Source organism: Cellulophaga geojensis KL-A, assembly GCF_000568425.1.
Lineage (GTDB): Bacteria > Bacteroidota > Bacteroidia > Flavobacteriales > Flavobacteriaceae > Cellulophaga > Cellulophaga lytica.
The window spans coordinates 57,672-115,342 of the sequence record NZ_ARZX01000004.1; the positions used below are offsets into that span (position 1 = coordinate 57,672).

51 protein-coding genes (1 of these 51 only partly in view) are annotated in these 57,671 nt (G+C 31.9%); 29 read left to right on the forward strand and 22 right to left on the reverse strand.

What is annotated here, in order from left to right:
* The 3 genes from KLA_RS04815 to KLA_RS04825 all read left to right on the forward strand — a co-directional run.
* Positions 1-1,281, forward strand: partial view of a M28 family peptidase gene (locus KLA_RS04815; RefSeq protein WP_034644393.1) — the 3' portion only. 57 nt of this gene lie to the left of the window's left edge; 1,281 of the gene's 1,338 nt are visible here — the last part of the coding sequence; the start codon falls outside the window, past its left edge; it ends in the stop codon at positions 1,279-1,281.
* 69 nt (positions 1,282-1,350) lie between these two features.
* Entirely contained in the window at positions 1,351-1,815 is a 465-nt protein-coding gene (locus KLA_RS04820; protein WP_034644394.1) for an FKBP-type peptidyl-prolyl cis-trans isomerase, read from the forward strand.
* A 121-nt stretch (positions 1,816-1,936) separates the two neighbouring features.
* Complete coding sequence (locus KLA_RS04825) at positions 1,937-3,559, forward strand: M1 family metallopeptidase (RefSeq protein ID WP_034644395.1); 1,623 nt, start codon at positions 1,937-1,939, stop codon at positions 3,557-3,559.
* 88 nt (positions 3,560-3,647) lie between these two features.
* Here the strand turns inward: KLA_RS04825 and KLA_RS04830 are convergent, their stop codons facing one another.
* Both KLA_RS04830 and KLA_RS04835 read right to left on the reverse strand, forming a co-directional pair.
* Positions 3,648-6,500, reverse strand: a complete 2,853-nt coding sequence (locus tag KLA_RS04830) for a M16 family metallopeptidase (RefSeq protein ID WP_034644397.1) — start codon at positions 6,498-6,500, stop codon at positions 3,648-3,650.
* Between the two features lie 33 nt (positions 6,501-6,533).
* Positions 6,534-7,112: a hypothetical protein gene (locus tag KLA_RS04835; protein WP_034644399.1), complete on the reverse strand. Its 579-nt coding sequence runs from the start codon at positions 7,110-7,112 to the stop codon at positions 6,534-6,536.
* Between the two features lie 66 nt (positions 7,113-7,178).
* On the opposite strand from KLA_RS04835, the gene KLA_RS04840 reads away from it, so the two are divergent.
* Positions 7,179-7,754 carry a YdeI/OmpD-associated family protein gene (locus tag KLA_RS04840; protein ID WP_034644400.1) on the forward strand — a complete coding sequence of 192 codons (576 nt, stop codon included), beginning with the start codon at positions 7,179-7,181 and terminating at the stop codon, positions 7,752-7,754.
* Between the two features lies 1 nt (position 7,755).
* Here KLA_RS04840 and KLA_RS04845 read toward each other — a convergent pair whose 3' ends face one another.
* Positions 7,756-9,222: a hypothetical protein gene (locus KLA_RS04845; RefSeq protein ID WP_013622092.1), complete on the reverse strand. Its 1,467-nt coding sequence runs from the start codon at positions 9,220-9,222 to the stop codon at positions 7,756-7,758.
* A 75-nt stretch (positions 9,223-9,297) separates the two neighbouring features.
* Complete coding sequence (locus KLA_RS04850; protein ID WP_034644402.1) at positions 9,298-10,425, reverse strand: vWA domain-containing protein; 1,128 nt, start codon at positions 10,423-10,425, stop codon at positions 9,298-9,300.
* 155 nt (positions 10,426-10,580) lie between these two features.
* Here KLA_RS04850 and KLA_RS04855 point away from each other — a divergent pair, with 155 nt between their 5' ends.
* The 6 genes from KLA_RS04855 (at position 10,581) to KLA_RS04880 (ending at position 17,199) form a co-directional block, all read left to right on the forward strand.
* Complete coding sequence (locus tag KLA_RS04855; protein WP_034644403.1) at positions 10,581-11,141, forward strand: PepSY-associated TM helix domain-containing protein; 561 nt, start codon at positions 10,581-10,583, stop codon at positions 11,139-11,141.
* Between the two features lie 48 nt (positions 11,142-11,189).
* A complete protein-coding gene (locus KLA_RS04860; protein ID WP_034644405.1) occupies positions 11,190-14,396 on the forward strand; it encodes a VPS10 domain-containing protein in 3,207 nt (1,068 codons plus the stop codon).
* Between the two features lie 53 nt (positions 14,397-14,449).
* Complete coding sequence (locus KLA_RS04865; protein WP_034644406.1) at positions 14,450-15,097, forward strand: hypothetical protein; 648 nt, start codon at positions 14,450-14,452, stop codon at positions 15,095-15,097.
* A 106-nt stretch (positions 15,098-15,203) separates the two neighbouring features.
* Entirely contained in the window at positions 15,204-15,782 is a 579-nt protein-coding gene (locus KLA_RS04870) for a superoxide dismutase family protein (RefSeq protein ID WP_034644408.1), read from the forward strand.
* 81 nt (positions 15,783-15,863) lie between these two features.
* Positions 15,864-16,394: an RNA polymerase sigma factor gene (locus tag KLA_RS04875; protein WP_013622086.1), complete on the forward strand. Its 531-nt coding sequence runs from the start codon at positions 15,864-15,866 to the stop codon at positions 16,392-16,394.
* A gap of 4 nt (positions 16,395-16,398) precedes the next feature.
* A complete protein-coding gene (locus tag KLA_RS04880; RefSeq protein WP_034644409.1) occupies positions 16,399-17,199 on the forward strand; it encodes an anti-sigma factor domain-containing protein in 801 nt (266 codons plus the stop codon).
* A gap of 156 nt (positions 17,200-17,355) precedes the next feature.
* Here the strand turns inward: KLA_RS04880 and KLA_RS18060 are convergent, their stop codons facing one another.
* The 4 genes from KLA_RS18060 to KLA_RS04895 all read right to left on the reverse strand — a co-directional run bounded on the left by KLA_RS18060 (position 17,356) and on the right by KLA_RS04895 (position 20,476).
* A complete protein-coding gene (locus KLA_RS18060; protein WP_013622084.1) occupies positions 17,356-17,499 on the reverse strand; it encodes a hypothetical protein in 144 nt (47 codons plus the stop codon).
* Positions 17,500-17,729: 230 nt separating this feature from the next.
* Complete coding sequence (locus KLA_RS04885) at positions 17,730-19,007, reverse strand: tetratricopeptide repeat protein (protein WP_034644410.1); 1,278 nt, start codon at positions 19,005-19,007, stop codon at positions 17,730-17,732.
* Positions 19,008-19,081: 74 nt separating this feature from the next.
* Positions 19,082-19,777 carry a hypothetical protein gene (locus KLA_RS04890; RefSeq protein ID WP_013622082.1) on the reverse strand — a complete coding sequence of 232 codons (696 nt, stop codon included), beginning with the start codon at positions 19,775-19,777 and terminating at the stop codon, positions 19,082-19,084.
* Positions 19,778-19,798: 21 nt separating this feature from the next.
* The gene (locus KLA_RS04895) at positions 19,799-20,476 is read right to left on the reverse strand and encodes a DUF4331 family protein (RefSeq protein WP_034644413.1); all 678 of its coding nucleotides are present in this window, start codon (positions 20,474-20,476) and stop codon (positions 19,799-19,801) included.
* 143 nt (positions 20,477-20,619) lie between these two features.
* Between KLA_RS04895 and KLA_RS04900 the strand changes: the two genes are divergently transcribed.
* The gene (locus KLA_RS04900) at positions 20,620-21,804 is read left to right on the forward strand and encodes an LETM1-related biofilm-associated protein (RefSeq protein WP_034644414.1); all 1,185 of its coding nucleotides are present in this window, start codon (positions 20,620-20,622) and stop codon (positions 21,802-21,804) included.
* Positions 21,805-21,896: 92 nt separating this feature from the next.
* Here the strand turns inward: KLA_RS04900 and KLA_RS04905 are convergent, their stop codons facing one another.
* From KLA_RS04905 to KLA_RS04925, 5 genes are all read right to left on the reverse strand, one after another.
* On the reverse strand, positions 21,897-22,652 hold the full coding sequence (locus KLA_RS04905) for a LytR/AlgR family response regulator transcription factor (RefSeq protein ID WP_013622079.1): 756 nt from the start codon (positions 22,650-22,652) through the stop codon (positions 21,897-21,899).
* 91 nt (positions 22,653-22,743) lie between these two features.
* A complete protein-coding gene (locus KLA_RS04910; RefSeq protein WP_034644416.1) occupies positions 22,744-23,085 on the reverse strand; it encodes a 2TM domain-containing protein in 342 nt (113 codons plus the stop codon).
* Between the two features lies 1 nt (position 23,086).
* The gene (locus KLA_RS04915; protein ID WP_232228756.1) at positions 23,087-23,428 is read right to left on the reverse strand and encodes a 2TM domain-containing protein; all 342 of its coding nucleotides are present in this window, start codon (positions 23,426-23,428) and stop codon (positions 23,087-23,089) included.
* Positions 23,419-23,724, reverse strand: coding sequence for a 2TM domain-containing protein (locus KLA_RS04920; RefSeq protein WP_013622076.1), 306 nt, complete (start codon positions 23,722-23,724; stop codon positions 23,419-23,421). The genes KLA_RS04915 and KLA_RS04920 overlap by 10 nt, the downstream gene beginning before the upstream one ends.
* Positions 23,725-23,757: 33 nt before the next feature.
* Positions 23,758-25,080 carry a 2TM domain-containing protein gene (locus tag KLA_RS04925; protein ID WP_013622075.1) on the reverse strand — a complete coding sequence of 441 codons (1,323 nt, stop codon included), beginning with the start codon at positions 25,078-25,080 and terminating at the stop codon, positions 23,758-23,760.
* Between the two features lie 226 nt (positions 25,081-25,306).
* On the opposite strand from KLA_RS04925, the gene rluF reads away from it, so the two are divergent.
* The 5 genes from rluF to KLA_RS04950 all read left to right on the forward strand — a co-directional run bounded on the left by rluF (position 25,307) and on the right by KLA_RS04950 (position 29,126).
* On the forward strand, positions 25,307-26,044 hold the full coding sequence (gene rluF, locus KLA_RS04930) for a 23S rRNA pseudouridine(2604) synthase RluF (protein ID WP_034644418.1): 738 nt from the start codon (positions 25,307-25,309) through the stop codon (positions 26,042-26,044).
* A complete protein-coding gene (locus KLA_RS04935) occupies positions 26,037-26,876 on the forward strand; it encodes an endonuclease/exonuclease/phosphatase family protein (RefSeq protein ID WP_034644419.1) in 840 nt (279 codons plus the stop codon). The genes rluF and KLA_RS04935 overlap by 8 nt, the downstream gene beginning before the upstream one ends.
* Positions 26,877-27,473, forward strand: coding sequence for an FMN-binding negative transcriptional regulator (locus KLA_RS04940; RefSeq protein ID WP_034644421.1), 597 nt, complete (start codon positions 26,877-26,879; stop codon positions 27,471-27,473). It abuts the gene before it with no gap.
* Between the two features lie 54 nt (positions 27,474-27,527).
* Complete coding sequence (locus tag KLA_RS04945; RefSeq protein ID WP_084470679.1) at positions 27,528-28,427, forward strand: metallophosphoesterase; 900 nt, start codon at positions 27,528-27,530, stop codon at positions 28,425-28,427.
* A gap of 276 nt (positions 28,428-28,703) precedes the next feature.
* Complete coding sequence (locus KLA_RS04950; protein WP_013622070.1) at positions 28,704-29,126, forward strand: DUF2141 domain-containing protein; 423 nt, start codon at positions 28,704-28,706, stop codon at positions 29,124-29,126.
* 78 nt (positions 29,127-29,204) lie between these two features.
* Here the strand turns inward: KLA_RS04950 and KLA_RS04955 are convergent, their stop codons facing one another.
* Positions 29,205-29,678, reverse strand: coding sequence for a Dps family protein (locus KLA_RS04955; protein WP_013622069.1), 474 nt, complete (start codon positions 29,676-29,678; stop codon positions 29,205-29,207).
* Positions 29,679-29,784: 106 nt separating this feature from the next.
* Here KLA_RS04955 and KLA_RS04960 point away from each other — a divergent pair, with 106 nt between their 5' ends.
* A complete protein-coding gene (locus tag KLA_RS04960) occupies positions 29,785-30,726 on the forward strand; it encodes a LysR substrate-binding domain-containing protein (RefSeq protein ID WP_013622068.1) in 942 nt (313 codons plus the stop codon).
* 56 nt (positions 30,727-30,782) lie between these two features.
* Here KLA_RS04960 and KLA_RS04965 read toward each other — a convergent pair whose 3' ends face one another.
* A complete protein-coding gene (locus KLA_RS04965; protein WP_013622067.1) occupies positions 30,783-30,980 on the reverse strand; it encodes a hypothetical protein in 198 nt (65 codons plus the stop codon).
* 165 nt (positions 30,981-31,145) lie between these two features.
* Between KLA_RS04965 and KLA_RS04970 the strand changes: the two genes are divergently transcribed.
* Both KLA_RS04970 and KLA_RS18065 read left to right on the forward strand, forming a co-directional pair.
* On the forward strand, positions 31,146-32,381 hold the full coding sequence (locus tag KLA_RS04970; protein WP_235183521.1) for a D-alanyl-D-alanine carboxypeptidase/D-alanyl-D-alanine-endopeptidase: 1,236 nt from the start codon (positions 31,146-31,148) through the stop codon (positions 32,379-32,381).
* Positions 32,382-32,631: 250 nt separating this feature from the next.
* Positions 32,632-32,796, forward strand: a complete 165-nt coding sequence (locus KLA_RS18065) for a hypothetical protein (RefSeq protein ID WP_161633454.1) — start codon at positions 32,632-32,634, stop codon at positions 32,794-32,796.
* 37 nt (positions 32,797-32,833) lie between these two features.
* Here KLA_RS18065 and KLA_RS04975 read toward each other — a convergent pair whose 3' ends face one another.
* Positions 32,834-33,631, reverse strand: a complete 798-nt coding sequence (locus KLA_RS04975) for a TIGR00266 family protein (protein ID WP_013622065.1) — start codon at positions 33,629-33,631, stop codon at positions 32,834-32,836.
* A 72-nt stretch (positions 33,632-33,703) separates the two neighbouring features.
* Positions 33,704-34,159: a DUF4442 domain-containing protein gene (locus tag KLA_RS04980; protein WP_013622064.1), complete on the reverse strand. Its 456-nt coding sequence runs from the start codon at positions 34,157-34,159 to the stop codon at positions 33,704-33,706.
* 241 nt (positions 34,160-34,400) lie between these two features.
* Between KLA_RS04980 and KLA_RS04985 the strand changes: the two genes are divergently transcribed.
* From KLA_RS04985 to KLA_RS05005, 5 genes are all read left to right on the forward strand, one after another.
* Positions 34,401-34,745 (forward strand): PadR family transcriptional regulator, encoded by a 345-nt coding sequence (locus KLA_RS04985; protein WP_013622063.1) that lies wholly within the window; start codon positions 34,401-34,403, stop codon positions 34,743-34,745.
* The gene (locus tag KLA_RS04990; protein WP_013622062.1) at positions 34,738-36,480 is read left to right on the forward strand and encodes a PspC domain-containing protein; all 1,743 of its coding nucleotides are present in this window, start codon (positions 34,738-34,740) and stop codon (positions 36,478-36,480) included. The genes KLA_RS04985 and KLA_RS04990 overlap by 8 nt, the downstream gene beginning before the upstream one ends.
* Positions 36,481-36,583: 103 nt before the next feature.
* Positions 36,584-37,300: a head GIN domain-containing protein gene (locus KLA_RS04995; protein WP_013622061.1), complete on the forward strand. Its 717-nt coding sequence runs from the start codon at positions 36,584-36,586 to the stop codon at positions 37,298-37,300.
* Between the two features lie 92 nt (positions 37,301-37,392).
* Positions 37,393-38,403, forward strand: coding sequence for a dipeptide epimerase (locus KLA_RS05000; RefSeq protein ID WP_013622060.1), 1,011 nt, complete (start codon positions 37,393-37,395; stop codon positions 38,401-38,403).
* Positions 38,403-39,449, forward strand: coding sequence for an aminotransferase class I/II-fold pyridoxal phosphate-dependent enzyme (locus KLA_RS05005; RefSeq protein WP_034644424.1), 1,047 nt, complete (start codon positions 38,403-38,405; stop codon positions 39,447-39,449). The genes KLA_RS05000 and KLA_RS05005 overlap by 1 nt, the downstream gene beginning before the upstream one ends.
* Positions 39,450-39,459: 10 nt before the next feature.
* On the opposite strand, the gene KLA_RS05010 is transcribed toward KLA_RS05005, so the two are convergent.
* The 4 genes from KLA_RS05010 to KLA_RS05025 all read right to left on the reverse strand — a co-directional run bounded on the left by KLA_RS05010 (position 39,460) and on the right by KLA_RS05025 (position 46,578).
* Positions 39,460-40,944, reverse strand: a complete 1,485-nt coding sequence (locus KLA_RS05010; protein WP_034644425.1) for a SusD/RagB family nutrient-binding outer membrane lipoprotein — start codon at positions 40,942-40,944, stop codon at positions 39,460-39,462.
* Positions 40,945-40,952: 8 nt separating this feature from the next.
* The gene (locus KLA_RS05015; RefSeq protein ID WP_034644428.1) at positions 40,953-44,075 is read right to left on the reverse strand and encodes a SusC/RagA family TonB-linked outer membrane protein; all 3,123 of its coding nucleotides are present in this window, start codon (positions 44,073-44,075) and stop codon (positions 40,953-40,955) included.
* 289 nt (positions 44,076-44,364) lie between these two features.
* A complete protein-coding gene (gene trxB / locus KLA_RS05020; protein ID WP_013622056.1) occupies positions 44,365-45,324 on the reverse strand; it encodes a thioredoxin-disulfide reductase in 960 nt (319 codons plus the stop codon).
* 111 nt (positions 45,325-45,435) lie between these two features.
* Positions 45,436-46,578: a formylglycine-generating enzyme family protein gene (locus KLA_RS05025; protein ID WP_034644429.1), complete on the reverse strand. Its 1,143-nt coding sequence runs from the start codon at positions 46,576-46,578 to the stop codon at positions 45,436-45,438.
* Positions 46,579-46,931: 353 nt separating this feature from the next.
* Here KLA_RS05025 and KLA_RS05035 point away from each other — a divergent pair, with 353 nt between their 5' ends.
* Positions 46,932-48,287, forward strand: a complete 1,356-nt coding sequence (locus KLA_RS05035; protein ID WP_034644433.1) for an MFS transporter — start codon at positions 46,932-46,934, stop codon at positions 48,285-48,287.
* A gap of 67 nt (positions 48,288-48,354) precedes the next feature.
* Here KLA_RS05035 and KLA_RS05040 read toward each other — a convergent pair whose 3' ends face one another.
* Positions 48,355-48,945 (reverse strand): DUF6134 family protein, encoded by a 591-nt coding sequence (locus tag KLA_RS05040; RefSeq protein WP_034644491.1) that lies wholly within the window; start codon positions 48,943-48,945, stop codon positions 48,355-48,357.
* Positions 48,946-49,359: 414 nt separating this feature from the next.
* Between KLA_RS05040 and KLA_RS05045 the strand changes: the two genes are divergently transcribed.
* From KLA_RS05045 to KLA_RS05060, 4 genes are all read left to right on the forward strand, one after another.
* The gene (locus KLA_RS05045) at positions 49,360-50,991 is read left to right on the forward strand and encodes a tetratricopeptide repeat protein (protein WP_013622052.1); all 1,632 of its coding nucleotides are present in this window, start codon (positions 49,360-49,362) and stop codon (positions 50,989-50,991) included.
* Positions 50,992-51,234: 243 nt separating this feature from the next.
* Positions 51,235-54,318, forward strand: a complete 3,084-nt coding sequence (locus KLA_RS05050; protein ID WP_013622051.1) for a SusC/RagA family TonB-linked outer membrane protein — start codon at positions 51,235-51,237, stop codon at positions 54,316-54,318.
* A gap of 20 nt (positions 54,319-54,338) precedes the next feature.
* The gene (locus KLA_RS05055; RefSeq protein WP_034644434.1) at positions 54,339-56,069 is read left to right on the forward strand and encodes a RagB/SusD family nutrient uptake outer membrane protein; all 1,731 of its coding nucleotides are present in this window, start codon (positions 54,339-54,341) and stop codon (positions 56,067-56,069) included.
* Positions 56,070-56,079: 10 nt separating this feature from the next.
* Positions 56,080-57,645, forward strand: a complete 1,566-nt coding sequence (locus KLA_RS05060) for a hypothetical protein (protein ID WP_034644435.1) — start codon at positions 56,080-56,082, stop codon at positions 57,643-57,645.
* Positions 57,646-57,671 lie beyond the last annotated feature (26 nt).

The following is a 57,671-nucleotide window of genomic DNA, read 5'->3' on the forward strand; positions in this document are numbered from 1 at the left end:
GCACAAACAAATTCTAAAATTTATGATATTATTAATGCAGTATCTAAAGAACGCATTAAAAATGATATTACTACACTAGCAAACTTTGGCACACGTAACACCTTTAGTGATACGGTTTCTAACACAAGAGGTATTGGAGCAGCAAGAAGGTGGATAAAATCTGAATTTGACAAAATGTCTACCGAATGCAACAATTGTTTAAATGTATTTTATCAGAAAGATTTTGTGACAAAAAAAGGAAACAGTAGAGTACCACATGATGCGTGGGTTGTTAATGTTGTTGCCATACAAAAAGGCACAAAATACCCCAACAGGTATATAATTATGAGTGGTGATATAGACTCACGCGCTAGCGATACTATGGATTTTACTACAGATGCTCCCGGTGCAAATGACAATGCTAGCGGTATGGCTGGCACAATGGAAGCAGCACGTGTTTTATCAAAATATAAATTTGAAAACAGTATTATTTACGTAGGTCTTTCCGGTGAAGAACAAGGCTTGTTTGGTGGTGCAGGATTAGCTAAATATGCTAAAGATAAAAATTGGGAAATTATTGGTATTCTTAACAATGATATGATTGGGAATATTAAAGGTGTAGACGGTGTAATTAGTAATAGAGATTTTAGAATTTTTTCTGAACCAGTACCTGCTAACGAAACAGAAAGACAACGCAAGGCAAGACGTTTTTATGGTGGTGAAGTAGATGGTATATCACGTCAATTGGCACGTTACATTCATAAAAATGTAAAAACATATATGCCAGAAATGAACCCAATGATGATTTACAGGTTAGATAGGTTTGGTAGAGGTGGTCATCACAGGCCTTTTAACGACCTTGGTTTTCCTGGTATACGTATAATGGAGGCTCATGAAAACTATACGCAACAACACCAAGACATTAGAACAGAAAATGGTATTGCTTATGGTGATGTTGTAGAACACGTTAACTTTGGTTACGCTAAAAAACTAACAGCTGTAAATGCCATAACTATGGCAAATTTAGCATGGGCGCCACCTTCTCCAAAAACAGTTAAAATTGGTGGTATTGTAGAGGCTTCTGCTAAATTAAAATGGTCTCCTGTAGACGGTGCTGTTGGGTATAAAATATATTGGAGAGACACCACCTCTCCTACTTGGGATAATAGCAAATATGTTGGTAATGTTACAGAGCAAACTTTAGACGGTATTGTAATAGACAATTCATTTTTTGGTGTTGCAGCTGTTGCTAAAGATGGCTTTGAGAGTGTTGTTGTTTTTCCTAATGAAATAATGAGATAACATTAACTTATTTTTAAAATTATAGGTAAAGTTAAACACCTATATTTGCTCAGCTTAAAAAAATTATAAATGAAATACGGAATTCTAATAGTTGTTTTTACCTTATTTATTTCTTGTAAAAACGATGACACCACTTTTAAAGAGCCTGTAGATTATACAGCTCAAAATGAAGAAGAGATTAAAGACTACATAGAAAAAAATAACCTAACAGCCTTAAAAAGTGAAAGTGGCTTGTATTACGTAATTAATGATGAAGGTAATGGTATTAGACCAACCGCAACATCTGATGTTACTGTAGCTTATAAAGGATATTTTACAGACGGAAGTACTTTTGATGAGAGTGATGCTAACGGAATTTCTTTTAACCTACAGCAAGTAATTGCTGGTTGGACAGAAGGTATTACCTATTTTAAAGAAGGTGGTAGTGGTATTTTATTAGTACCGTCTAGATTGGGGTACGGCAGTAATGATTATGGTCCTATACCAGGAGGTTCGGTTTTAATTTTTGATATTAATCTTTTAAGTGTAAACTAAACTTATAATAATAATAATAATAATAGCACAGAAGCCATTAATTAGGAAACTATTTAATGGCTTTTTCTTTTTATTACATTTATAGATAAATATATATTTGTACTACTAACAAACTACTTTTATGAAAAAAGCTTTATTAATTTGTGTTATTCTACTCCTATCTAATGGTGTGTATGCTCAAAAAACATTTACAAAAACTGATACTTTACGTGGTAGTATAACTCCAGAACGTGCTTGGTGGGATTTAAATTACTACCATTTAGATGTAACAGTAGACCCTGCTAAAAAATACATTTCTGGTAAAAATACCATTAAATATACTGTTTTAGATAAAAACCAAGTACTGCAGGTAGACTTACAACCTCCGTTAAAAATTACCAAAGTGACACAAAAAGGTAAAAAGTTAAAATTTACCTCAGCAACTAATGCGCATTTTATAAAATTAAAGCAAAAACAAGAAATTGGTGCTGTTAACCAAATTGTGGTGTATTATGAGGGTAACCCTAAAGAAGCTGTAAATGCTCCTTGGGATGGTGGTTTTTCTTGGTCAAAAGACAAAAACGGCAAGCCATTTGTAGCTACATCTTGCCAAGGTTTAGGTGCCAGTGTTTGGTGGCCAAACAAAGATCATATGTATGACGAGGTAGACAGTATGCGCATTAGTGTTACTAACCCAAAAGGACTATCTAACATATCTAACGGAAGGCTAGAGAAAATTGAAGAACACGCTAATACTGTAACATCTCATTGGGTAGTTAAAAACCCAATTAACAATTATGGTGTAAATGTAAACATAGGAGATTATGTACATTTTTCTGAAGTTTACAATGGTGAAAAAGGTCCGTTAACAATGGATTATTATGTTTTACGTGATAACTTAGAAAAAGCTAAAGTACATTTTAAAGATGCTCCTAAAATGATGAAAGCTTTTGAGCATTGGTTTGGTCCTTATCCTTTTTATGAAGATGGCTATAAATTGGTTGAAGCTCCGTATTTAGGAATGGAACACCAAAGTTCTGTTACCTATGGTAATAATTATATGAAAGGATATAAAGGAAACGACTTTTCTGGTTCTGGTTGGGGAATAAAGTTTGATTATTTAATTATTCACGAATCTGGTCACGAGTGGTTTGCTAATAACATTACCAATAAAGATATAGCAGATATGTGGATACACGAGAGTTTCACTACCTATTCTGAAAGCATCTTTTTAGACTATTATTATGGTACCCAAGCAGCTAATGAATACATTATTGGTTTACGAAGAAATATTGCTAATGATTCTCCTATTATTGGTAATTATGATGTAAACGATGAAGGATCTGGCGATATGTATTTTAAAGGTGCTAATATGATACACACACTAAGACAATTGGTAGATAATGATGAAAAATGGAGACGTATTTTAAGAGGATTAAATAAAGATTTTTACCATTCTGTTGTAACTACAGAACAAATTGAAGATTACTTAAGTCACCAATCCGGTAAAGATTTATCAACTTTTTTTAATCAGTATTTAAGAGATGTACGCATACCAACTTTAGAATATAAAATTAAAGGTAATAGCTTACAGTATAGATATACAAATATTGTAGCTGATTTTGATATGCCTTTAAAAGTAAAAATAGATGATAAAGAGCAATGGGTTTTTCCTTCTGCAGACTGGAAAACAACTAAAGTTTCTTCTAAAAATGCTAGTGTTATTTTTGATCCTAATTTTTACATCAATCTAAAAAAAATATAAACTACAGTATTTTTAAAACTAAGAAATAAAAAAATCCGCTTTACACATTGTAAAGCGGATTTTTTTAAAATAGTATATAAACCAATAGTTAGTCTTTTAAAACCTCATCAGGATTTAGCAATTCTGGTTCACCATATCCTAATTTATTAAGTTTATTAAGCTGTGTTTTAGCATCACCTACAATTAAGTAAATCATTTTATCTGGGTTAACATATTTGTCTGCTAATTTTTTTACATCTTCTACAGACATATTTTTTACACTATTTTCTCTTTGCTTAGCATAGTCTACTGGGTAGTTATACATACTAATGTTTTCTAACATATTTAATTTAGACCCCATAGTTTCAAAAGCTCTGGCATTGCTTTTTATCATATAACCTTTAGATACTTCCAAATCGTTTTGGTTGTACCCCTCACTATAATTACTCATAATATCTTTAACTAGCTGAGAAGCCTCATAAGTTACGTTAGTACGCACACCACTAGAAACAGTAAATAAACCAGATGTTTTACCACCACTAAAGCTAGATCGTACTCCGTATGTATACCCTTTACCTTCTCTAAGCTCCTGTGTTAATTGAGATGCAAAACTACCGCCTCCAAGTCTATAATTCATTACCTGTGCCGAATAAAAGTCTTTATCTGTTGCTGCAATTGCAGGTGCTCCAAATAAAAGAACAGATTGTTTAGCGTTTGGCACATTGTAAAAATATACTTTAGCATTTTCTGGTGTTTTAGCAGCAATTACCGTTGGTACATTTACATCTTTTTGTTCCCATTTTGTATTTAAGGTTTTTAAAGATGCTATTGCATTTGGTGTTGTAATATCTCCTACAATATGAAAACTAGTAACTTTAGGGGAAATATTTGCACTGTAATACTCTTTTAAGTCTTGCAACGTAATTGCTTTTACAGTTGTTGTTGTACCTGCATTGTTATTAGATAAAATATTATTATTACCATACAATACTTTGTAAAACTGATCTCTAGCTATACTATTAGGGTTAGCTTGTGCTCTTTGCAGTTGACTAATAGTACTCTGTTTAAGCAAATCAAACTCTTTAGAGTCCCAACGTGGTTCTAAAATAATTTCATTTACCAGCTCTATTACTTTTGTGTAGTTTTTAGCCAAACAATTACCAGAAATAGTAATATACTGGTCGCTAGCAGATGCGCTAATACTTGCTCCTAATGTTTGTATAGCATTTTCTAACTCTTCAGGAGTTTTGTTTTTTGTTCCTTTGGTTAACATAGATGCTAATAAATTAGAAACACCTATTTTATTTTTGTCTTCTAACAGCATACCACCGTTAATTCTAAAATTAAACGTTACCAGTGGCACTTCATTATTTTCTATTCCAAATACTTTAATACCAGATGAAAGCTCCTTTTTATATACTTCTGGTACAATTACATCTGGACTCTCACCATAAGGAGGTTCCACACTACGATCAAAGCTAGAAGGTGTTTTCTCGTAAGTAGCAACAATACTGGGGTCAAAAGTACTTTCTTTACCGTCAACAATTTTTTCTTCTACAACCTCTGCTTTAGTAGAACCATCTAAAACTAAAGAAGCTTGCCCTTTAGGTACAGCACTAACTGCCACCAAATTTTTATTTTTAATATACGTATTATACACACGCATAACATCTTCTTTAGTTACAGCCAAAATATTTTTTACATCTTCAGTAACATAGCCAGGGTCTCCAGCAAAAATCTCATATTGAGCCAATTGAAAACCTTTACCTAAAACACTAGAAAGCGAATTGTAAAAACTTGTTTCTTGTTTTGCTTTTATTCTTCTAATATCTGCATCAGAAATTCCTTCTTTTTCAAATAAAGCAAAAGCATCTTGTATAGCACTATTTACACTTGTAAGCTCTGTAGTATCAAAAGCAGTAACAGATAATGTTAACTCTCCTGCAAGTTCAGATGAGTAATTGTACATACGTACACCGTCTGTTAATTTTTTATCTTCTACTAAAATCTTATACAAAGGTGCTTTTTTGCCATATGCCAAATAAGATGATAGTACGTCTAAAGCATACGCATCTTTATGAAACTCTGGTACAGAAGGCCACGTTAAAGACAATTGTGGTAAGCGCGCAAAGTTATCTTCATAATACAACTTTTTAGTTTCTGCCAAAGTAACAGGCTGTTTTTCTAAAGCCGGTATATCATCCCCTTTTTTAATTTCATCAAAATACTTTTTAACCCATTCTTTTGCTTGGCTCTTATCAAAATCACCAGCAATAGTTAATGTAACATTGTTAGGAACATACCATTTGTTGTAAAAATCTTTTACATCTTGCAAAGTAGCATTTTGTAAGTCTTCTAAAGATCCAATAACCGTCCAACTATACGGGTGACCTTCTGGGTACAATGCTTTTGTTTGCACATAATTAACGTGCCCATAAGGATTGTTATCTACACGTTGTCTTTTTTCATTTTTTACAACCTCTTTCTCTTTAGCCAAAACAGGCTCAGTAACAGTATTTATAAAAAATCCTAGCTTATCTGCTTCTGCCCAAATCATTTTTTCTAAAGCATCTTTAGGAACCGTTTGGTAATAATTGGTGCGGTCTCTACTTGTAGATCCATTTGCACCAGAGCCACCAATACGTGCACTCATTTTATCTAAACCGCCTTTTCCAAGGTTTTCTGACTCTAAAAAAAGTAAGTGTTCAAATAAGTGTGCAAATCCTGTTCTGCCTACTTTTTCACGTGCAGATCCTACGTGGCTAGTTAATGCTACTGCAACTACAGGGTCAGATCTATCAATATGAAAAATAACTTGTAAACCATTATCCAGTGTAAACTTTTCAAAATCTACCTTAAATTCTGTTTTTGCTATTTCTTCTGATGTTTTTTCTGTTTTCTCCTTGCAAGAGAATACAAGCAACACGGTTACTGCTGCCAAAAAAGATTGTAATTTTCTCATTTTTTATTGATGAATTAGTTTTAAGTTATGTAATTATTTTTTTGTTCCCAGTAATACATTTACGCCTTTTGGCATTGGGTTTCCAGATGATCTTCTCATAACAACTATTTGTCCGCTATGCCATATTGCATCTGTTATAGGCCCATTAATAGCATTCCAAAACGGAAGCTTAAAATTTTTATTAAACACCAACTTATGTTCTTCTAAGTTGGTTGCATTTTTTAATATGTCACTAACTTTTTTAAAGTTCTCTAGAGTACGTTTTCTTTTTTCTTCAAAAGTTAGTTCTTGGTTTTTATCTTCATTAACCTTTAAACTAGTTGTTTTTAAAATCATTTTAGATAAACCATAAATATGATCTACAGTTTCACCAGTACTTCTCCCCTCTTTATTGGGTTTGTAAGCTAAATCTTGAGAACGTAACCCTTCTGTTGCCCAATAATATCTAAAACCCAAAGCATCTATAGTCCTTGCTGCTACTGTGCCTGCTGTAAACTCTTTAGGTGACTCTGGTATTTGATAATAGGGTAAGTCCTTTTTAGACTGCTCCTGTGCATTCATAAAGGTTATAAATACAAAGGTTAAAATAATAGAGATGTAATTACGTTGCATATTTTTTGGCTATTTTTGGATATAAATATACATCAATCTTTATACTAAAGTATCACCAAACTAAAAATGGCTAATACAGAGGAGTTCTATTTTAAAACTACAACCGAATGGAGAGCTTGGCTACTAGAAAACCACAATACAAATACTGGTATACATTTAATACTTTATAAAGTAGATCATAAAAAGCAAAGTATGCGTTGGGAAGATGCTGTAAAAGTTGCACTTTGTTTTGGCTGGATAGACAGTACTGTTAAAAGCTTAGGTGAGGGTAAAAGAAGACAATATTTTTGTCCTAGAAAACCTAAAAGCGTGTGGAGTAAGGTTAATAAAACACATATAAACACACTAATTGCAAGTAATTTAATGCATAAAAGTGGTTTAGAAAGTATAGAAATAGCTAAAGAAAATGGTTCATGGAATAGTTTAGACGATGTAGAAAACGGAGTTATACCTACTAATTTACAAGAAGCTTTTGATAAAAACCCTAATGCTTTTAATAATTACAATAGTTTTGCACCATCATACAAAAAAGGCTACTTGTATTATTTAAACCAAGCAAAAAGAGAAGAAACAAAGCAAAAAAGAATCGCAGAGATAATTAAACTCTGCGATGCTAATATAAAATCTAGAAATACATGGTAAATTACAAACCGCTTATATAACTACTATAAGGATCTTTAAACTGTATACCTTCTGTAAATCTGTATTTGCTTAATTGCTTAAACTGTACCAAGCCCCAAAGTATAAACTCTTTTACAAAATAACTTTCTTCTTTTTTTAACTTAGGCTGGTGCTCCCCTAACAAATCATCTAAAGGAGAAACGGCATCTAACATATTTTTATACTCTTTATCTCTTAAATCATCTAAAAGCTCAAAACCAGCTTCGTTATTAAAAAACCAAGACACTACACTGTCATACGGACTAACATCTTCTTGTTTTTTAAGTTTTTCAATTTTAGGAAAATACTCTGGAAACAATGTTTGTACCGCATCACCAATTAGGTTATAAGCTACACTTGCTGCACCTTCTTGCTCACCCTCATAAACCAACTCTACCTTACCAGTTATTGCTGGTATAATGCCTATAAAATCACTAAGTCTAACTGTTGTTTTATCATCACCAGTTTTTAAAGCTCTAAGCTCTGCTGTACTTAATAAGTTTTCAAAAGCAGTAATGCTTAACCTTGCACTTACACCACTTTTAGCATCTATATATTCGCTTTTACGAGCTTCAAAAACAATTTGTTCTAACAGTTCTTTTGCTAGTTCTGGAACCATAACAGCCTCAGACTGTCTACTATCTAACTTAGCTTCTTGTGCTGTAATAATTTTAGCAGTTTCTATGTCTTCTGGGTAATGAGTTAAAATCTGTGAGCCTATTCTGTCTTTTAACGGCGTAACTATACTACCACGGTTTGTATAATCTTCTGGATTTGCTGTAAAAACAAATTGCATATCTAAAGGCAAACGTAATTTAAAACCTCTAATTTGTATATCTCCTTCTTGTAAAATATTAAATAGTGCAACTTGTATTCTTGCTTGTAAATCTGGTAGCTCATTAATAACAAAAATACAACGGTTTGCACGTGGTATCATTCCGTAATGTATTACTCTATCATCAGCATAACTAAGTTTTAAATTGGCTGCTTTTATAGGGTCTACATCTCCAATAATATCTGCAACAGTAACATCTGGTGTTGCTAATTTTTCTGCAAAACGTTCACTTCTGTGTAGCCAAGTAATGGGTGTATTGTCTCCCTCTTCTTTAATAAGTTCTACAGCATATCTAGAAATTGGTTGTAAGGGATCGTCATTAATTTCAGATCCTTTTACCACTGGTATATATTCATCTAGTAAATTAAGCATTAACCTAGCCAAACGAGTTTTTGCTTGCCCACGTAAACCCAATAAGTTTATGTTATGTCTAGAAAGTATAGCACGCTCTAATTCTGGTATAACAGTATTTTGATACCCGTGAATACCTGTAAATGTTGCTTCTTTATTTTTAACTTTTTCTATTAAATTATCTCGTAACTCATCTTTTATAGATTTACTTTGGTATCCAGCTTTTTTTAAATCGCCTAGTGTTTTAATTGTATCTATTTTCATATTCTATTTTTAGAAAAGAGATTATAGAAAATTGACTTAATTGTAATTATCTTATTTCTATTCTCTTTATTCTTTTTATCCTTTAATTCGTTTTTTTCTATTGGTTTCGTAATCTTCAAAAATCATTTCTCCAAGTCCTTTTAAACCTGTATAAAATGCTTTTCCTTGGTTTGCTTGTGTAAACTCCCTTACAAATTGCATTAAATAAGGATCTTGGGCTATCATAAACGTTGTTATAGGTATATGTAACTTTCTTGCTTGTTGCGCCATACCGTAGCATTTATTTATAATGTTCTCATCTAAACCAACACTATTTTTATAATATGTACCATCTGGCATTTGCAAACAACTAGGCTTACCATCTGTTATCATAAAAATTTGTTTGTTGGTGTTACGTTTTCTTCGGAGTAAATCCATTGCCAATTGCAAACCAGCAACAGTATTTGTATGGTAAGGACCAACTTGTAAATATGGTAAATCTGCAATTTTTATAGGCCAAGCATCATTACCAAAAACAAGAATATCTAATGTATCTTTTGGGTAACGCGTGGTAATTAATTCTGCCAAGGCCATTGCAACTTTTTTAGCAGGGGTAATACGGTCTTCGCCATAGAGAATCATACTATGGCTAATATCTATCATAAGTACAGTACTCATTTGCGATTTATGCATAGTTTCTTCAACCACTAAATCATCTTCCGTTAACCTAAAGTCACCAATACCGTTATTTACTTGTGCGTTACGTAGACTTTCTGTCATAGACACTTTATCTAAGGCATCTCCAAATTGGTAATTTCTAAAGTCTCCAGTATGCTCATCACCAGCTCCAACACCTTTGCTTTTATGGTTACCAGAACCGCTACGTTTTATTTTTCCAAAGATTTGATCTAATGCAGCCTGCCTTATTGCTCTTTCAGTTTTAGCTGTAATTGTTGTACCATTACTACCATCTGGCTTTATTTCTTCTCTAATGTAGCCTTTAGCTTTTAGATCTTCTATAAAATCATCAATAGTATAATCTTCTGTGGTAAGCTTATATTCTTTATCTAACTCCCGCAACCAATCTATAGCTTCATCAAAATCTCCAGATGTATGTGTAATTAGCTCTTTAAAAATCTCAAAAAGCTTTTCAAACGGAGTTTGTGAAGGGGCTTTGTATTGCTTAAATACAAAACCTTTTCTGTTTATTTTATCATTCTTCATACAAGTATAAAAATACGGCTTTTTCAATAAACTTCTGTTTTCAAAAAACCTATTTGTATTAAATGTTTGCTAAATGTAAGCTTGCTTTGTTAACATATTATTATGAAATTTTAGTGCGGTTTTCGTTATTTTCGGAAACTTTAAATAAGTTCCTATTGAAAATTAAGATTAACAAACTCGCAAAAAGCACTCGTTTATACAGAAATCTACATAAAACTGTAGCTATAATTTTGGTTGCTTTTATATTAATTATAAGTGCTACAGGAGCTTTGCTTGCCTGGAAAAGCGAACTTTACTTAAAACCTGCTACCCATAAAATAACTACAAAAAACCATACCCTTGTTTCTTTAGAAACCATTGAAAAAAATGCCATAGCGTATGTAGATTCTTTACAATTATCTACACTAATAGACCGTATAGATTACAGACCAAAAAAAGGTATAGCTAAAATTAGGTTTGATGAGCATTTTACAGAGTTACAAATTAACTGCTATACAGGCAAAGTTGTATCTGTAAAGCAACGTACAGATACTATTATAGAAATGATACACGATGGATCTATTGTAGATTATTTTATAAAAAATGATGCATCAATATTTAAGCTTTTATATTCTACCATACTTGCTTTAGGGCTCATATTTATTAGTATAAGTGGCATTATATTATGGATAAACCCTAAGAAAATAAAAAAAATAAAGACCACTAATAATCAATAACTTAAATCAATATTACTTATTTTTAAAATCAACTAACAACTCTAAAAAATGAAAAAACTACACTCACTTTTATTCTTTTTTGCTGTTTTGTGCTTGTCTGCACAAGACTTTAAAATGGACTATGTACAGGATTTAAAACCACGAAACATTGGCCCTGGAGGTATGAGCGGCCGTGTAACTGCTATAGATGCTGTGCACAGTAATCCTGATATTATTTATGCAGGTACAGCCTCTGGTGGATTATGGAAATCTACCTCTGGAGGTATAAAATGGGATCCTATTTTTGATAAAGAAGTTACCGCTTCTGTTGGTGCTGTTGCCATACAACAAAGCAACCCTTCTGTAATTTGGGTAGGTACAGGAGAAGGTAACCCTAGAAACAGTTTAAATGGTGGTTATGGCATTTACAAGTCTTTAGATGGCGGTAAAAGCTGGTTGCCAATGGGCTTAGAAAAAACCAGACATATACATAGAATTGTAATAGACCCAACAAACCCAAACATTGTTTACGCTGGTGCAATTGGTTCTCCTTGGGGAGAGCACCCAGAACGTGGTGTTTTTAAAACAACAGATGGTGGTATTACTTGGAAAAAAATACTATTTACCAATAACAAATCTGGTGTGGCAGATTTGGTTATGGATCCTACAAACCCAAACAAGCTTATTGCTGCTATGTGGGAACACAAAAGAGATCCTTGGTTTTTTAAATCTGGTGGTGTTGGTAGTGGTTTATATATGACACATGATGGTGGTAAAAATTGGAAAAAAATTACTGAAGAAGACGGACTTCCAAAAGGTGAACTTGGTCGAATAGGTATTGCTATTGCACGCAACAAACCTAATGTAGTTTATGCATTGGTAGAAGCTAAAAAAAATGCATTATACAAATCTACTGACGGTGGTTTTAAATGGAAAAAAATTAATGATAAGTCTGATATAGGAAATAGACCTTTTTATTACTCAGAAATTTATGTAGATCCACAGAATGAAAACAGAGTATATTCTGTTTTTACTTATATAAATGTATCTGAAGATGGCGGAAAAAACTTTAGCCAATTAATGCCAGCTTATGGTGCAGATAATGGCGTACATCCAGATCATCACGCGTGGTGGATACACCCAGAAAACGGACAGTTTATGATGGATGGTAATGATGGTGGACTAAATATTACCAAAGACGGCGGTAAATCTTGGCGATTTATTGGCAATTTACCTGTTGCACAGTTTTACCATATTAACGTAGATAATGAATACCCTTACAACGTTTATGGTGGTATGCAAGATAATGGCTCTTGGCGCGGACCTGCTTTTGTATGGAGAGCACAAGGTATACGAAATAGCTACTGGCAAGAAATTTCTTTTGGTGATGGTTTTGATGTTGTACCAGACTTAGATGATTCTCAATTTGGCTATACCATGAGTCAGCAAGGAAGTGTATCTAGATATGATTGGAAAACAGGGAACAATTACTCTGTAAAGCCTACTCCACCAGATGCTGAAACTAAATTAAGGTTTAACTGGAATTCTGCAATTGGGCAAGATCCTTTTAATAATTCTACTGCATACTTTGGCAGCCAATTTGTACATAAAACAACAGACAAAGGCTTAACATGGACGGTTATTTCTCCGGATTTAACCACTAATGATCCTGAAAAACAAAAACAAAGCGAAAGTGGAGGTTTAACTATGGATGCTACCGGTGCAGAAAACCACTGTACTATTTTAGTAATAGAACCTTCTTCTGTAGAAAAAGATATGTTATGGGTTGGTACAGATGATGGCCGCGTACATGTAACACAGAATGGCGGTGCCAACTGGACAGATGTAACCAAAAACATAAAAGGATTACCAGAAGGTAGTTGGATACCACAAATTAAAGCATCAAACAAAAATAAAGGAGAAGCTTTATTGGTTGCTAATGATTACCGCAGGTTTAACTACACACCTTACGTATACAAAACCGTTAATTATGGTAAAACTTGGACAAGAATTGTAGATGAAAATGATGTAAAAAGTTATGCGTTATCTATTATTGAAGATCCAGAAACACCAAACCTATTATTCTTAGGTACAGATGATGGTTTGTACATTTCTTTTGATGCTGGTAACAAATGGCAAAAATGGACAGAAGGTTACCCAACCGTATCTACTAAAGATTTAGTAATACATCCAAGAGAGCATGACCTTGTTATTGGTACTTTTGGTAGAGCCGCGTGGGTTTTAGATGACATTAGACCTCTAAGAGCTATTGCTAAAAACAAAACTGTACTTACTAAAGATGTAGCTTTATTTACTCCTCCTGTTGCCTACCAAGCAGCTTACCAACAACCTACAGGTAGCAGATTTGGTGCAGACGCGTTATTTAACGGAGAAAATAAAAAAGGTGGTGCAATGCTAACCTATTTTTATAAGAAAAAAGAAAAAGCAGAAAAACCAGAGACTGATGACAAAAAGGAAGAAAAAGAAAATACTCCTGCTAAAAAAGATGGTGTAGTTTCTAAAGATTCATTACAGTTTCAATTTTTTAATGGTAATGAGTTAATACGTACTATAAAAGTAAAAGCTCCTAAAAAAACAGGTTTACATCGTTTTTATTGGAATATGTCTGAAAAAGGGCCAGAAAGACCATCGCGTAGCATACGCAAATCTAAAAGAGAACCAAGCGGGCAACGTGTATTGCCTGGCACATACAAAGTACAATTAACTTACGGAACTACTACAGAGGAAACAATGCTAACTGTAAAGTCAGATCCAAGGTTAAACGTTTCTAATACAGCAATTAAAGAAGTGTACGCTGCCAATAAAATACTTGCAAAATATACCCAAACTGCAGCAGATGCAGTAAAACAATTGGTAGAAAGTAAAAATACTGCCAATAAATATAAAGCAGACCTAAGTACTTTAAACAAAGAAAAATATAAAGAAGAAATAAAAGCTTCTAAGACTATAGTTAAAGAAATTGATGCTGTTATAGCTCTTTATATTGGTAAAATAGACAAAAGACAAGGTATAACCAGAAATCCAGAAATTACAGTTATGCAAAGAATTGGGAGTGCTGGTGGTTACGTACGTAGTAGAAAAACCGGAATTACAGTTACAGAAAAAAACCTAATGCAATTTGCACAAAAAGAGTTAGAAACTGCTTTAGAAAAAACAAATACATTTTTTACAGAAAAATGGAATCCTTATAAAGCAAAAATTAGCAATTTAGAAACCAATTCTTTTAAAGAAATTAAAACCTTTACAATTAATTAAAAGGATAAGAGTAATAGATTTTTTACCTTTATACTTTATTAAATTATAGTATTATGAAAAAGATAAAATTAATATGTTTAGGCTTAATAGCTGTTACCACTTTTAGCTGTAAAGATGCTAAAAAAGACCATTCTCATGAGGGTGAAAATGCAGATCATTCTCACGCAGAAACTGAGTCTCAATACTCATTAATTGCAGACTCTACAAAGGCAAGTTTTACGGCATATAAAACTACAGATAAAATTGGTGTAGGTGGTACATTTAAAACTGTTAACATTACTAAATCTAATACTGGCGCTACTGCTTTAGAAGCATTAAACGGTACAGAATTTAGTATACCTGTGAGCAGTTTATTTACCAATGATGGTACAGGAACAAGAGATCCAAAAATTTTAGAATTCTTTTTTGGAGTAATGAAAAACACCGAGTTAATTTCTGGAACTTTAAAAACAGATGGTGATAAAAATAGTTTAGAAGTTACCTTAAACGGAGAAACTGCCACTGTACCATTAACAACAGAAAAATTAGCAGATAATAAATATACTTTTACTGGTATAATGAACTTAGAAGACTGGAATGCTTTAGACGCAGTTGCATCTATAAACAAAGCTTGTGAAGCTTTACATACTGGTGCAGATGGTGTAAGCAAAACTTGGAGCGAGGTTGAAATTAAAGGTCAAGTATTTTTAGCTAAAAAGTAATTTTTTTATTGATAGCGTTACCATTTACTTTTTATGAGTTAACGGTTTAAGGGTATTACTCTTAGTTTAGTGCAAAAATTTTGTATTAATTGAAAACCATAACAAGATGAAAAAAATAATAGTAACGCTATCAATTCTTTTTATAAGTTTTACATACAGTTGTAAAAATCAAAATAAAAAAGCAGAGGAAACTTCTACAACAAAAGCCACTGTAATTCCTGATAATGAGGAATCAAAAACACTAACAATTACATTGGAGCCTAAAAGTAACAGTAATGTTACTGGTAAAATTACCTTTACCCAAAATAACAACAAAGTGGCAATGGTTGCCAACCTTACTGGTTTAAAAGAAGGTGAACACGCCATACATATTCACGAAAAAGCAGATTGCTCTTCTGATGATGGTAAATCTGCAGGCGGACACTGGAACCCAACTTTTGAAAAACACGGAAAATGGGGAGATAAAGACGGATACCATAAAGGAGATATTGGTAATTTTATTGCTGACAATAACGGTAATTCTGAAATTAAATTTAGCACCAATGAATGGTGTTTAGGTTGTGAAGATCCTAAAAAAAATATTCTAGGAAAAGGAATAATAGTTCATGAAGGTGTAGACGATTTTACATCTCAACCTAGTGGTAATGCTGGTGCAAGAGTAAGTTGCGCAGGAATTATTGAATAAATAAAACAAACATATTACTTTATAAAAAAAGCTACTAAAATGTAGCTTTTTTATATTATCTTACAACTGTAAATACAATATATGCAATTAGAGACCCTAGTTATACAATTTCAGAATAAAGACCCAAAAGCTTTTGAAAAATTATATGATATGTATTCTGAAAACATCTGTGGTGTAATAAATACAATTGTAAAAAACTCAGATATATCTCAAGAAATATGTCAGGATGTTTTTGTAAAAATCTGGAATAATGCAGACAAATACAATGCATCTAAAGGGAGGTTTTTTACTTGGATTTTAAACATTGCTCGCAATGCTGCTATAGATGAAGTGCGTTCTAAATCCCACAAAAACAGCAAACAAAACCTATCTGCAGATTACTTCGTAAGTATCTTAGAAGATAAAAATAACCTAGATGATAAAATGGATGCCATTGGAGTTAAAAAGTTTTTAGTTAACTTAAAAGACAAGTGTGTACAAATAATAGAAATGTTATACTTTAAAGGCTATACCCAAAAAGAAGCATCAGAGGAATTAAATATTCCTTTAGGTACTATTAAAACAAGAAACAGAAGTTGCATATCGCAATTAAGAAAAAATGTATTAGGATAGGGATATGAACATTGAAGAATACATAGCGTCCGGAAAACTAGAACTTTATGTTGCAGGTGTACTTTCTAAAAAAGAAAACTTGCAAATACATAATGATGCTGAACAGCATCCGGAACTTAAAAAAGAAATAGAAGCCATAGAAGCCTCTATATTAGCACTTAGCAAATCTGCTTCTCCTAAATTAGATAGTAATATGTTTACTGCTATTAAACGTAGGCTAAATTTGGAAGATAATACTAAAGTTGTACAGTTACCAAAACAAAAATCTGGTTGGACCACGTATACAGGCTGGGCTGCTGCAGTGGTTTTATCTGCCGGTATGCTTTGGATGTACAACCAAAATAAAGATTTGGATTCTAAAATAGAAGTAGTTTCACAAGAAAAAATTGACTTAGAATCTAAAATAGATAATGCAAATAATTCTTTAATTGAAACACAAGATTTACTAAATACAATTAGAGACAAAAATATAGATGTTGTTGCTTTAGGCGGACAAGCAGTTTCGCCAGAGTCTTATGCAAAAGCATACTGGAACAAAAAAGAACAAAAAGTATTTATAGATGCCAAAGGATTACCAGAGCCACCAGATGGTTTTGTGTATCAAGTATGGTCTTTAAAACTTAATCCTTTAACTCCAACTAGCTTAGGACTACTTAAAGACTTTAAAGGAGATGAAAATAAAATATTTGCTTTAGCAAATGCTAACAACTCAGAAGCCTTTGGTATTACCTTAGAGCCTGCAGGTGGTAGCGAGTCTCCTACTCTAGAGCAATTATACACATTGGGTGTAGCCGCTAGCTCATAAAAATTATTTATCATACATTAAAAAATCCTCTATTTCTAGAGGATTTTTTAATTACATAATATTGGGTACAAAAAAGCTCTGTAAACACAGAGCTTTAATATTTAACAAAACCAATAAATGTTAAACAAACATATTTTAATCAGTTTAAAGAATACACTATTTATGTATTTTAATCTGTTTTTCTTTTAATTTATGAGCATTATTATACTCTACTTTTTTTAAAGATTTGTGTGCGGCAAACAACTTGTAGCAATAAAACGCCATTACGGCAATCCAAAGTGTAAAAAAATAATATTCCATAACAAATATGTTTTTAATAGTTGTTGCATTTATAATGCTGCACCTATTTTCACTACATACGGAGTTTTAGGTTAAGTGGTTTTATTAAAACTGTAATTTTATTGTTTTAGTATATTAACATAAAAAAATCTTAAAATTTTATAAATAAAAAAGCACCAAAACACAAGTGCTTTGATACTCTTTAGCAACAACCTACAACTAAACTCTACAAAAGTTGTACTTGTAATAAATTATAATTGAGCAATTTTTTTCTCCATATTAGGACCTAATTCATAAATTGCATCTATTAATTCTTCTTTTAATTCTTTTACTTTTTTTGTTTTTCCTGCTGCCTTATAAATTTCTGCAGAACTGTATAAAATATGAGGCTCAAAAGTTTTGCCTTCTATATGCTTTTCTATAATAGCAACAGCATTAGCTACATCTCCTTTTTTATATAAGCTATGAGCTAGCAACATATAAGACTCTGGAGTTTTTCTACTATTCACTTCTTTTTTAGCGATATCTAAAGCTTTACTATACAAATCTGTATAATCTAAATAAAAGTTAACATTGTACGCATTGTACATAGCACCATATGAAGGGTTAGCCACAGCCTTTACATACCTATCCATATTTTTAAGTTTCTCTACTTTATTTTCTTGAAATTCTGCAATTTCTGCCTTTAGTAAATAATAATCTGGAGCATTATAACTTTTTGTAATTGCGTTTAAAATGCGTAGTGCTTCTGTTGGGTTTCGTTCGTATGAAAAAACAATCCATGCAATTCCCTTTTTAGCATATGCATTATGAGGTTCTAATTCTAAAGATTTTAAATAGTAATTGTAAGAGTCTTTAATTCTTCCGGCGTGACCGTAATAATCTGCAATATTAGTATAAGACCATATTTTTAAGTTGGTATTGTTAGACATTTCTGCTAGCTGTTTAGCTTTTTCCATATAAGCTATAGTAGCATCTAAATCTCCTTTATAGTCTTTCCATTTTGCTATTCTAATTAAATAACCAAAGCTATTTTTATCTTTTAAGAGAGATAAAGTTTCCTCTGCTTTATCATAATCGCCTAACTCCATATATACATCAAACAAAAGACTTTGCGTTTGCGTTACTCCACTGCCCATTTTTTGGGCTTTCAGTGCCATTTGCAATGCTTCTTTAAACCTATGCTGAGAAATATAATTACGCCCTAATGATCTATAAAAATCTGCTTTATTAACTGCTGCAACATCTACAGCTCTTGCTAAACATTGTTCTGCCTTTTTAAGATATTCTATTTTACCAGTGTTTTTAAAATACCTATTATATTCTTGTGCAACCATACCAAAACTGGCAATTTGCATACTATCTGGTTTTATTTTTGAGTTCCACAACTCATATTGTCTTGATGTTGTTTTTTCTGCATCAACCTTTAAAAATGCATTATAATCTTCTGCGTTTGTAACTGTTGTATTACCATCTAAATTACAAGAAGCAAAAGTAATTAAGAGTATAAATAAGGCTAAATTTTTCATTTTTTAAAATTTTGTAGAGTTAAAAATAAGTTGAGTAAAAGGGAGGTTAAACCTCCCTTGCAATTAGTACGTGTTTAGTTTTCTGGAGTTCCTAAAAAAGGAAAATCAGTAGAAACTGTTGCTGTTAAGCTAACACCATCTGATGTTAAACGAGGTAAATCTGCTGTACCATCACCATCTGTGTCTTGACCACTAAAACGGTCTCCTTCTTCTCCTCCAAAAAGTAGTATTAAAGAAACATCAATAACGTCATCTGTTATTAATCTTCCGGTTAAAGCAACTTCATCCCCATCTGGCACAAGAACTCTACCATCACCATCATTATCTGTACCTGGATTAAAATATGTAGTTGGTAAATTAGGAGCAACTTCTAATACATCTGCTGCTAAATAACCCGTTAATGTTGCAGCGTCTAAACCTAAAATATTGTTCTCGTAGTTTACATCTGCAGGATCTGCTCCTAATAAATTTGCATAAACATCATGGTATTGCTCTAGCCTAGCTTCAAAACCAGCCTGAAACATTGCACCCATTTCTGAAGGTACTGTAACATTTTGAGCATCTTTAACACTTGCTTGCCCTTCTACATCATAAGACAAAACTGTGTTAATACCAGGTCTACCCATATGGTCTACCTGTGTGTATGTTCCAGAAAAATCGGTCATTTCTGGTTCCATTTGCATATCTCCATTATCATCATCAGAACAAGATGCTATAGTTAATGCAGCTCCAAAAGCTAAGGCCAGGTGTTTTATATTATATAATTTCATAATTGTAAGTTTTTAGTATTATTATTTTTTGTTTGTAGTTACCCAAGTTTTGTACACTTCTAAACCTAAAGCATTAGTAGCTGTGGTTGTACCCAACATAGTGTTAGGAATTTCTATTGCAATAGACATTGTATTTGCACCATTAAAAGTATCTGTAGCCTCACCTACAGCCTTAAAACCTTCTGGAGCCATACCGCCTATAACTGCATTAAACTGTGTAAAGTCAAAAAAGAAAGCATCTTGCCTTGGGCCTGCAAATAGTTTTACCCCATTAGATAGTTCTTCTACCGTAGCAGTAGCACCAGATATAGCAACTGAACCTAATGGAGCGTCTACCATAGCCTCACCACTTAAACCAGTAGCAGATGGTGCTATAGGTCCAAAAAAGTACATAACACCGTCTCTTGGTATAGCTTGTATTACTAAATCTTCAACTAAATCACCATCTTTATCTATATTAATTTCTGTTAGTACACCTTCATCAAAAGTACCGTAAGCTAAATCTGGTAAAACATTGGTTTGTAAGTCTACTACAAATACGGTATTGTCAGATCCCTCTGTAGGCTCAAAAGCATAAAAATCTGCAATATCTGCAGTTTGTCCTGTAGTAGACGGTGCATCTATATGATCTGCCGCTACCAATACTACACCTACTATTGCTAGTAAGCATATAACTAATAAATTTCTGTTTTTTCTCATTGTAGTATGTTTTAATTATAATTCACCCCTACTTACGGAGCTTTAAAAAGTAGGGTTTGGTTTTTAATTGTTAAAATTTTGTTAAACAGAAATAAACCCTAAATTGCAACTAAACAATATATAGTTTAGCAAAAAAATAAGTTATGAACCCGTCTGCTTCTGGTTGGATAGATAAGTTTGGACAAATAGTAACCAATAGTACTGTTGTCTACTCTAATTTTAATGACTTATACCGTAGTCTTTGTACTACAGGTTTTATATATGGAATTCACGTAAAATGGCTACATTTTATACCAATTACCCATACACCAACAGAAGATGAAAATGCAAAAGCCAACCTAATTTCCGCATTATATTTCACATATTTATTAGAAAAAAAGGATTATAATTATGCCAATTTTATAGATTTAACTATTCGTTTTTATGAAGCTTTAGACATAAATTCTAGCTTTTTTGATAAAGTTTTTACAGGTTCAAAAGCAAGTAATAAATTAGAGGCTATACTAAAATCTAGAGTTTTTTTAGAGGATAATTTAATAAACAAAACCTTTGGAAGTTCTGTTACAAACACCTTGCTTTTTGTTGATGTATTACTTTTTAAACGTTTTTTAAAAGAAGAAAAGAATCTAAAAAAGTATGCAGAAGAGCTAGAGTATATTCTAATAAATTTAGTTCACCACACTTTAAACTCTAAGCAACAGCAAAAATATGATGAGCGTTTAAGCTATTTATTTATTGCTTCATTATCATTTTTACCAGACGATTATCATCATTTTGATGCGCATTACAGAGAACGTTTGGTTAATAAATTTTCGCCTGAAGTATACCAATATTTGATGGATATAATTTGCGTGACAGCTTGGGAAGATTTAACATTAGACTACAAAGAATCTGAGTTTGTTTTTGGTATTGCAAAAGATCTAAATTTAGAAGAAAATAAGGTTAAAAAATCTATTGAAAAAGTTGCTGTTTTTTTTAAGGAAAATGCAAAGAAAATTCCGCATTTAAAAGACCATAATTTAGCTGAAAAATTTTATGAAAACACATCAAAATTTGCTAACAAATTAATATTAAGAAACAGCAAAAGGTTACAAAAAGAATTAGCAGAAAGTAAAGAGTTGGTTGCATTAATATCTAAATCTACTACTACAAATTTAAGTGTAGAAGAAAAGAGAAAAGTACAAAACCAACTATTAGATATTTTTAAAAGTATACCTTCTTTAGCAATATTTATGTTACCAGGAGGTGCTATATTACTACCTATTTTTATTAAATTAATTCCTAAATTGCTACCTTCTTCTTTTGATGAAAACCGAATTGAAGAATAAGCTATAATTATACAAAAAAGCTAATATAGATAAAACTTATACTTAATTATTTAAATACAACAAGTAATTTAATTCCAGTAATTTAAACTACCTTATTCTAACCATAACTTAAAGTCCTTTACCTTTTCTCTGCTTACTATAATTTCTGAGTCGTTATACTTATTTAATACAATTTTTAGCCTAGAATTTGTGTAAGATACAATATCTTTTATATAGTTTACATTAACGTAAAATTTACGACTTACTCTAAAGAAATTTTTAGGTTCTAGCTCAGACTCTAAATTTTCTAAGGTAACATCTAACAAGTAATTTCTACCGTCTGCTGTAGCAGCATAGGTTCCTTTGTTTTCACTAAAAAAACATTCTATTTCGTCTGCATTAATAATTTTTATGTGCTGCCCAACTTTAACTGTAAATCGTTTTTTATACTCACGTTCAATTGGGTTTACAAGTAGCTTTTTTATGTCTTCAAAATCTACAGCTATTTTAGTTTTAGAAGCAGTCATATTTTTATACTTATTTACGGCAACTTCTAGCTCTTCATCATCTATAGGTTTTAGTAAATAATCTATACTATTTAACTTAAAAGCTTGTAGTGCATATTCATCATAAGCAGTAGTAAAAATGATAGCACTTTTTACATTTACCTGATCAAAAATTTCAAAAGACAAACCATCAGATAATTGTATGTCTAAAAAAATTAAATCTGGATGATCATTCTCATTAAACCAAATTATAGATTCTTCAACCGAGTGTAACATTGTAGAGACTGTTACATTTAATTCTGCAAGCAACCTACTTAATCTTCTTGCTGCTGGTTTTTCATCTTCAATAATTATTACGTTCATTGGTTTGGTTATTTTATGGTGATAGCAAAATAGAAAAAAATTATATTAATGATGCCAATTCTACTTTTTAAAAATTAATTTTATTTACTTACTACAAGTATTTTGTTTGCTCATCTTCTTCCATATACTTTTCAATTTGTCGTTGTTCCCAATTTTTAAAAAAACGGAACTTATCTTTAAAAACATATAGTCCGTGGCAGATTAATCCAAATAACCAAAGTAATGGCATTACCGTCATATTAACATCTATCCAAGTAGAGATGTTTTTTCCTACAGAAATAGATTCTACAGGAAAAATATCAAACAGTCTAAACCTAACAATTAGCACAACAATATTTACTACTAAAAACCATCCCAAATGGTTGTAAAAATCTTTAATTTCTTTTACTTTTTTCTCTGCTCTTTCTAACTTACTTAATGGTGATTTTTTCATCTTATTTCTTTTTTAAAAAGTCTTCTGACTCTCTTTTTTCTTTTTCCATATACTTTTCAATCTGACGGTTTTCCCAATCTTTACTAAAAAATGGTAATGAGCCGCTTACTTTAGAATAGTGTCCTACTATACCTAATCCCCAAAAGAACGGAGTAAAATATGTTCCTATATTAAAAAAGGCATCCCATCCAGAGTTAACAACAATAGATCCTAAAATAAATAGGTTTACAATAACATAAACCGTAAAATGTATGTAAAAGCCTTTTAATTCTTTTATTTTTTCTTTAGCCCTCTCTAGCTTTTCGTTTCTGTATTGCTCATTATAGTTTTCCATTACCTCCATTTTTTACTTGTTTCTTCTTCCTCTTTCATTAACTGGTTAATTTTCTTTTGTTCCCAGTCTCTACCCATAAACGGAAAAAAGCTAAATACTTTTATTGCTTTAAAAATAAGACTAATGCTTAAGCCTAATACTACCCACAAAAACCAAGGGTTGCTAAACTCGTTTAGGTAATAATTAATTGATGCTACTATAGCTATTGTAAATACAGACGAAATTACTTTGTTATAAAACTCTTTTTCATCTTTTACACGCTCTTTAGCTCTTGTGTATTTATCTTGGTTAGTATTAATCTCCATAGTTGTATTTTTAGTTGGTTAATTATTTCTTTTTTAAAATTTATCGTCCTCCATATATTCTTTAATCTTACGGTTTTCCCAATTTTTACCAAATAATGGGTTGTAGCCAAAGGCTTCCATACCGTGTGCTGTAAGCCCTAATCCCCATCCAAAGGCAGGAAAAACCGACCAAGGAAAATCTGTTGTTTGGTAGTTTAACCATATTAAAAAAGGGATAACAAAACAATATGCTACTAGGTTATATGTAAATCCTTTAATTTTTTCTACTCTTTCTTTTGCTCTTTGATAGCGTTTTTCGTCTAAATGTACTTTTTGCGTTTCCATAGTTGATACTTGTTTGGTTAAAATTGGCAAATGAACACTAAATTCTGTTTCGCCTTTATTAATAATTACTGTTCTGTCTGTTAACATTTGGTAGCGTTGGTGTATGTTTTTAAGCCCTACTCCACTACTTTTTTTAACTACTTTTTTCTCTTGCAAATTGTTACTTACAATTAGCATATTGTCTATCTCTTCTACCTTTAAATGTAAAGGCTTGTTAGATGATACTATATTGTGTTTTACTGCATTTTCTAACAATAATTGCAGTGATAGCGGTATTATTTTGGCATCTGGATTGCTACTTTTTTCAGGTACTTCAAAAACAATACTATCTTCAAATCTCATTTTTAATAAGCGTATGTACGTTTTAGCAAATTGCAACTCTTCATCTACAGTTACCAAATCTTTATTTTTTTGTTCTAATACATACCTGTATACTTTAGATAATGATGTGGTAAACTTTTGAGCCTGAAAAGGATCTTCCTCTATTAAACTAGTTAACACATTTAAACTATTAAATAAAAAATGTGGATCTAACTGATTTTTTAAAGCATCAAACTTTGCAGATGCTGTACCTGCTATTATTTTTTGTTCTTTTATTTTAGAGTCTTGTATGTACTTGTAAAAGTAATAAGCGTGCAATGCTAATGAAACCACTATAGATATTAGTATAGCTATCATGTAAGGAGACAACGTTTGGTTGTTTACATAGTACTCTACGCTAGTACCAAAAAGCACAATAGCAATTATAAATTTTACAATTGCAAAAGCAATAACTGTTAGTACTACAGACCCTAATGCACCAAGCCACAATCTCTTTTTAGGTTGCTCTTCCCAGCTATAAATGTTAGATATATATTGAAAGTAGTATGAATTTACCACGCTTAAAACAAAAGAATAAAGAAAGGTAATTGCTATACCACGCAATGTTTTTATTAATGAAAAGCCATCACCTATACTACCAAGTACATTTATAACAGATATTACAACTGTTATGTAAATACTTATTTTTAATATCTTTTTTATATTGAACATTTTAAAATCTGATTTGGCTCTAATTTAGTAAATATTACTGTTCTTATCTGTTACAAAGTTGGGGTATTAGTTCCTTAACACAAATAATTTAAAACCCAATTGTAAATATTTGCAGATGAGTTGTAAAAAACTAACGCAGTACCCCCTTTTAAGCAACAAAACCCATAACTTTTAGAGGTAATAAGTAAAACAATCTACTATCTTTGCTACCATAGAAGTTATTATAATGAAAGAAATACAGGCTACCAGAATTAACAAATACCTAAGTGAAGTTGGTTATTGCTCTCGCCGGGCGGCAGACAAGCTTATAGACCAAGGGCGTGTAACCATTAACGGAAAAATACCAGAAATGGGCACCAAAATTGTTCCTACAGATGAAGTACGTGTAGATGGAGAGCTAATATCTGAGTCTAAAGAAGATTTTGTGTACCTAGCATTTAACAAACCCGTTGGCATTGTTTGTACTACAGATACACGTGTAGAAAAAGATAATATTATAGACTATATAAATTACCCTAAGCGTATTTTTCCTATTGGTAGATTAGATAAACCTAGTGAAGGTTTAATTTTTTTAACTAATGATGGTGACATAGTAAACAAAATTCTACGCGCTAGAAATCATCACGAGAAAGAATACATTGTTAAGGTAGACAATATTATTACAGATGATTTTGTACACCAAATGAGTAACGGTATTCCTATTTTAGATACTATTACCAGAAAATGTAAAGTAGAAAAATTAAGTAAATACGAGTTTAGAATTATACTTACTCAAGGTTTAAACAGACAAATTAGGAGAATGACAGAGTATTTAGGATACAATGTTGTAAAACTAAAACGTGTGCGTATAATGAACATTTCTTTAGATATGCCTGTTGGTACATACCGTGAGTTTACTAAAGAAGAATTAAAAGAAATTAATAGATTAGTATCAACTTCTGCTAAAACCTACAAAGATGAATAAAAGAATTATTATTGTACTAGTACTTATATTTTCTTTTACTACTACAAAAGCTCTGTGCCAGTCTGTAAAAGCAATGACATACAATATTAAGTATGACAATACTAGTGATACCATAAACAACTGGAATTTTCGTAAAGCTAAAATGGCAGCTCTAATACAACATTATAGTCCGTCTTTTTTAGGCATACAAGAAGGTTTACATAACCAGGTTAGTTATTTAGACTCTAATTTACCTAACTATAATTACATAGGCGTTGGTAGAGATGATGGTAAACAAAAAGGAGAATACAGTGCCATTTACTACAATAAAAATAATTTTAAGGTTATAAAATCTAATACATTTTGGCTATCTACAACACCTAACAAAATTTCTGTTGGTTGGGATGCTGCAATGGAACGTATTTGTACTTACGGGCTATTTCAACATAAAAAAACAAAACAGTATTACTGGGTTTTTAATGCTCACTTTGACCATATTGGTGTAGAAGCTCGTAAAAATTCTGCCAAATTAATTGTAGAAAAAATAAAGAACCTAAACACCAAAAACTACCCAGTTATTTTAATGGGCGATTTTAATGTAACACCTACCACAGAGGCTATTACTACAATTACAAACTACATACCAGACAGTTATACAAATAGCCAAACTACTCCTTACGGACCAAAAGGTACTTTTAATGGGTTTACAAACCGTATTTTAGACCGCAGAATAGACTATGTTTTTGCTAAAAACCTAAATATTTTATCTGTAAAAGTTATAGATGACAGGCTAGATAACAACAAACACATATCAGACCATTTACCCGTATTAGCAACAGTAATAAAAGAATAAATGTACATACCACCAAGCTACCAAAACAATAATACAGAAGAAGTAAAAAACTTTATTAAAAATAATAGTTTTGGCATTTTAGTAAACCAAACTAATGGTAAGCCTTGGGCTACACATATACCTTTAGAGTTACATACAAAAAACGGTAAGGATATACTTGTAGGGCATATTGCTAAAGCTAATCCGCAATGGCATAATTTTAAAGAAACACCAGAAGTACTATGTATTTTTAATGGACCACATAGTTATGTATCATCATCATGGTACAAAGACGAGGAAGTACCTACCTGGAACTACATTGCTGTACACATTTATGGCAAAATTACCATTGTAGACAAAGATACAGCTATGGAAGGATTGCATAATTTGGTTGATAAGTACGAGCAAGCATCAGAATGCCCGTTACATTTAAACAACCTATCTAAAGGTACATTAGCACAAGTAAATGGTATTGTTGCTTTTGAGATTGAAATTACAGACATACAAGCAACGTACAAACTATCACAAACACGAGAAGAAGACAAACCAAAAATAATTGAAGAGTTAGAAAAAAGAGATCCAAGTGCCAAGGAAATTGCTAAACATATGAAAAAATAACACGGGTTCTTACTGTAAGTCAAGCAACTACCATTTTATTTTGTATTTTTAAGTATGATAATCATTAACCGCCAACCTTTATTATTTAAACTCGTAGTATTTGTATTTTTAGCAACACAAACTATGTCTTGCGCTAGTGACTCTAACAATGATAGTAGCGAACCAAATGAAGACCCAAAAACTATAGAACCAGTTATTTTTACTGCTATTGGTGATGTACCTTATAATGATTTTCAAAGAGATTCTTTACCCAAAGTAATTGCAGCACATAATGCAAAAGCTAAATCTAGTTTTGTAATTCACGTTGGAGATATAAAGCCAGGCGCAGAGGCTTGTACAGAAGATGTGTATGTAGATGTAAGCAACCTTTTAAAGCAATTTACTGCCCCTACTTTTATTGTTTTAGGTGATAATGAATATAACGACTGTACATACCCAGAACAAGGTTTAGCCTATTGGAACAAACACTTTTTAAAATTTAATACAAACTGGAGCTTTAGCCCTACTATTACCTACCAACAAAAACGCCCAGAAAATTTTAGTTGGATACAGAATAAAGTTCTTTTTTTAGGTATTAATATAGTAGGTAGTAATGTGCACAACCAAACCGAATGGGAAACAAGGTTAACAGATGATGCCAATTGGGTGCAACAACACCTGCAAGCAGAAAAAGACAATGTAAATGCTGTTGTTGTTTTTGGACACGCAAATATTACTGAAGGAGACGCAACAAAGTTTAATACTTTTACTAATGTATTTAGAAGCAGTGCAGCTGAGTTTAACAAACCTATACTTTATTTGCAAGGAGACGGACACGTTTGGTTTACCAACAAACCTTGGCCAGAAAAAAATATTACACGCGTACAAATAGATGGCGGACACAGAGCTGTAGAAGTAACCGTAGATCCAAACAAAAGCAATCCGTTTAGCTACAACCGTTCTTTTTTAGATTAAAAATAGGTTTTCATTTCCCCCCACAACACCTGTTTTTTTTTTTATTTCATAGCATTACACAAAACTTTTTAGACTTTCTACTTATAAGTTATTCTCTATATTCTATCCTCTAAATTCTATTCTCTATATTCTACATTCTATTCTTCATATTTGGTCAATTAAAACAAACAATCTACAATTCAGTATAAAAAAATTACAATTGGGTTTATTACATTTTAAAAAACTGAAGTAGTGCTGCATCTTTGTGTCATAATCAACAATAAAAACACAAACATTATGAGAACTTTAGGATTACTTTTAGCATTATTTTTTACAAGCATTATAGCAACAGCTCAAGCCAAAACAGAAACATTTACAATTACCGTTACAATAGACAACGTTTTAAATGATGACGGCACAGTTATGGCTGGTTTACACTCTTCAGAAACTTTTATGAGAGGACGAGGACTGCAAGATAAAATTACCACTATAAAAGATGGCAAGGTAACAATAGTTTTTAAAGATGTTAAACCTGGTGAGTATGCTATTTTAGCAATGCATGATGAAAACAATAACAAAAAAATGGACAGAGAGGCCAATGGTATGCCTAAAGAAAGCTATTGCATTTCTGGATCACCAACTCCATACGGTCCACCAACATTTTCTGAAGCCAAATTTAATGTAGTAGATACAGATTTAGAGTTTGCACTTAGGTTTTAGTATTTATAAAAAAAAGAATAAAAAAAAGGAGATAAAATTATTTATCTCCTTTTTTACGTACAATTTGGTAACAACCATCTATTCTTCTAACCAAGCATTCATCATCCAAATTGTTTTTTCTTGTTCAGCAATAAAATCGCTCATTAAAGAGTTTGTTCCTTCATCATTAGCATCATCAGAAAGCTCTAATAAATCGCGCTCAATAACTAATAACTCTTTTAAAGAGTTTACAATTAATTTTATAGCTTCTACATCTACAGATATATTTTTACCAACAGGCAATTTAGATATAGACATATAATCTTCAAATGTATGCAAGGGCTTACCTCCTAGGGTTAAAATACGCTCTGCAATCATATCTACTTTTTCATTTGCATCTGTATATAACTCCTCAAATTTCATATGTAAATCAAAAAAACGTCTACCTCTAATATTCCAGTGAACACCTCTTAAATTTTGGTAATAAACCTGAAAACTAGATAATAAAACATTTAATTTACTGTTTAGCTCTTTAGCTTTTTCTACTTCTAATCCTATACTGTTTAATTCCATAATATTTATCCTTTTTGTGATACAACAAAGTTAGTAAGTATTTAGTACTTTTGGTGATGATTAAAATCATTTGTTTTTATAATTTTATAGCTTTAACCTATTAAGAATGACAATAACTCAACTACAGTATGTATTGGCAGTTGCCAAATACCAAAACTTTACGCTTGCCGCAGAAAAAAGCTTTGTTACACAACCTACTTTAAGTATGCAGGTACAAAAGTTAGAAGATGAGCTAGACATTCAGATTTTTGACAGAAGTAAAAAACCAATTTCTATTACAGAAGTTGGAAAAAAAATAGTAGAACAAGCAAAAAATATTGTAAACGAAGCAGACCGTATTAAAGATATTGTAGACCAAGAAAAAGGATTTATAGGTGGTGAATATGTTTTAGGTATTATACCTACCATTATGCCTACACTACTACCAATGTTTTTAAAGGCATTTATTTCTAAGTTTCCTAAGGTAAACTTAGTAATTAAAGAACAAAATACAGACACTCTTATTAGAAATTTACAAGACGGGCAAATAGATGCTGCAATAGCTGCTACTCCTTTAGAAATAGAGTTTATAAAAGAAAAACCGCTGTACTATGAGCCATTTGTTGGGTACATACCTAAACAACACAGGCTAGCTAATATAGAAAAGCTAACACCACAAGATTTAGATATTGATGATGTTTTATTATTGCAAGATGGACATTGCTTTAGAGACGGTGTTATAAACCTTTGTAAGTCGCCTAAAAATAATGTTGTAGATCATTTTAGATTACAAAGTGGAAGTTTTGAAACCTTAATAAACTTATCTAATGAAGGTTTAGGAATGACTTTATTACCTTTTTTAAACACTCTTGAATTAGATAGCAAAAAGAAAGAAAATTTAAAGCATTTTGAAGCTCCGTCTCCTGCAAGAGAAGTAAGTTTAATTTACCATAAAAAAGAACTTAAAATACAAATTACCAATGCACTTCATGATGTTATTACAAGTGTGGTACGTGGTGCAATTGCTTTTCAGGATGTAAAAATTATTAGTCCAGTTAATAACAAATAAAACCATAGGTTAACAAATAAAAAAAGCCACCTTAATGGTGGCTTTTTAAGTATTTACTATTTTTTGATGTAAATCATACACTGCCTTAGTTCTGGTTTATCAGTAGTAAAAGAATTTAACCAGACTTTAAGCTCATCTACCTCATAAGGCAGTAATCTTGAAATTGCTTTTTCTAGCTCTTTGCAAAACAACTTAGAATCAAAACTTACTTTTTGCAAAACAGTTTTAGTGTAATCAAACATTGCTCTTGCCATATTTATAATTATTAAATTATTATTCCATAAATTTAACGATAAAACTTGAAAAAAGTATCTAAATAAAGTGTTAAATATCATAGTTATCCAAAAAAATAATACGTAATGACCTACAATACCATATTTTACAAGAACTACAGAAGTTTTCTTTATTGTATAATTTTGATGTTTTTGGTTGGTTGTGCTAGTAGTAAACAAAAAATTTCAAAAAACACTAATACTATAATTAGTAACAGTCTTTTAAAAAATCACTTTATAGGTATAAAAGTTTATGACCCGGTGAGCAACAAAACTATTTTTGAAAAAAATAGCACCAAATATTTTACACCTGCCAGTAATACAAAAATATTTACGCTTTATACTGCCTTAAAATTACTGCCAGAGTATAGCCCTTTATTAAAATATAGTATAAAAGACAATATCACATACATACAAGGTACCGGAAACCCTATAACATTACATCCTTATTTTAAGGATAGCACAGCTATACGTTTTTTAAAAAAACAGAAAAACATTGCTTTACACCTAAACAATTTTACATCAGACAAGTTTGGTGGCGGATGGGCTTGGGAAGATTTTGACACCTATTTTTCTCCAGAACGTAGTGCTTTTCCTTTATACGGTAATGTACTAAGTATATATAAAAAAGGTTATTTAACTACATACCCTAAGTATTTTAATGATAGTATACAGGTTACACCTTTTAATTTTAAAAGAGATTTAGTAAAAAATACATTTTATGTAAACCCCAATTTAAATGATACTTTAGAAATTCCGTTTAAAACTGGTAATACACTTACAAAAGCGTTATTAGAAAAAGTAACTACTAAAAAAATAAACATTAGCAATATCCCAATAACTGCAGATAAAACTACACTTTACGGTATAGCTACAGATAGTATTGCACAGCGTATGATGTATGTAAGCGATAATTTTTTAGCTGAACAATTATTAGTTATGGCATCTAGTACTTTGTCTGACACCTTAAATGTAAACAAGGCAATAAAACATATTTTAACAACAGATTTAGCAGATTTGCAACAGCAACCACGTTGGGTAGATGGCTCTGGACTCTCTAGATACAATTTATTTACACCAACATCTTTTGTGCACGTATTAAATAAAATGTATCATGAGGTTCCTAGAAATAGATTGTTATCTTTATTTCCTGTTGGTGGCGAATCTGGAACCCTAAAAAACTGGTATAAAGGCAACCCAACACCATACATTTATGCAAAATCTGGTAGTTTAGGTAACAACTATAGTTTAAGTGGCTACCTAATTACCAAATCTGGTAAAACATTAATTTTTAGCTTTATGAACAATCATTTTAAGACAAAAACTTCTGATGTAAAAAAAGAAATGCAAACTGTTTTAGAGTTAATAAGAGATACGTATTAATTACGTATTCACAAGCAAAAAACTAAATAATGATTATTATAGTAACAATAAGTATTGCCTACCTACTTACAATATTTTACTTGATAAAACAAACAACACAAGCAAACTAAAAGCAGACAACAGTATTTTTTTATTTATCTGTAAATCTACACTTAAAGGGTTTATCCTTTATACTATTGCAGGTTGCTTATTAGCTTCTGTGATACTATTTTTTTTAATTTATAAAAACGGACCATCTCACCCTCATAGTATGCCCGAGCTATTATACATATGGCTAGGTGCAGCAGTTGTTATTACGGGTTGTATTTTAGGTTTCTTTTTATCTGCAATTAACACACCTAGCGTAAACAAAAAACTAATAATTGGTTCTTTTCTTTTTACAATTGTGTCCTTTATTTGGTTAGAACTCTTATAATTTATAAATCAGTAATTATTTTAGATTATTACCAGTTCTAAAACCTATTATCACCATCTAAAAGATCTCCTAAACCTCCTAACAAACTACCTTCTCCCCTATCTTTTCCGCCTTTAGGAACCGAAGCTAATACACGGCCAGCTAGTCTGCTAAATGGTAAAGATTGTATATAAACAGTACCTGGCCCACGTAGTGTTGCAAAAAATAACCCTTCGCCGCCAAAAACAGTATTCTTAATTCCGCCTACAAACTCAACATCATAATTAATGGTTTGTGAAAAGCCTACAATACAACCAGTATCTACCTTTAAAACTTCACCTGCAGCCAATACTTTTTTAGCCATAGTGCCGCCTGCGTGTACAAATGCCATTCCGTCTCCTTCTAACTTTTGCATTATAAAACCTTCGCCGCCAAAAAGACCACGACCAAGTTTTCTAGAAAATTCTATACCAACAGACACTCCCTTAGCTGCGCACAAGAAAGCATCTTTTTGACAAATAAATTTTCCATTTTTTTCAGATAAATCTATTGGTAATATTTTTCCGGGATAAGGAGAAGCAAAACTCACTTTTCTTTTATTTGCTCCAATATTTAAAAAGGCTGTCATAAATAAACTTTCACCAGTTAACATTCGCTTTCCTGCTGAAAAAATTTTACCCAAAACACTAGTATCTTGGTTAGAGCCATCTCCAAAAATGGTATCCATTTTTATATCAGTATCCATCATCATAAAACTACCAGCTTCTGCTACAACAGCTTCTTGCGGGTCTAATTCTATTTCTACATACTGCATTTCTTCTCCATAAACATGGTAATCTATTTCGTGTGCATTCATTTTTATATTTTGATTTTGATTGACACTAATAGGTAGCAACAAAAAAGAGAATGTTACATATTTTTAAAAAAATTATTTCTTTAAACGCACTGTCCAGTCAAAATTAAAAGTAGAAACCACCACTCCATCTGTATTAACACCAACAGATTTCATTGTAAATATTTGCCCTTCTCCTGTTGCAATAGTTTTTTTAATTGCATCTTCAATTAAGTGGCCATCTTCACAAGTAAAAGTAATTCTACCTGTAGCTTTTTTTGTAAAAGTTGCATTATTGCTTGCTACAAGCATAGATATTTTTCTACCACTTTTTTCAATTTGGTCTATAACCATTATTCCTGTTGCATACTCTGCCGCCATACCTTGTACTGCCCAAAACATAGAGTTAAATGGGTTTTGGTTAAACCATCTATGCTTTACAGTAACTACTGCTTTTTTTTCATCAATATGCTTTAAACGTACTCCGCACCACCAAGCAGATGGTAACTTAAAAAAATTAAATACGTTGTATTTTAATGTGCTTTTTGCCATTCTATTTTTATAATTTTTATAAAAGTATTGAAAATAGTTGAATTTGTAAATGTTAAATTAAAGTTAATTTTTAGTACTATGTTTTGCATAATACCTTTTTAAAGATATATATTTGCATAAGAAACTAACAAGTTAGAGTTATAGAACCTAATCAATTCTGTAAAAAATAATTCAACGGAGTTTGTTCATCAAATCAAAAACAACCCGCTTCTTATACGGGTTTTAAAAGAATATCTAAACTATGAAGATAGAAAACACAAAGGCACAAATGCGCAAAGGTGTTTTAGAGTATTGCATTCTTTCTATATTAAAGGGAGAAGACAAATATACCTCTGAAATTCTTTCTACGTTAAAAGATGCCAAAATGCTAGTTGTAGAAGGCACTATTTACCCATTATTAACAAGACTAAAAAACGCTGGTTTACTTACGTATCGTTGGGAAGAGTCTACCTCTGGACCACCAAGAAAATACTACGCCCTTACAAAAACAGGAGAAGAATTTTTAACCGAATTAAACACCACCTGGGACGAGCTCAGAAATGCCGTAAACCTAGTTACCAACTCAAAAAAAACGAACAATGAATAAGACTATAAATATAAACTTGGCTAACTTATTCTTTCATATAGACGAAGATGCTTATCGTAAACTAGACACCTATTTAAAAGCTATAAAACAATCTTTAAACAATGGCCCTGGTAGTGATGAAATTATTTCTGACATAGAAGCAAGAATAGCAGAACTTTTTCAGGAAAAAATTAAAAACGAACAGCAAGTAATTACTAAAACAGATGTAGAAGATGTTATTGCTGTTATGGGGCAACCTGAAGATTACCGTGTAGATGAAGAAATTTTTGAAGACGAAGAGCCTACATCAAAATCTAGAACCAAAAAGCTTTACAGAGATACAGACAATAAGTATATTGGTGGTATATCTGCCGGTATGGCACATTATTTAGGTATTAACCCTTGGTGGGTTCGTCTACTTTGGGTAGTGCTTACTTTAGCTACTTTTAGTGGTTTTATTGTAATATATATATTACTATTATTTTTAATTCCAGAAGCTAAAACAACCTCGCAAAAATTAGATATGCGTGGCGAGTCTATAAATATTAGTAATATAGAACGTACCGTTAAAGAAAGTTTTGATACCGTAACTAATAAAGTAAAAAATGCAGATTACAACAAGGCCAATCACAAAATTAAGTCTGGCATACAAACTTTTTTTGATGCCATTGGCACGTTTTTTAGCTTTATTTTTAAAAGCATAGGTAAAGTCATAGGGTTGTTTTTAATTTTAGTTGGCGGATCTGTAGTTATAGGTACATTTATTGGGCTTTTTATAGCAGGTTTTTCAGATGCTTTTGTAGTTAACAACACACCTCTTTATAACCTAATAAACACCTCTAATTCGCCAATTTGGTTAATTTCTATGCTTGTATTTTTTGCTATAGCAATTCCATTTTTCTTTTTACTTTATTTAGGATTAAAAATTGTAGTATCTAACCTTAAATCTATTGGTACAATTGCCAAATTAACGTTACTTGGTGTTTGGCTTGCCGCTATTATTGGCTTAACAATTATTACCATAAAACAAGCTACCGCAAATATGTATAAAGGTAGTATTAATAAAACAGAGCAATTAAATTTTACAAAGCCTCTAGACACTATTTACATTGGTACCAGAAGTAGTAAAAATTATGACAGACCAGAGAATTTTAGAATTAACGGAATGACATTTACTACAGATGAAAATGGTAAAAAGCTTTTATTAGATAATGATTTTAGGTTTGACATTGTAAGGTCTGATACTGACATTGCAAAAATTAAAATACAAAAAGTATCTCAGGGTAGTTCTTTTGATGAAGCAAGAGAAAGAGCAAAAACTATAGAGTATAATTATCAAGTTTTAGAAAATAGAGTAATTCTAGATAACTTTTTATCACTAGATCCTAATGGTAAATTTAGAGATCAGGAGGTAAACATTACCCTTTACATTCCTAAAAATGTTATTGTTAAGTTTGATTTTAATACAGATACAAACAGAATAGGATGGCATACATCATACAAAGAAGAAATATACAGGTCTGATGTTAAAAATTATACTTGGCGTATGAACAAGCAAGGTGTTTTAGAGTGCCTAGACTGTATTAATGACGAAATTGATGAAGATAATAATGATGATGATGACGAAAACAGCAATAAAAATTCAGAGTTAATATTAGATGAAGAAGGTGTAAACATTAAAATTAATGCAAACGAAAACTCTTTAAATATTAAAATAGATGAAAACGGTGCACGTATAGAATCTTCAAACAATTAAAACTTACAATTCAGTTCTAAAAAACAACAATTCAGTCTTTAAATTTAGTTTTACCACAAACATTTATAGACTTTTACATCACAATCAACAAAAAACAACAATTATGGCAACACTATCTAAAATTACAATTGCAGTAGTATTAAGTTTACTATTTACTTCTTGTTCGTTTAACATAGGAAGCGGCAAAAAAGGAAACGGAGTATTAACAGAGCAAAGCAGAGATGTAGCAACAAGTTTTGAGCGTATTTCTGCATCAGAAGGTATTAATGTATATGTTACACAAGCTAAAGAATTTAGTATACGTGTAGAGGCAGATGAAAATGTTATAGACCTTATTGGTACAGATATTAAAGACGGTAAACTTAAAATACACGCTATAGAAAATATTGGCAGAGCTACAAAAAACGTACACGTTACATTACCTGTAGTTACTGCACTATACAGCTCTAGTGGTGCAGAATTAATTTCAGAATCTCAGATAGAGACTAATGAAATAGATTTAAATGCCAGTAGCGGTGCAGATATACAAATAGCTTTAGTTGCAAACTCTGTAAATGCTGATTGTAGCAGTGGAGCTGATATTAAGTTAAGTGGCAAAACAAACAACCTAACTGTAAATGCTAGTAGCGGGTCTGATATTGATGCTTATGAACTAAAAACAAAAACCTGTGATGCAGATGCTAGTAGCGGCGCAGATATTAGTGTAGATGTGTCTGACTCTTTAATAGCAGATGCAAGTAGTGGTGCAGATATTAAGTACAGTGGTACTGCTACAGTTAAAAAGAATAAATCTTCATCTGGCAGCGTAAAAAAGAGATAAAAAAATTAAATGTTAAAAGCGTTTTATTAAGGTCAATCTTGTTTTGTTTACAAGGTTGACCTTGTTATATTAGTATAAATTTAAATATTGATATGAATTTAACCTTAACAAAGTATGTTCTTCCCCTAAAACATACATTTAGTATTTCTAGAGAGTCTCATAATTTTCAAGACAGTATGGTGGTAAGTCTTGGTTTAAATGATAAAGTTGGTTATGGTGAAGCTACAGCAAACCCGTACTACAAAATTACTTTTGAGAGTATGCAACAAGAAATTGAAAGCATACGAACAGAAATAGAGAACTATACTTTTACCACGCCTGAAGATTTTAATCAATTTTTAAACAAAAAACACTTAAGCAACTTTGCTATTTGCGCTTTAGATTTAGCTGCACACGATTTGTATGGTAAAATTTTAAACAAGCCTTTGTATAAAATATGGAATACAGATAATAGCTCCTACCCTATTACAAATTTTACTATTGGTATAGATAGTATAGATAATATGGTTGCAAAAATGAAAGAACAGCCTTGGCCTATTTACAAAATAAAACTAGGCACAGACCAAGATGTTGCCATTGTAAAAGAGCTAAGAAAATACTCTGATGCCATTTTTAGGATAGATGCTAATTGCGCATGGACTGCAGAAGAAACCATAAGTTACGCACCAGAACTTAAAAAATTAGGTGTAGAGTTTTTGGAGCAACCCTTAAAAGCTGATGATTGGACGGGTATGGAACAAGTAATGCACGCTAGTGTATTGCCAGTTATTGCTGATGAAAGCTGTATTGTAGAATCTGACGTAGAGCAATGTGGTTACCATTTTAATGGTATAAACATAAAACTAACCAAATGTGGCGGATTAACCCCTGCACTTAGAATGATAAAAAAAGGAAAAGAACTTGGGTTAAAAGTTATGGTTGGTTGTATGACAGAGTCATCTGTTGGTATTTCTGCAATAGCACAACTAACACCACAATTAGATTATGTAGATATGGATGGTGCTATGCTTTTGAGTAAAGACATTGCAAAAGGGATAAAAATAGAACCAAACGGAAACTTAATTTTTCCTAATACAGGAGGTTCTGGTATTACATTATTATAATGACATACGTTACTACATTTCCTGGTAGAAAAATTAATGTAGATGGTTCTAAAAAATTATATTTTGGCGGAACTGCTTATTTAGGGCTTCAAAAGCATAAAAAATTTTTAAAAACATACTTAAAAAACATTAAAAAGTATGGTACCAATTATGGAGCGTCTAGAAAATCTAATATTAAAATTGATATCTATAAAAAAACAGAAAATTACCTTGCTAAACTTGTACAAAGTGAAGCTTGTGTAACTGTTTCTTCTGGCTATTTAGCAGGGCAGTTAGTTTGCAATTACTTTAAAGCAAAAGGACATAGTTTATTTTATGCGCCAAATTCTCACACCGCTCTACATCAAAACAACTCTAGCAATTATGCAAGTTATAGTGATTTAGTTACTGCAGTAGAAAATCATATTAAAAAATCTAATACTACTCCCGTAGTTTTTTTAGATAGTTTGGATTTTTATGGCTTAAACTACCCATATTTTAAAGGGTTGCAGCAATTACCATTGCAAAATATAATTGTTGTTGCAGATGACTCACACACACTTGGTCTACCTTTAAATAATGGCAAAGGTTGTTATGCACAACTAAATAATTTAGGTGTAAAAGAACTTATAGTATGTAGTTCACTTGGTAAAGGTTTTGCTGTGCAAGCAGGAGCTATTTTTAGCACAGCAAAAAGAATAAAAGAACTAAAAACCACTGCTTTTTTTGGAGGTGCTAGTCCTGCTACACCTGCAAATATTGCCACGCTATTATCCGCACAAACTATTTATAAAAAAAGACAACAAAAATTACAGAATAATATACAGCTTTTTTTAAACGGTTTAAATAACAAAAACTTGTTTAGTTATATGCCAAACCATGCAGCTTTTACGTATACTGATCAAAAAATAACAGCCTATTTAAAAAAACATAATATTATAGTTACAAGCTTTAATTACCCAGAAAAAGACTCGCCAACAATGAGCCGAATTGTACTAAGTGCACATCATAAAAAAAAGGATATTAATAAGATTGTTACACTTATTAATACCCTTTTTACTAATTAAGTTTAGTTATTTAGTTATCCCACCAAACAGGAGTAACCGGTGTTTGTTGGTTTAACAATACGTTTTCTTCATTTCTATTAACTTCAGAAGATGGGTATTCTGCCCTTCTAAACCATTGGCCAAAATATTCGTTATCATCACTAGCTTCTTCTTCTCTAATAGTTAACCCTTTAAAAACCTCATCAGAAAAATTATAGCGTCTAAAATCTACAAAAGTTTCTGGGTTTAAAAAATTATGTATATACTTCTCTTTCATTATATGTTGTAACATTAAATTGCTTTCGCCAACATTAATAGCTGTATCTGCCAAATAATCTGTACCATCTACACCATACATTTGCATACTAGCAGTTATACCATCTAAATATGCGTTATAGGCATCTGTTGTTGTACCAATACTTGTAGCATTACCTCCATTAGCTAAAAAAGCAGCTTCAGCTTTTATAAACATAGCCTCTGCGTAGCTTATAAGCATTAAAGGAGCATCTATACTAGTGTAAAAGCCATCTACAGCAAAACCTGTATTTGCATCTGTACCATCTGGAGCTAAGCCAACACTACCACTAACATAACCTTTCCATTCTGCTTCTCCTCCATTATCTGCAAAAATTGGCAATCTTGGGTCAATACTAACTGTACCACTCTCAAAAGGAAAGTAATCTCCATTCATAGAACTAACCAACTGACTGGCAATATCATTATGAGCATTTCCTGTATTTTTAGCTAAAACCTCTGCAGAATACCATGGGTTTATATTTTTATCATCATAATACATTAAAAAATCATCTTCTGAAGAAGTAAAGCCATTAGCAATGGTTGTTAAAACATCTGCAGCTGTTGTTTCTCCTTTTTGTACCAAATGTAATTGATAACGAGCCTTAATTGTATATGCCGCTCTTAACCACTTATCGGTATCACCTCCATATATTAAATCTTCACTACCTAATGTAAAACCAGAATCATCTGGACCTTCTAAAGCATTAATTGCGTTATCTAATAATGAAAATATACTTGCATAAATTTGCTCTTGTGTATCAAAAGCAGGAAAATTATTATCAGGACCATCTGTAGCATCAGAATACGGAATATTATCCCAAGTATCTGTAGCAATACCTAAATTTATAGCAGTTAATATATCTGCAACAGCTTTATAATGTACTGCACCATTTTCTAGTGCTTTTTCATTAATAGCGTCTATGTTTGGCAAAATATACAAGTATACTTGTGTCCATAAACCACTAGCTGTTGTTTGTCCTGCTGCACCTCCACCCTGAAAAACAAAGTTTTGCACATAATTTCCAAAAGATAATTCGGCAGAGCGTTGCCCTTCCATTGTACTATGTATAACTGGCGCTAACAAGTCTTGCATACGCAACTGATCTAATTTAGCTGTATTAGAAGGCGTATTCACATCAAAATAATCATCACTACAAGCTGTAAATACAGTTATAAATAGCGATAATATTATTATTTTATATATATATTTTCTCATCATATCTATTTTTAAAATCCTACATTAATACCAAAACTATAACTTTGAGACAAAGGAATATTTAGACCTGTGAAACCATATACATTACTACCTGCACTGTATTGGTTTCCTTCTGGGTCATACCCATCATAAGGTGTCCATACTAAAATATTTTGGGCACTAGCAGTCACAGAAAATCTATCTAAATGTATTTTTTCTATAAATTTTAATGGCAAATCATATGTTACCCCAATATTTCTGAGCTTTACCCAAGATGCATCTTGTACTAAAATTTCTGAAGCTCTGTTGTAATCTGTAGAACTACGATAGTAGTTTTGATCTATTAAAACCTCTGTTGTGTTTGGTATAAAGCCACCATTTCCATCATCCATAACTCCACTTAGAACAGTGGTTTCGTCTCTAAATTCTGTAACTTCAAGTATACCATTTCTAATAGAGTTTCTTCTTCCTGCGTCATAAATATCTCCTCCTTTTTTATATTCTAACAAAAAGTTAAACCCTAAATTTTTCCATTTAAAACTATTAGCTAAAGATGTAATATAGTCTGGAAAAGCATTACCTACTTTTTGGCGTTCTGTGAAGTCTATTTCTGGTTTACCATTAGCATCAATATAACGCTCACCGTTTTCATAACGCCATTTCCATCCGTATAAAGAACCCATTTTATCACCTTCTCTAATTTCTGATGTTACACCTGCAAAACCAGAATCTGCAAAAATTATGCTTTCTATATCATCTGGTATATCTAATACTTTTCCTTCACTAGTAGACCAATTTAAAACTACTTCCCAGTTAAAATCTTTAGATTTTATAATATCTGCACTTAATAAAAATTCGTGTCCAAACACTTCAAAATCACCTGCGTTTCTAACAATTCTAGATATACCTGAAGAATACGCTGTTCCTACGCCAAAAATTTGATCCTTAACTCTGGTTTTATAATATGCATAGTCTAAGCGTATACGGTTTTTCAAAAACCTTAAATCTGCTCCTATTTCTGTAGATTGATTTCTTTCTGGGACAATATCTAAATCTCCTAAAGCTGTACTAGATCTGTAACCACCCGCTCCTCCAAAAGGGAAGTCTCCGTCTACCACAAAATAATGACCCACTTGACCAAATAATGGCCCTTTACCTACTTCAGCCCATGATGCTCTAAGTTTACCAAAAGTAAACACATCATTATCTCCAAAAACATCAGAAATATCATAAGCTAAACTTACTGAAGGATAAAAGAAAGATCTATTATCTTTTGGCAAGGTAGAAACCCAATCATTACGACCTGTAACTGTTAAAAATAACTTATCTAAATAACTCAGTTTAAGTTCTCCAAATACACCAACATTACGTAACTGAGTAACACTCTCATTAGCAAAAGTATTTATAGTATTACCAAGTTCATTTATGCCTGGTACATTTAATGTTTCTCCTCTTACATCTGCATAATCTCTTTTAGTATCTGATACTTGATGACCTAAAGTAAGATCTGTTCTAAAATCATCAGACCAATCTTTGTTCATTGCAACTAAAAAGTTAGATTCTAGTGCTGTAAAATTTATATTCTGATTTACAATAAAACCACCTACTTGTGTACCAACATCTAAATCTGCTGGAACAAAACGGTTTCTCTGATCTGAATAATTATCTACCTGCGCAGAATACGTAATATTTAACCAATCTTTAGGTGAATACTTAAATATTGCATTACCAACCCAACGATTTACATCATCATATAAGCTACTTTTTTCTATAAAATACCTTGGATTATCTATGATTCCAAATGTATAGTTACGTTGCGTACCATCTGGATTTTGGTAATCATTTATAGGAAATGTACCAGAGTAATAGGATAAAGAACTCATAACAGACTTATCTCCTGAGTTTCCTCTGTTACCGCCAGATTTAGAGTAAGATATAGATGTATTTATACTAAAATTGTCTGTAACTTGATACCCGCTTTTAAGTCTAAAATTTGTTTTATCATAATAGGTTCCTGGTAATATACCTTCTTCACTGTTGTTACCTACAGAAAAGAAATAATCCATTTTATCTGTTGCTCCACTAATGTTTAAATTAACCTGAGTATTTACCCCTGTTTTAAATAAATCATACGGACTGTAAAACTGATCGTTAGATAAATCTACTATTTCACCTGACTCTAGTGTATATGAGTCTTCTGTATACTTAGGTCCCCAAGAATAAAACGAAGTTGCGTTTTGAACTCTATTAAAACCAGTATCTGAATCTGGATCATATAAAGTTCTAGGCGCTCCGCTAAATCCTTCTCTATAGGTTTCTTGCAAATTTGGAGTTTTTTCTAAATTTCTAAAGGTTGTAGAAGCTGTAAAGTTAATTTTTGCTTTTCCTTTTTTTCCTTTTTTTGTAGTAATTACAATTGCTCCGTTTGCAGCCCTTACACCATAAAGTGCTGTTGCGGCAGCTCCTTTTAATACATTGTAACTTTCTATATCTTCTGGGTTAATATCCCCTGCTCTATTAGAAAAACTAAATTGCTCTGAGCTGCTAGGTGAATTAGACCCTGCACTAGGTGACACGTTTCCAGAGAAAGTATCATTATTTAACGCGATACCATCTACAATAATTAAAGGCTGGTTACTACGATCTGGATTTACAGATGTAACCCCTCTAATAAGGATATCTACACCACCACCAGATGAACCAGATGTTCTATTAATTTGTACACCTGCCACCCTACCTTGCAGTGCTTCTAAGGCATTTGCTTGTCCGGATAAGTTTAAATCTTCAGATTTAACTTGCGTTACAGAGTATCCTAAAGATTTTTCTTTTTTCTCTACACCAAAAGCTGTTACAACAACTTCATCTAGTAGACTTGCATCTTCTTCTAAAGTAACATTAATTACAGATGTTGCCCCTACCGTTATTTCTTTCGGTAACATTCCTATATAGGAAAACTTCAATACATCTGACTGTTTGGCATCAATTATATATTTGCCATCAAAATCTGTTGTGGTTCCATTTTGTGTACCTTTTACAACTATTGTAACCCCTAATAACGGAATTCCCTCACTGTCTGTAACAGTACCTGAAATTTGTTGAGAATAAGCAATGGTTGTAAAAAGCACACTAAAGAGTAATACTAATGTGTTTTTCATAAAAATTGAGTTTTTGATTAATAAATTAGTTAGGATAAACTAAAGTCAATAAAAAAATCAATAAATCAAATTAATAAACTCCTTAATATTAAACAATTCTTAATTAAACAGGTTTTTTCGTACAAAAACACTATAAAAAAACCCAATAATCAAAACAATTATCATAAAATATGCTAAATTATTGTGTTTATGATAATATAAACATTTAGCAATACAGGTATAAACATGTGTTAATTTTACAAAAAAAAGAGCTGCATTACTGCAGCTCTTTTTTTTTGTAAAATTATGACTATTGGGCTATCTCCTCTAAGCTAGCTAAATAGCGTTCTGCATCTAATGCCGCCATACAACCTGTACCCGCAGCAGTAACCGCTTGTCTATATTCTTTATCTTGTACATCTCCACTTGCAAATACACCGGGTATATTTGTTTTTGTAGACTTACCTTCTGTAATTAAATAGCCTGTTTCATCCATATCTAATTGTCCTTTAAATATGTCTGTATTTGGTTTGTGACCAATGGCAATAAAAAGACCTGTAATAGCTATATCTTCTTTTTCTTGAGTTTGGTTGTTTACCATACGTAAACCTTCTACCACTTGTTCTCCCAATACTTCATCTACCTCTGTGTTATATTTTACAGTAATATTAGAAATACTATTAACTCTATGTTGCATAGCTTTAGAAGCACGCATCTCATCTCTACGAACAAGCATAGTAACATTGTTACAAATGTTAGCTAAGTATGATGCCTCCTCTGCAGCCGTATCTCCTGCCCCAACAATAGCTACATCTTGCCCTTTGTAAAAGAAGCCATCACAAACAGCACATGCAGATACACCACCTCCACGTAAACGTTGCTCACTCTCTAATCCTAAATATTTTGCTGTTGCACCTGTAGAAATAATAACTGTTTCTGCCTCTATAGTTTTAGAGTTATCTACAGTTACTTTATGTATACCACCAACAGTTTCATTAAACTCTACCGCTGTAACCATACCTATTCTTACTTCTGTACCAAAACGTTCTGCTTGCGCTTGCAATTGCGTCATCATTGTTGGCCCATCTATACCTTCTGGATACCCTGGAAAATTGTCTACTTCTGTAGTAGTTGTTAATTGTCCGCCCGGCTCCATACCTGTGTACATTACTGGCTTTAGATCTGCTCTAGAAGCATAAATTGCTGCTGTATATCCTGCTGGTCCAGAGCCTATAATAAGACATTTAATTCTTTCTATTGTATCTGACATAATATTAGTTCAAAGTTTAGTTTAGAACACAAATGTAATTTTTTTATACAAACTGAAAAGCTTATTATCATAAATTGTTACAATAGAGTCATAGTCATATATAATTTGACTTTATTTTAACATTTTTACCGTAGCAACTGTTCTAAAACCAGTGTGTTCTGCAGAAGAGTCTACGCTAGATCCCATACGAGCTGAAATTCTATAACTAGCACAATAACTATCACTACACAAAAATGAACCTCCTTTTATAACTTTTTCTTTAATATAAAGGTTTTGAGGATTGTATGCATCAGTTGCACCAAGCGGATTTTTTTTGGTAGTAGTTGCAGCTAACTCTTTATAGTAATTAACATTGTACCAATCACTGGTCCACTCCCAAACATTACCTGCCATATCATACAATCCATATCCGTTAGGTTGGTAACTTTTAACCGGAGCCCTTTTTTCAAACCCATCTTTTTTGCTATTTTCTACAGGAAACTCACCCTCCCAGCTATTTGCATTTTTAGACAAAACAGATCTATCATCTCCCCAAAAAAATATAGTGCCAGATTTGCCTCCATTAGCGGCATACTCCCATTCTGCTTCTGTTGGCAACCTTCTGTTAGCCCAATTACAGTAGGCCATTGCATCTTCATAACAAATTTGTACTACAGGGTAGTTATCTAATCCTTTTATAGAACTACCAGGCCCATTTGGATGTTTCCAGTTTGCCCCTATTGTCCAATGCCACCATTGAGAAAAATCAAATAAATTAGGTACAGATGTTTTTGTTTTTTTAAATGTTAAAGAACCTGGCTGTAATATAGAGTCGTGCGGTTTTGGAGTGCCTTCAGGAACTTGCTTTTTCATCTCTTCCCAGTCTATTGCTCTTTCTGCTACAGTAGTGTAACCCGTTTGGTTAACAAATTTAGCAAATTGAGCATTTGTAACTTCTGTGATATCCATAAAAAAACCATCTACAGCAACCTTGTGTGCAGGTTTCTCATGTTGCATAGCCATTTTATCTTGTGGCACTGCACCCTGTATAAACTCTCCTCCAGGAATCCACACCATACCATTAGGTACTTTTACATCTTTAGGTTTTTTAACTAACAAGGTATATGTTGTATCTTTTTTAGTCTTGGTATCTACAGTAACTTTTGGGCTTTCTTGTGTAGTTTTATTTTCCTTTGCCGCATCTTTACACTGTATACACAGTAGTACTATTACGCACAAAATAAGGTAATTTGGAATTCGTTTTTTGAGTTTCATAATTTAATTTGATAAGCAGTAAATATGCTAACAAATATATAGATCTTAAAAAAATTGCGTGTACTTCTGCGTAATATTAACGTCTTTGTTTGCTAAAAAAAATTAATACCCCTTAAATACTTAGATAAAGCAGGAGTTAAAAATGATTGAAAAATTATCAAATTAATAAAAAACACCCCGTTAAAAAACATATAACAAAAATTTAGCCCATACATTACTGATAAATTTGTATTTGGTGGTAAAACTTTATTACATTTAAAGTTAACTTTAGCACTAATAATAAAGTGTATTTTAAAGTATACGTACAACAAATTAACTAGAACTCAATTTTACCAAACAAAACAAACTAACTTATGGAAAACACAAATTCGGGAACAGGAACTAATGCTAAAAGACTATTTTACGGTAGCTGCTTTGCTTTAATTACAACGGCATTCTCGTTTGCTATAGCGGCAGGTATTTTAGATCAACTAAAAACAGAGCTAGCATTAAGTGCAAGTCAAGCTGGCTTAATTACCTCTATGTGGTTTTTAGGTTTCCCTATTTCTATGGTTATTGGTGGTTTAATTTACCACAAAATAGGCGGAAAAATTATAATGCAATTTGCTTTTTTTGCCCATGCAATTGGTATTTTGCTTTTAATATTTTCTGGCAATTACATAGGTCTTTTAATAGCCAACTTGCTTATAGGCCTTGGTAATGGTTGTACCGAAGCAGCTTGCAACCCTATGATTGCAGATGCATACAAAGGAAATAGAATGAGCACAATGCTTAACCGCTTTCATATGTGGTTCCCTGGAGGTATAGCTATTGGTAGTTTGCTTTCTGGTTTTATGACAGATTTTGATATTACAGGACAAAGCCAAGTATGGTTATTATTAATACCGGCTATAATTTATGCCTATTTATTTTATGGTCAAACTTGGCCAAAAGCTAAAATTGAAGAAGCGGCAACTATTAGCGGCAACTTAAAAGGTATGTTTACTCCCTTATTTTTATTTATAGGGATATGTATGGCATTGACCGCCATATCAGAATTTGGTCCAAACCAGTGGGTTGGTTTAATACTTTCTAAAAGTGGTGCAGAGCCAACACTTATTTTAGCATTGACTGCCGGTTTGATGGCAGTTGCTAGATACTTTGGAGGTAGTATGGTAGCCAAGTTTAACCAAACAGGTGTGCTTTTAGGTTCTGCTGTACTTGCAACTTTAGGTATTTATTTATTTAGCACACAAACAGGAACAATGGCTTACGTAGCCGCTATATTCTTTGCTCTTGGTGTTGCTTATTTTTGGCCTAATATGATTGGATTAACCGCTACCAAAACCCCAAAAACCGGTGCTTTAGGAATGTCTATTATTGGAGCAATAGGTATGTTTTCATCTTCTATTTTTCAACCAATTATTGGTGGTTGGATTGATTCTGATGTTGATAAAATAGCCAATTCTTCACTTAATGTATCTGGAAAAACATTTAGTGAGGCTAAAAATATTTTTGAAAGTAAAGAAAACCTAAGTGAAGCAGCTTCATTAATTAATGTTAGCGAAAGCAATTTAGAATCATCAATAAACAACGTAATTTTAGAGTCTGGGCAAGAAACTTTAGGTACTATGGTACTTTTTCCTGCCATATTAATTGTATTATTCACCATATTATATTTTTGGATGAAAAGCACAAAAGATTCTAACAAAGAAATAACTAATGCATAATGTTGCTTTAGCTTAAAAGATAAAAAAAGCTTCTCTTTTCAGAGAAGCTTTTTTTTATGCTTAAATATTAATCTTTAATTTTCATTGTAAAATTAATTAGCCCACCATCTATACTAGCCTCATATAAAACACCATTTTTATAGGTATAAATATTCTCATTGCCTTTGGCGTTTACTTTTTTGTATTTATGATTTCCTAAATAAACTAAAGTATTCATAGCTGCATCTTGCTCAGAGTAACACGCTGTTATATGCAAAGGTTCTGTAAAATATAATTGCACAGTAGTAAATGTTATAGGCTCCTTAAATGTACTAACCTTTTTGTTTTTGGTTATTTTATACTCTTTATTACTACGTTCTGTACTGGTTTCTGCATAAACTTTATTGTTTAGCATAATACTTACATCTGCTTTGTTAAGTTCCTTATGGTTAAAAACCACATTATAGGTATATTTTACATTTATTGTTGTTAAAATTTTAGCTTGTATATGGGTAAAACTATGGTATGTGGTTAAACCATCTTCAATAGTTTTTGTTGCCTGTAAATTACCTACTACTTTATTTTTATGAAGTATATCAAAATGTAAAACCGTATTTACAGTATTATTTTTTGCAATTAATCCTCCTAAAAACACTAATAGTAATATGTTTTTAATCATACAATTTAAATTTATACATACCAATATAAACATATTAAATTAAAAGCTAATAAATGATTTGTAGTACTTAATTTTTATTAAAGTAAGTTAAGTACAAAATAACTAATCTGTTTATTAGTGTATTTTTTATAGAATTACTAAACTCAAAAAATACAAACCTAAAAAAACATTGTTTTAAACTAGACAAAAACTAGACAAATACAGTTTACAGCCTAAATGCAACTAGACTTAGTGTTTTTTTTAACTACATTTATTTGCTGTTATTTTAAAACATAACCAAACCAACCAGACTTTTATTAACAAACTAAAACTAAAAAAATACGCTATACGCTTTTATAATTATACATTTTATTACACCAATAAATAGTAAAAATTTAAAATTAGCTGCATAAAATAGCAAATTCATATTTTACAATGTTTACCATACTTAAATTAAAAACCGGGATTAAACTAGCAATTACAGTGTTAATTGCACTAAACACCATAACTGCTTTTTGCCAAGACAATAGACAAAATAAAGATTTTTTAAAATTAGCAAGAGAACTAGCTCATAAAAAACCTGACAGTTCTGCTTATTATTTTAATCAAGAAATAGAGTTAGATCTAAAAAATAAAGACACTGTTTCTGCCATAAAAACGTTAAAAGAATTATCTATATTATATTCTCATAATTTAAATTATAGTAAATCTTATGATGGTTACTGGAAAGCACTTTTACTTGCTGATAAAATTAAACACAATGAACTAACTGCAGATATCTACCAAGAAATAGGTTGGTTATATAGTTTTTATAAGCGTGATGAGAAAGCTTTAGAATATTTTAATAAAAGTATTAAACTCAGAAAAAAACAATTTGCAAAAAATGAATCTAATGCACATTTTATTGCCAGTGACTATTTTTCTATTGTAAACCTATACAGAGGAAATAAAAACTATAAAAAAGCTGCACAATACTTAGACTCCTGTGTTTATTACCAAGCAAAACTAAGTCCAAAAATAACTAGCTACTATATTATTGCAGAACAAGCCTACTTAGATGCTGTTAATGGCAATTATAACCTTGCCATTAATAAGTTAAACAAATGTAAAGAGCATTTTAAACATACAGATAAAACATACTTAAGCGTTATACACAGCCTAACTGCAGATGTTTATAAAATGATGAAAGAGTATGACAAAAGTATTTTAAACTACAAAGCCTCTATAAATCTTTCCGAAAACAATAAAAGTCATTTAAACTATAAAATAAAAGATTACGAAGGACTTAAAGATGTTTATGTTGATTTAAAAAATTACAAAGAAGCTTACTACTATCTAGATAAAGAAACTGCTTTAAATAATAAAATATTTGGCACAACTAGTGAAAATAGCAAGCATCTTTTAGAAATTAAAGATAATTACAGGTTAGAAAAAGAAAAACAAAAAGATGCAATGCAAAAGCAGTTAATTGCTAATTATGAACAAGAAGACAAAATTTGGCTTTTAAAATCTATCATCTTAATAATACTTATAATATCATTAGTTTTTTACGGTATAGTCTTAGTAAAACAAATAAAAAACAAGCATAAAAACGAAAAACAAATTATTGCTGAAAAACAAAAGTTAAAAACCCAAAAGACCAATGAGGTTTTAGAGCTAAAAAACAAAGAGCTTACACAAGCTGCCTTACGTTTAATTGAAAAAGATGAATTTATTGCCGGACTACAAAAGAAAATAGAAACTGCCGGAGAAAATGTAAACAAAAAAGTTGTGCTAAGAGCACTAAAAACTTTTCAGGGTACACCCAGTAAAAACTGGACAGAGTTTGAAGCACGATTTACAACTATAAATCAGAGTTTTTACGAAAATCTCAGAATTAAATACCCTAAACTAAGCCAAACAGATCAGAAAATATGCGCTTTAGTTAAGCTAAATTTCCCTAGTAAAGATATGTCTAAACTATTAGGCATTTCTGTAGAAAGTGTGCACACATCTAGGTACAGACTACGCAAAAAACTAGGTTTAAAAAGAGAAGACAATCTAGAAGATTTTATAAGCAGGTTTTAAAAACAGCACCCATATTAACGCTTAGCGTAAGTTCAGAAAATTAGGGAATACACAACAAACTAACAAAACTTAAATCACTGATGTTAAGCACTTAATAATTACAAATAAAAATAAATTGTTCATAAGAAGTCTAGTTAAAACTGCTTATTAACACCTTTTGTTTAGTTCTAGTCTAGTTAAAATACTACATACATAGGTTAATATAAACAACATTTGTAATTAATTAACTTAAACAAACTATTTATGAAAATTAAACTTAATTTAACAAGAAGGCAAAAACCCAAGTTACTCGTTTGGGCATTGTTCTTCAGTTTTACCTTTGGGTATGCACAAACTACTGAAATAAAAGGTACCGTTATTGCAGAAGGTTTCCCTATTGGAGGTGTAAATGTAATAATTAAAGGCACAATTAATGGTACTTATACAGATTTTGATGGTAATTATACAATTAAAGTAGAAAAAGGAAATACACTGGTTTACAGCTATGTTGGTTACAAAACCAAAGAAATTTTAATAGCAGACCAAAATAACATTAATGTAACTTTAGAGCCAGATGCTGCTGCTTTACAAGAAGTTATAGTTATTGGTTACGGTACTCAAAAGAAAAAAGAAGTTACTGGTGCTGTTGTAAATATTAGTAATGATGTAATAGATAAAACAGCAACATCTGATCTTGGTACTGCTTTGCAAGGGCAAGTAGCAGGTGTTAATATACAAGCCAGCAGCGGTAGACCTGGTGAGGCAGCAAACGTACAAATTAGGGGTTTAGGCTCTGTAAGCCCAAATGCACTAGGTCCTTTATATGTTGTAGATGGTATTCCTTATGAAGATAACCCAAATATATCTCCAGAACTTATTTCCTCTGTAGATATTTTAAAAGATGGTGCAGCTGCATCAATATATGGTACTAGAGCATCTAATGGGGTTATTTTAATTACTACAAAAAAGGGAAAATCTGGTAGTATAAAAGTAGATTTTAATACCTATACAAGTATACAAGATATTACATCTGGTACACCTTTAATGAATACCCAACAACAAATTTATGCAGAAAATGTTATGCTAAAAGCATTGGGTCGTGATCCGTTAATATTCTTTTTTAATCCAGATGCTTTAGATTATGACTCAGACTTTGTTGGTGATGTTCAAAATGATGGTGCACCAATAAGAAACTACAGCTTAGGTGTTTCTGGTGGTAGTGAAAATTTAACGTTAAGTTTTAACACAAATTACTTTAACCAAGAAGGTATTTTAGTTAATTCTGGTTTTGATAGATTAACAACTCGTTTTACCGGAGAATTTAGAAAAAATAAATTTAAAGCATTTGCTACCATTGGTTACACTAATGAAAACAGAGAACAAGAGCCTTGGGGATTATATGAATATTCTATTGCTCAAAAACCCTGGCAACCGCCTTTAACTGGTTTAAACAGCGTTGGCGGTAATGGTGTAGAAATACCTGTGCGTAACGCCATATTATACAGTTACTTGTCTCAGCAACTTAATAATGAAGACGACCGTAAAACTACAAGTGTAAATATTGCTACCAATTTACAGTATGAGTTTTTTGATGGGTTTACCTATAAAATAAACCTAGGTAGAAATACGTATGATTATAGTCGATCTTTTTTTCAACCACAATATTTAGTGTATGATAAAGATGGTTTAAACCCTACCGCATCTAGAGAAAATGCAAAATTAGAAGAAAACTATATTTCTACAGAAAGAAACGTTATTGAAAATATGTTTACCTATAAAAAATCTTTTGGAAAACATAACTTAAACTTTTTAGCAGTTTTGTCTTATGAAGATTTTAAATCTAAAACATTAGGTTTAGGTGTTAACTTTAGTGAGGAATCTGGTAATAGCTCTAAAACTTTAGGTGCTGGTAGTGATCCAATTGCTCCTACATCATACATAGACGAAAGAAAATTAGCTGGTAAATTAGGAAGAGTACAATATAATTTTGATGAAAAATACTTGTTTTCTGCTAGTTACAGAAGAGATGGGTCTTCTCGTTTTTCTGAAAAAAATAGGTATGGAGACTTTTTTGGTTTTTCTACCGGCTGGAACATTCATGAAGAAAACTTTTTTCAAAATGTATCTTTTGTAAACCAGTTTAAACTTAGGCTTAGTTATGCTGAGTTAGGCAATCAAAACATACCTTCATACTCATACATACCATCTATAGAAAGCGGTGTTAATTACCCTTTTGGTAGTAATGAGTCTTTAAGTTTTGGACTAACTCAAAGAAGGTTTGTAGATCCTAATATTAAATGGGAAACTACTATATCTAAAAACATTGGTGTAGACCTTACTTTATTAGATAATAAGCTTAATATTACTGCAGACGTCTATCAAAACGACAAAAAAGATATGCTTTTAGAAGAGCGTTTACCAGCATCTGCAGGTACTTACCATCCTAACACTAATTTGTACGATACTAAAGTTATAAATGCTGGTAATATGGTTAATAAAGGTATAGAGTTAGCTGCTAGTTTTAAAAACAGATCTAAAAAAGGAGATTTTGGCTATACTATTAGTGCTACGTTTACTAAAAACGATAATGAGGTAACTAGCCTTAATGGCACAACAAGAGGCTATGGTAACGGAGCTCCTTCTACTGTTTTAGCTAATGATATAGATTATACTACTTTTTTAGCAGAAGGTTATGAGGCCGGTGCCTTTTTCTTAGTACAACATGATGGTGTTATTAAAACACAAGAGCAGTTAGATGCTTACAAAGTAATTGATAAAAGTGCACAGTTAGGAGATATGATGTACAAAGATATAGATGGCAATAATGTTATAGATGACAATGACCGTGTGTATTCTGGATCTGGACAAGCAGATTTTGAAGCTGGTTTAAGCTTAAATTTAGATTATAAAAACTTTGACTTCTATATTCAATCTTATTTCTCTAAAGGAGCAGAAATTTATAACGGAGCTAAATACTACGCGTATACTCAGGGCAGACATTTAGAGCAATTTTATATGTGGAGTCCGCAAAACCCAGATTCCGATATTCCAACAGACAGGCAAAACGCTATACACAACAATGTTAGATCTAGGTCTGACTATTTTTTAGAAGATGGTACTTATTTTAGAATTAGAAACATTAGCCTTGGCTACACACTTAAAGACCTACCTGCATTTGGCCTAAATTCTGCAAGAATTTACGTTTCTGCAACTAACCCATTTACGTTTACAGAGTACACAGGATATGATCCTGAGGTTGGTGGTGATGGTATATTTACTAGAGGAATTGATAAAGGTAACTACCCAGTTGCAAGACAATTTTTACTTGGGGTGCAATTGCACTTTTAATAACTGATTAATTTACAATTATGAAAATATCAAAAATACATTTAACTATAGCAACACTAGTTTCTATATTTATATTTACAAGCTGTAATGAAGACAGGTTTTTTGATCAAGAAAACCCAAACGCTATTACATCAGAAACTTTTTGGGAAACACAACAGCAATTTAATAGTGGTTTAACTGCTGCTTACGGTACGCTTCAGTTTCAGAGTATTAGTGGCGGAGAATTACAATATGAAATGGCATTGGGAGACATTGCGGGTTCAGAATCTTGGTACAGACCAACTGCGTTTAGAAATTTAACGTATACAGACGCTACATACTACGTAACAGATAAGTGGAACGAACTTTACATTGGTATATTTAGAACCAACCAAATAATAGAATTTTTAGCACAAGCTGATGATGCAAACTTTATAGGAAACGGCAAAGCAGAAATTGAAGCACAAGCACGATTTTTAAGAGCATTTTTCTATTTTCAGGTTGCTAATACATATGGTGGTGCAATTTTACATACTGGTATTCCTAAAACAGATGAAGAATTAAACAAACCTTTATCTTCTATTACTGACGTAAACACTACAGTAATAATTCCAGATTTAATATACGCACAAAATAATTTACCTACCACTTGGGGTCCAGATGATACAGGTAGAGCAACTTGGGGCGCAGCAACAGCATTACTAGGTAAAGTTTATTTATTTGCAGAAGATTGGCCAAATGCAGTTACACAATTTAAAAACGTAATTGATTCTGATTTGTACCAATTAACTCCTAACATAATGGATAATTATACAGATGAAAATGAATTTAATAGTGAATCTATTTTTGAAGTTGCTTACTCTGCAGATCTTAACCCAGGTGTTCCAGGAGGTAATGTAGATGATACACCGGCAACTACAGGTGCAGAAGCATCTACAATGGCTACAGCATTAGGGCAATTAAGCTTTGGAGCATACAATACTTTATTACCTACTTATTATTTGCATGAACTTTTTACAAATGATGAAGTAGACCCTACAAACCCTATAAATGATGGTAATACTTGGTCTAAAAGAATGAATTCTAGCATTGTTCCTATTAATGGAGAAGGTTTGTATTACGGATTAGAAATAGGAGAAAAAGGTGGTTGGGCCTTTGGCCAAAGTGCATACATAAAAAAGTTTACCAATTGGTATAGTCTAAAAGCTGAAGATAGCAGAAGTAGATCTGGTATTAACTTTAGACACATTAGACTTGCAGATGTATATTTAATGTATGCAGAGGCTGTAATTAACAATAGTAACGATTTTAGCACTGCTATTACCTACATAGACCTTGTTAGAAGTAGAGCTGGTGTAAAAACACTACAACAATATATGGATGAAAACGGAGGTATGTTTCCGCAATTACACATTAGCAAACAAGTACATGGCTCACAGCCAATGGTTGCCGCCTCTGCTAACACAGTAATGACACACATACAAAGAGTAGAAAGACCATTGGAGCTGTGTTATGAAGGTCACCGTTGGAAAGATTTAGTTAGGTGGGGTATTGTTAAAGAAGTATTTACAGAGCTTAGAGCAGATGAAATATGGAGAACAGAGCACTTAGCAGAATTAGAAATAGAAGATGACGGTATTGCTCCTTTATTTATAAAAGAACGTATAAGACCAGATTTCTTTTTAGCAACAGATAACTATGATTCTGCTACACATGATTACTTGCCTATTCCTGCGCAAGAATTACAAACTAACGATAATTTTAACGACTAAATAACACAACATGAAACATATATTAAAACCTAAATTAATAGGGTTGGCTTTTATGTCTTTTATCTTTATTGCTTCTTGTAGTGAAGACGATACTGAAAACTTAACAGAGCCAAATCATAGGATAGTATTAACTTCCGAAATGGACTTTGAAAATAAAGTAGAAATTAATGGCAGTATTACATTTGGTGATGCATCACCAGGAGTAGTATCTAGAGAATGGAATTTTCCTGAAGGCGTTGCTAATGTTTCTACATCTAAAGATCAAAACGTAAAAGCTGTTTTTAAAAAAGCAGGTATACACAACGTTACCCTTAATCAAATATTTAAAGATAATGCTTACGTTGGTACAACATTAAAAGGTAAAGAATTAGATACTACTATTGTTGTAACTGTTTTAAACCCCGTAAAGGCCTCTATAAAAGCAAATCATATAAATCCTGATGGTACTTTAGGTGCAGCATTAGACATTAGTGAAAACGCAGAAAATGAGGTTATTGCTAGTAGATCTGTGCAATTTTCTTATGTAGTAGATGGTGAACCAGAAAACTTTATGTGGAATATAGATGGTGGTGACCCAGAAACTTTTGATGGTACAGATGCAGAAGTCAATGTTAAATATAAAAGACAAGGTATATACAATTTAAGCTTTGCTGCTACAAGACAAAGACCTTTTGGTGGTGATACAATTTCTTTTAAAAACTTAATAAAAGTAATACCTTCTACAGACCCTGTAGACTTAGAAAAAGTTGCAGATAAAAATGGTGCTATTGCTCTTGAATTTAGCAGAGAAATGGATGCATCATCTATAAATGCCACAGATTTTAGCGTAACAATAACTAACAATGAAGTAGCTATACCAACTACTATTGGCTCTGTTTCTATAGATAGTGATGAAGGTAATATTTTACTAATTTCATTAGAGGGCACCACTATTTATAATGATGATATTGTTACTGTTAGTTATACCAAAGGAAGTTTAAAAACATTAGATGGTGTAGAGGCTGAAAGCTTTGCAGATAGTCAGCTTATTTTTAATAAGGTAAATATTTTAAAAGAAGCATCAGATTATGATTATAGTTTTGAAAACTCTACCGCATCTAACTGGCCATATATGAATTGGGGTGCCCCTTGGGATGCTTACAACTTAGAAATTTCTAGTGACCAAGCACAAGACGGTACTAAAAGTGCTTACATAGAAATGGATGCTGCTGGCGGAATGATTATTGGTCATAAAACAACTTCTGGAGACGAAATAACTTTTCCTGTAGAAGCTGGTAAAACATATGAAATTGGTGTTTGGGTATACGTAACTAGTTTAGGTAATAATAATGCTGCTGGTTTTGATCCAGATTTACGTTTCTTTTGGTTTCCTGATACTGATTGGGCTGTTGCTGGTAACCCAACCTTTGGTAGTGACTTTTCTGTTGGTAAATGGGTCTATAGTTCTACTTTTGTTGAGTTTAGTACTACAGGAGACAAAACTTTTCAAATAAGAGGTTATAACCAAGATAATGCAGAAATTATAAGTTTTTATATGGATAATTTAAGCGTTTCTGAAGCTTCTCTTAGACCATAAAAAATACTGTCAGTTTTTTTTAAAAC

Excerpts from the sequence above, each read along its gene's own strand:
- KLA_RS04820 (WP_034644394.1), top strand. The coding sequence starts at position 1,351 with ATGAAATACGGAATTCTAATAGTTGTTTTTACCTTATTTATTTCTTGT.
- KLA_RS04825 (WP_034644395.1), top strand. The coding sequence starts at position 1,937 with ATGAAAAAAGCTTTATTAATTTGTGTTATTCTACTCCTATCTAATGGT.
- KLA_RS04830 (WP_034644397.1), bottom strand. The coding sequence starts at position 6,500 with ATGAGAAAATTACAATCTTTTTTGGCAGCAGTAACCGTGTTGCTTGTA.
- KLA_RS04835 (WP_034644399.1), bottom strand. The coding sequence starts at position 7,112 with ATGCAACGTAATTACATCTCTATTATTTTAACCTTTGTATTTATAACC.
- KLA_RS04840 (WP_034644400.1), top strand. The coding sequence starts at position 7,179 with ATGGCTAATACAGAGGAGTTCTATTTTAAAACTACAACCGAATGGAGA.
- KLA_RS04845 (WP_013622092.1), bottom strand. The coding sequence starts at position 9,222 with ATGAAAATAGATACAATTAAAACACTAGGCGATTTAAAAAAAGCTGGA.
- KLA_RS04850 (WP_034644402.1), bottom strand. The coding sequence starts at position 10,425 with ATGAAGAATGATAAAATAAACAGAAAAGGTTTTGTATTTAAGCAATAC.
- KLA_RS04860 (WP_034644405.1), top strand. The coding sequence starts at position 11,190 with ATGAAAAAACTACACTCACTTTTATTCTTTTTTGCTGTTTTGTGCTTG.
- KLA_RS04865 (WP_034644406.1), top strand. The coding sequence starts at position 14,450 with ATGAAAAAGATAAAATTAATATGTTTAGGCTTAATAGCTGTTACCACT.
- KLA_RS04870 (WP_034644408.1), top strand. The coding sequence starts at position 15,204 with ATGAAAAAAATAATAGTAACGCTATCAATTCTTTTTATAAGTTTTACA.
- KLA_RS04875 (WP_013622086.1), top strand. The coding sequence starts at position 15,864 with ATGCAATTAGAGACCCTAGTTATACAATTTCAGAATAAAGACCCAAAA.
- KLA_RS04880 (WP_034644409.1), top strand. The coding sequence starts at position 16,399 with ATGAACATTGAAGAATACATAGCGTCCGGAAAACTAGAACTTTATGTT.
- KLA_RS18060 (WP_013622084.1), bottom strand. The coding sequence starts at position 17,499 with ATGGAATATTATTTTTTTACACTTTGGATTGCCGTAATGGCGTTTTAT.
- KLA_RS04885 (WP_034644410.1), bottom strand. The coding sequence starts at position 19,007 with ATGAAAAATTTAGCCTTATTTATACTCTTAATTACTTTTGCTTCTTGT.
- KLA_RS04890 (WP_013622082.1), bottom strand. The coding sequence starts at position 19,777 with ATGAAATTATATAATATAAAACACCTGGCCTTAGCTTTTGGAGCTGCA.
- KLA_RS04895 (WP_034644413.1), bottom strand. The coding sequence starts at position 20,476 with ATGAGAAAAAACAGAAATTTATTAGTTATATGCTTACTAGCAATAGTA.
- KLA_RS04900 (WP_034644414.1), top strand. The coding sequence starts at position 20,620 with ATGAACCCGTCTGCTTCTGGTTGGATAGATAAGTTTGGACAAATAGTA.
- KLA_RS04905 (WP_013622079.1), bottom strand. The coding sequence starts at position 22,652 with ATGAACGTAATAATTATTGAAGATGAAAAACCAGCAGCAAGAAGATTA.
- KLA_RS04910 (WP_034644416.1), bottom strand. The coding sequence starts at position 23,085 with ATGAAAAAATCACCATTAAGTAAGTTAGAAAGAGCAGAGAAAAAAGTA.
- KLA_RS04915 (WP_232228756.1), bottom strand. The coding sequence starts at position 23,428 with ATGGAGGTAATGGAAAACTATAATGAGCAATACAGAAACGAAAAGCTA.
- KLA_RS04920 (WP_013622076.1), bottom strand. The coding sequence starts at position 23,724 with ATGGAGATTAATACTAACCAAGATAAATACACAAGAGCTAAAGAGCGT.
- KLA_RS04925 (WP_013622075.1), bottom strand. The coding sequence starts at position 25,080 with ATGTTCAATATAAAAAAGATATTAAAAATAAGTATTTACATAACAGTT.
- rluF (WP_034644418.1), top strand. The coding sequence starts at position 25,307 with ATGAAAGAAATACAGGCTACCAGAATTAACAAATACCTAAGTGAAGTT.
- KLA_RS04935 (WP_034644419.1), top strand. The coding sequence starts at position 26,037 with ATGAATAAAAGAATTATTATTGTACTAGTACTTATATTTTCTTTTACT.
- KLA_RS04940 (WP_034644421.1), top strand. The coding sequence starts at position 26,877 with ATGTACATACCACCAAGCTACCAAAACAATAATACAGAAGAAGTAAAA.
- KLA_RS04945 (WP_084470679.1), top strand. The coding sequence starts at position 27,528 with ATGATAATCATTAACCGCCAACCTTTATTATTTAAACTCGTAGTATTT.
- KLA_RS04950 (WP_013622070.1), top strand. The coding sequence starts at position 28,704 with ATGAGAACTTTAGGATTACTTTTAGCATTATTTTTTACAAGCATTATA.
- KLA_RS04955 (WP_013622069.1), bottom strand. The coding sequence starts at position 29,678 with ATGGAATTAAACAGTATAGGATTAGAAGTAGAAAAAGCTAAAGAGCTA.
- KLA_RS04960 (WP_013622068.1), top strand. The coding sequence starts at position 29,785 with ATGACAATAACTCAACTACAGTATGTATTGGCAGTTGCCAAATACCAA.
- KLA_RS04965 (WP_013622067.1), bottom strand. The coding sequence starts at position 30,980 with ATGGCAAGAGCAATGTTTGATTACACTAAAACTGTTTTGCAAAAAGTA.
- KLA_RS04970 (WP_235183521.1), top strand. The coding sequence starts at position 31,146 with ATGTTTTTGGTTGGTTGTGCTAGTAGTAAACAAAAAATTTCAAAAAAC.
- KLA_RS18065 (WP_161633454.1), top strand. The coding sequence starts at position 32,632 with ATGCCCGAGCTATTATACATATGGCTAGGTGCAGCAGTTGTTATTACG.
- KLA_RS04975 (WP_013622065.1), bottom strand. The coding sequence starts at position 33,631 with ATGAATGCACACGAAATAGATTACCATGTTTATGGAGAAGAAATGCAG.
- KLA_RS04980 (WP_013622064.1), bottom strand. The coding sequence starts at position 34,159 with ATGGCAAAAAGCACATTAAAATACAACGTATTTAATTTTTTTAAGTTA.
- KLA_RS04985 (WP_013622063.1), top strand. The coding sequence starts at position 34,401 with ATGAAGATAGAAAACACAAAGGCACAAATGCGCAAAGGTGTTTTAGAG.
- KLA_RS04990 (WP_013622062.1), top strand. The coding sequence starts at position 34,738 with ATGAATAAGACTATAAATATAAACTTGGCTAACTTATTCTTTCATATA.
- KLA_RS04995 (WP_013622061.1), top strand. The coding sequence starts at position 36,584 with ATGGCAACACTATCTAAAATTACAATTGCAGTAGTATTAAGTTTACTA.
- KLA_RS05000 (WP_013622060.1), top strand. The coding sequence starts at position 37,393 with ATGAATTTAACCTTAACAAAGTATGTTCTTCCCCTAAAACATACATTT.
- KLA_RS05005 (WP_034644424.1), top strand. The coding sequence starts at position 38,403 with ATGACATACGTTACTACATTTCCTGGTAGAAAAATTAATGTAGATGGT.
- KLA_RS05010 (WP_034644425.1), bottom strand. The coding sequence starts at position 40,944 with ATGATGAGAAAATATATATATAAAATAATAATATTATCGCTATTTATA.
- KLA_RS05015 (WP_034644428.1), bottom strand. The coding sequence starts at position 44,075 with ATGAAAAACACATTAGTATTACTCTTTAGTGTGCTTTTTACAACCATT.
- trxB (WP_013622056.1), bottom strand. The coding sequence starts at position 45,324 with ATGTCAGATACAATAGAAAGAATTAAATGTCTTATTATAGGCTCTGGA.
- KLA_RS05025 (WP_034644429.1), bottom strand. The coding sequence starts at position 46,578 with ATGAAACTCAAAAAACGAATTCCAAATTACCTTATTTTGTGCGTAATA.
- KLA_RS05035 (WP_034644433.1), top strand. The coding sequence starts at position 46,932 with ATGGAAAACACAAATTCGGGAACAGGAACTAATGCTAAAAGACTATTT.
- KLA_RS05040 (WP_034644491.1), bottom strand. The coding sequence starts at position 48,945 with ATGATTAAAAACATATTACTATTAGTGTTTTTAGGAGGATTAATTGCA.
- KLA_RS05045 (WP_013622052.1), top strand. The coding sequence starts at position 49,360 with ATGTTTACCATACTTAAATTAAAAACCGGGATTAAACTAGCAATTACA.
- KLA_RS05050 (WP_013622051.1), top strand. The coding sequence starts at position 51,235 with ATGAAAATTAAACTTAATTTAACAAGAAGGCAAAAACCCAAGTTACTC.
- KLA_RS05055 (WP_034644434.1), top strand. The coding sequence starts at position 54,339 with ATGAAAATATCAAAAATACATTTAACTATAGCAACACTAGTTTCTATA.
- KLA_RS05060 (WP_034644435.1), top strand. The coding sequence starts at position 56,080 with ATGAAACATATATTAAAACCTAAATTAATAGGGTTGGCTTTTATGTCT.